Origin of the sequence: Pseudomonas sp. BN417 (assembly GCF_029871205.1) — a bacterium.
In the GTDB taxonomy this organism is placed as follows: Bacteria; Pseudomonadota; Gammaproteobacteria; order Pseudomonadales; family Pseudomonadaceae; genus Metapseudomonas.
On the sequence record NZ_SSOJ01000164.1, the window covers coordinates 73362 to 131032 of the forward strand.

Consider the following 57671-nt stretch of genomic DNA (forward strand, 5'->3'; position numbering starts at 1 on the left):
CTGCCCCACCTCTTCTGCACAGGTTCAGGCAATGACCAGGCGTCAGGATTACCGCGTCCTGTCCGGCGCGAGTCCCCCCTCTCCACTTCAGGGAGAGGGGCCGGGGGAGAGGGATGTATCAGGCAAGTGCGGAGGTCTGAAAGGTCCGTGCTAGACGCTTCTATTCGGTGCTGCAACAGCTAACGCAGACATAGCCAATGAATTCGCCCCCAACAGCAAAGCAGGAAAGTAACGCAATCACTCAATCCGGGTGAAATCCGGGCGACCAGGAGGGTTGGCCTCTGTGCGATGCACTGGTAGCCGGACTTCACATTCAGTTGCAAGAGGCTCGCTGAGCTTCTTGCTTCGCGGTCAGAAACGCTGCCGCTGCCCCTGAATAACCCGGAACAGGTACAGCGCGATCGCCAGTACCAGGAGGATATGGATGAACCCACCCATGGAGTAGGACGTGATCAGTCCCAGCGCCCACAGAACCAACAACGCGATCACAAGTGTTTCGAGCATTTCAGTTCTCCTTCGCAACACGGCAATGTCCTGCCCGTTCACAGGTTGCATCCAGAGCAAGGGGTCAGTCTGTATGGCAGCGCACGCAAGGCAAATTGTTCGCGGCCGGCAACGACCGGACACGCACCAACTCCCCGCTGCGCCGGACCTTGCCTGCCTTCGCGAACAGACCTACGACCGCAGGCTGCTTGGCTGAAGCCGTTTACAGATGCCTGGTTATATAGGGCAGGAGGCGGTCCGTCTCTTTCTTGACCACGGCATAGCACTCGCAACTCAGCGCCTCGAGTTTTGGACGGTCGAGCACCGTGATGTGCCCGCGGCTGTACTCGATCACGCCAAGCTTCTGCAGTTTGCCGGCGGCGTCTGTAACGCCTTCTCGGCGCACCCCGAGCATGTTGGCGATCAGCTCCTGGGTCATCTTCAGATGGTTGGTCGGCAGGCGATCCAGCGACAGCAACAGCCAGCGACACAGCTGCTGGTCGATCGAATGGTGCCGGTTGCAGACCGCGGTCTGGGCCATCTGGGTGATCAGGGCCTGGGTGTAACGCAGCATCAGCTGCAGCAACTCGCCGTGGCGATTGAATTCGGCCTTCAACCGCTGCCCCTGCAGCCGGTAGGCGTGGCCGGCGCTCTGCACGATGGCCCGGCTAGGGGTACTTTCGCCGCCCATGAACACTGCCAGGCCGATCAGCCCCTCATTGCCGACCACCGAGATTTCCGCCGAGGAGCCGTTTTCCATCACATAGAGCAGGGAAACGATCGAGTCGGTGGGGAAGTAGACATGTCGCAAGGTGTCCCCCGATTCGTACAGGACCTTGCCAAGAGGCAGCGGCACCAGTTCGAGCTGCGGGACCAGGCGTTGCTGAACCTCCTTCGGCAAGGCGGAAAGCAGGTGGTTCTGCAAGGGTGAAGGCTTGTCGGACATAGGGTTCACCATTGACTTGGGTACCTGGAAAAGGCGCCCATTTCATTACCATACGCCAACGGAGTGCTCCGGACGGGATGTTGGATGGAAAGCACACTTGCTTTGCGCAGACTGGCTGGTCGCCCTGAGTATCGAGGTAACTGCATGACGAGCCTGCGGCGGGGGGCCCGCCGCATCAATAGCGGAGTTCCGTCGAGCGGACGCTCTTCACGCCCCGCACGTTCTGCGCAAGCTCGATCGCCAGGTCACGCTCGGCCCCACTGTCGACGAGGCCGCTCAGGGTAACGATGCCGCCGTTGGTGCTCACCGAGATATTGGAACCGCTGACGTTGCTCGAATACATCAAGGTGGACTTCACCTTGGTCGTGATCCAGCTATCGGCGACGTCACCCTCAGCTTCCTTCGCAGTGCTCTTGGCGCTCTTGACCGGCGTCGGCTTCAAGGCGTCGACCACCAACTGGTTGTCCACCGACGCCACGCCAGTGGTGCTTGTGGCCAGGCGGCCGGCAAGGTCCTTGTCCGCCTGGCTATCGGAATTGCCAGTCAGCGTCACCTTGCCCGAGCGGGTCACTACGTGGATCGTCATGCCATCGGTCTGTTTGCTCCACAAGAGCTTCGACTTGACCGCGGCTGTGGTCGTGGCGTCATCGACCATGACCCCATAGTTCTGGCCCGGACCCGACTTCGGCGGGACGTAGTCGGGCTGGACCACGATCTGGTTGTCCACGGAGTCGATTCCGCTGACGCCCAGTGCGATATCTTTGGCCAGGTCCTTGTTGACGCTTTCCGCGACGTTGCCGGTCAGGGTGGCCTTGCTGTTTCTTACCGACACCCTGAGATCATTGGCCCGCAGCTGGGGACTCAACGCAAAAGTCGTCCATATCTGGGTTTCCTGGCGGACATCGGTGAAGCTCTGTGACTCAGCGGAGGCCATGCCGCTCATGGTCCCCAGCGCCATCGCGATGCTGGCGGCGAGGATCAGCTTGCGGGATTGTGCGTACATCTGGTTTCACCATTCAGGAAAGGGATTGATCCGAACCGGGAACGCTTGCACGAATGGTCCGCTGGTTTGGGCCGCCTGACGCGCCGCGTGGCGGTTCGCCAGGGGATCTTGTCTGACTCAGAATCTGCATTTCTCAAGGAAACGCTTGACCTGCTTTTCCGCCTCGTCACGGGTGATGCCGTAGCGTTCCTGCACCAGGCCGGATAGCCGCTGCTGATGCCCTTCGGATTTCAGCAACTCAACCTCGCCCAGCTTGCCCCAAGCGATCTTGGCGGTACCGACATGCTGGTTCCATTTGCCCTTGAGCTCATCCGCGCTTGGCAGGCTCATGACTTTCCGGGCGCCTGGCTCATGAGGTCGTCATCGCCCTTGGCAGCGCGCAGTGGCTCTTTCGCTGTGGCTTTGGCAGGTGCCTTGTCGGCATCCTGGAGCATCGCCCTTTTGGCCTCTTCTCTTGCCGGAGCCTTGGGCTCAGTCGGGCGTGCGGGCTTTATGGAGGTGGGTGACCGGGTGGGCTGGCCAGGATTCCTGGCTGTGTTGGCGGCAGGTGCCGCGCCGCTGTTCGGGATAGGTTTGCTGTGCTTGCTCATCTTGACCTCTGAGGTCGGTGTTGGGTCTGCACTGTGGCAGTGAACAAGCAATCCGTCGGTGCGTTGGCGCGCTTACCTGCCTATGAACGCTGTGCCACGCACCTGCGCCCGGTAATGCATCGCCGGGCGTGGGCTGCCACAGAGTGCGATAGCGTACATACCGGCGCACCCAGACGTCACAGAATGAAGCAAAGGCAGAGCAGCACCGGCTGCAGCAGGCACAGGCAATGAACGAGATGTACGACTCGACCTTGTTCCAGTGCATCGATGCACAGTGCAAACCGCTGCTGCGCTACCTGCACAAGCTCACGGGCATTCGCTATACGGCTGTATCCGAGGCGAGCGGCACTTATGAACTCAGCCCGATCCATGGCGAGCGTAAACACGCCAGCCAGGAACAGCTGGCCGATGCCGAGGTTTGGCAAAAGCTGGTCTGAGCAACGGGTATCTGGCTGAGCGACCAGCATCGGTTTGCCAACGCACAGACATGCCCACGGGTTGGCGACACGGTCATTCCCCCGCTCGCCGCGCCCCGCCAACCTTGCGGCCATTGGAGGTGACCATGAACCATCAGGAAAAAAAAGCCAGCAACGAAAACCATGAAGCCGGACCGACCACCAGAAGAGGGGCGGCACCTGAACTGATGGGAGCGGACACACTCATCGGGAATGATGTCTACAACCTCGAGGGAGATGACTTCGGGAACATCAAGGAAATCATGTTGGATATGCGCAGCGGCCGGATCATCTATGCGGTGTTGTCCTTCAAGCCTTTCCTAGGCCTGGGTGACAAGCTCTTTGCCGTGCCCTGGAGGGCATTGACGCTGGATTCCGGGCACAAGCGTTTCACCCTCGACGTTGACAAGAATCGGTTGAAGGACGCCCCTGGATTCGACAACAGCCATTGGCCCGACATGGCTGACCAGCACTGGCAAAGCGAGATCAGCCGTTTTTACGGCAGCAAGGGTTGGGAGTGAAAGCCATGGGCCTTCGCGGAGAGGGCGTTGCTTGGCGCGGACTGCTACGGGTCAAAGACGCCGCCCCTGCCTCTGCCGGAACACGACCAGCGCGATCGCAAGAAACAGGAGGACGTGGATCAGTCCCCCCATGTAGAAGGACGTGAGCACTCCCAGCGCCCACAGAGCCAACAATCCGATCACGATAATTTCGAACATTTCCGTTCTCCTGCTGCGGCACGGCAATGACCCGCCTCCCTACAGGTTGCATCCGAGGTAAAGGGCCGGTCTGTACGGCCCCGCACCCAAGGCAAACGATTCACCAGCATCAATGGGCGAGCACCGGCCACTTGCCTGCTGCGCCCGCCCCAGCGGCTCCCTCGACTGCAATCACTCGGGCTTGCGTGCATTAGCGAACAGACCACGCCGCCACTGAGTGCAAGAGTGAAGCATGAGAAAACGCGGCACCCTTCTCATGCCACCCAGGATCTCCGTGTGCTGCAGGGCAAAGGGGCGACCACAGTGATCAACCATCTTCTCAATGGCATCCCGGGTAGAGAGCGCGACAGGCTCCTCAACCATTGCGAATCGGTAGAGCTGGTCTTCGGCAGCATTCTTTGCGAGGCAGACCAGCCGTACAGCCATGCCTACTTCCCGCTTACCGGCTTCATCTCCCTGGTGGCGAACCTGGATGCCCATCGGCCTCTGGAAATGGGACTGATCGGCCGCGAAGGCATGCTGGGCGTGACGCTCATGCTGGGCGTTCGCAAGGCGCCAACCCGCGCAGTGGTGCAAGGCGCCGGTAACGCCTTGCGGATTGCTGCCCCGCACCTTGGACGTGAGCTGTGCGAGTGCCCCACTCTGCAACGCCGTATGAATCGCTATCTCTTCGTATTGATGGCGCAACTGGCGCAAACGGCCGCCTGCACCCATTTTCACGAGATCCAGCCCCGACTGGCTCGCTGGTTGCTAATGACACACGACCGGGCGCAGGCCGACCATTTCCATCTCACCCATGAGCTTCTCGCTGACATGCTCGGCGTGCGCCGCAGCGGCATCACCGTGGCTGCGGGGGCGTTGCAGCAGAAACGCCTCATCCACTACACCCGCGGTGAGATCACCATCCTCGATCGCGAAGGACTCGAGGCAGCTGCCTGCGAATGCTACGGCGCGGTGACCGACTGCTACAGCAAAATGCTTGGCTGATGCCTTGACGCGCAGCCTACGCCCAACCCTCCGGCTCGACTGCAGAGGCTTGCCGGTTTTCACAGCGGGCCGCGGAGCGACCTTCCGTCGTCCCCGGGCCTGCGTTGGCGGATGCCAAGGCAAAGCCTTGCAGCCCTGCCCCAGCCGTTATTCCAGCAGCCCGTCCGTGCCATAGAGCCCGGGACGGCGATCCTCATGCAGGTGGTTGTGCTGGCTGATGCGCTTGTTGCGGGCTTCATTCAGGTTCAGCGTGGCCATCAGGATCTGCTCGCCGCCGATATCTACCGGCCCCGCCACGGGGTAGCCATCGGGATCGACTATCACCGAACCCTGCACCCAGTTCACGCCGCGCTCCGGTCCATGCCGGTCGCAGGCGGCAATGAACATGCGGTTGACCGAGGCATTGGCCTGGACCCGCACGACTTCCGCAGGTCGCTCGATCGGCGGGCGCGGGCCGTCCGGCCAGTTCACCGGCGCGCAAAGCAGCTCGGCGCCGGCCAGCGCCGGCAGCCGCACCCACTCGGGGAATTCCAGGTCGTAGCAGACCATCACGCCAATCCGCCCAAAGGCCGTCTCCACCACGGGCGGCCGCTCCGTGCCTGCGCTGAAAATGACATTCTCGCCGTCCCAGAGGTGCGCCTTGCGGTAGATGGCACGGAGGCCGCGGGCATCCACCAGTGCGGCGCTGTTGGCGACGCGAAATTCATCCAGCCGCTCGCAGAAGCCGCCGACAATGACGATATCCAGTTCGCGGGCCAGCACCTGCCACAACTGCAGGGCCGGGCCGTCCGCGGACTCGGACGACGCCAGCGCCTCGTCCAGGTCATGGAACAGATAGCCGCTCTGCACCAGTTCCGGCAGCACCACGACCCGGGCGCCCTGCAATGCCGCAGCGCGAACCGCCCGCTCGACCAGCCGACGGTTGTGGGCGAGGTCGCCGATCTTCGGCGCCAGCTGACAGCAGGCGACCTGGATATTTCTGCAAGCGTTCAACGGGCTTCGCTCCCTTGCATGGCGTTCACTCTCGCGGTCCCCCTTTCTGCCGGGTCATGGCGAGGATGTCGCGCTCGGTGATGGCGTCGATGATGCGGCGTTCGCTGTCGAGATCGAGGGATCGGCTGAGGATGAAATAGGTCAGGCCGGACACCAGCAACCCCACCAGCCAGGCGATGTCCACGCCGCCCAGCAGACGCGCCATGGGCCCGACGAACACTTCCTTGCCGGCCGCGGCATCGAAGATGAAGAAGAACGGAATCATGCAGATGAACCCCACCACGTAGGCCAGGATCCCGCGCAACTGCCAGGCGCCGTAGAGGCCCTTGGGCGTGAAGAAGTGGGGTATCGCATAGCGGCCCTTGCGGACGAAGAAGTAGTCCACCAGGTTCACCGCGGTCCAGGGCACCAGGAAATACAGCATCAGCACCAGGAAGGTATTGAGGATGGAGATGCCATTGCCGCGGATCGACAGCACGCAAGCCAACAGCACCAGGGTGATGGCGACGATAGCCAGGACGCGGGCGCGGGGTGTCGGCGAAATCCTGCGGAAGGAATCGACCCCGGTCAGCAGCGTCAGCATGGCACTGTAGGTATTGAGGGCGATGACCGGAAGGAAGCCCGCCACCGACACCAGCACCAGGACATGACCAAGGCCCGGCACCAGGGAGGTGCCCACCCGATCCAGCGCCACCAGGGCGTCGGACACCTGCAGCTGCTGCGCCAGCCAGGCGCCTAGGCCGATCATCCAGCCGCCCGACAGGGAAGCACCGATGAACACCGCCGCAATCAGTTTGGTTCGGCTGGTGTCCTTCGGCAGGTAGCGCGAATAGTCGGACACATAAGGGGCATAGGAGATGTTGTAGCTGGCAGCGATGGCGAACTGGGTGGCGAACGCGACCCAACTGAAGCCGAGGCTGCCCTGCGGTGCGGTCTCCCCCTGCCCCGCGCCGAACATCAGGGCGACGGTCACCAGCGCATAGAGCGGCAAGGTCACCAGCAGGGCCCACTTGAACGCCTTGTGCATCAGATCGTGGCCGTAGATCGACAGCAGCGCCCCGACCGCGATCACGGCGCAGGCAACGGCCACCGGGTCCAACCCGAAGACGCTCTCGAGGCCGCCGGTGATCAGCGAGACGTTCACTACGTTGAAGCCGACGAACACGAACAGGGTCGCCATCAGCGCCAGCACCACGCCCCGATAGCCGAACTGGGCGCGGGACTGGATCATCTGCGGCAGGCCCATTTCCGGCCCCTGGGAACCGTGGAAGGCCATGAAGATGGTGCCGAACATGATGCCCAGCGCACCGGCCAGGGTGGTCCACAGGGCCGACAGCCCGAGGCTCGGCCCTACGAACCCGATGGAAATGGTGAAGAAGTGGAAGTTGCCGAGGAACCAGAATGGCCCCTGGCTGCTGAGCCTGGCGTGCCGCTCGGACTCCGGGATGTAGTCGATCGAGTGGCCTTCGATGGCCAGGCCGCCGCTGGATTCAACGGCGCTGGCGGGTGTGTTGGACCCTGACATGGGATGCTCCTGCGCTCCGAATCGAGCGTGATCTTGTTCTTGTGGTAGTGCCGCAGGCATGGCCCTTGGCAAACATCGATTCCATCCATGTATGGCGAGTGGCGCTGCCTTGACCTCATGGCCAGCGCACCCGGACCGGAACTATCATCGCCAGCCAGAAGCGGGGCGCCTTTGCGCGTCCCCTGGGGCTCGCATGATTGCCGGTCAGGCTGCACTCTAGGGGGCGGTCCTGGGCCATAAAATAGCGCGGGCCAACTGTTCACATAGAGCGCGTTCTATGTAACGAGCTTTCGGAGGCAGCATGCTGGGGAACGTAACCGAGCTGGATATCCGCTTGATCAGGGTCTTTCTCGCCGTCGTCGAGGCGGGAGGCGTCTCGGCCGCGCAGACGGCGCTCAACACCACACAGCCGACCATCAGTGCGCAACTTTCCTCGCTGGAGACCCGCCTGGGGTTTCGCCTTTGCCATCGCGGCCGCGCCGGCTTCGCCCTCACGCAGAAGGGCAGCCAGTTCCTCGATGCGGCACGGCGTCTGCTGGCCGCAGCCGAGGGGTTCCGCCTCGAGGTCCAACACATCAATCGCACCCTGTCGGGCACCCTCAACATCGGCCTGCTCGGCCAGATCGACCCCGTGGCCAACAAGAAGATCGCCCTGGCCATCGCCCGTCTGCGCGCCCGCCACGAGGGGCTGTACTTCCAGTTCACCGAACTGTCGTCGTCCTTCCTCGAAGAAAAGATCATCAACGGCCACCTCGACCTCGCCATCGGCTACTTCTGGCGCCGGCTCGACACGCTCGACTACTTTTCGCTGTTCAGGGAGACGCAGATCGCCTATTGCGGCTCCTCGCACCCGCTGTTCGACCAGGCCGGGACGCTCAGCCGCGAGGACGTGGCCGAACACCCATGGGTCTGGCCCAGCCACCCCCTGCCGGAGATGCCGGCGCCTACCTCCATCGAACGCCTGACCGCCCTCACCGACAGCATGGACGGCGCCGCCCTGCTGATCCTTTCCGGCCAGCACCTGGGCTTCCTGCCGCAGCACTATGCCGCCAGGCACGTGGACCTGGGACAACTGCACGCACTCAACCCGGAGCAGCTGCGCTACGAGGTCGACTTCCATGCAGCGGTGCGCCGTTCCGCTCGCCAGAGCGATCTGGTAAGCGCGTTCCTGGCCGAGTTGATGGATGTGTTCGGAGTGGGTTGAGCCCGAGAGCCAAAGCCCAATGTCGACCGGATACTGGAGAACTTCGCCACGCTGGACAATGCCGAGTCCCTTACCGATGGTGCCGAGTTGACGCTATTCATCTGGCGGAAGTTTGGCGAGAGGCACGATCCACCGCCTATCCAGGGCCTATCGATCAGCCAGGCCATCGAGCGTTTGCGCGCTGCCTTTGAATAGGCTTGTGCAGGGTGTCTGCCACTCGATGATCACGACACCGCCCTGACCAGCTGTCAGGTCGGCTCAGGTAAAGGCTGCGTTTTCTCCGGCGGTTTGATCGAACCGATGTACACCGCAAGGAGGGTCAGCAGCGCGCCGCAAATCTGCGAGGTGACATCTGGATTGGTTCATTGCATCAGGCTGGGGCTCCGGTCGTGGCCGGAGGAGAGGGAGACGTCCTGTTGCACGGAGCCAGGCAAGGACGCTCACACAAACTTGCCAATCCAGTGCGAATCCCGCCAGTAATCCGTGAATAACCAGACCTCACGGCTGCAACGGAATAGAAGGCCCCAGGTAGTCGTTGGCCTGCTGGATATCGTCCTGGCCAAGCGCTCCCACCGAGGCCGACAGACGCAACCGTGACAGCAGGTAACGCAGCTTGGCCTCCAGCAGGTCGCGGCGGGCGATGAAAGCCTGCTCTTCGGCATTGAGGATATCCAGGTTGGTGCTGGTGCCGGCCAGGAAGCCCTTGCGCGCCGAGTCCTGGGCTCGCTCGCTGGACACCACCGCCTTCTCCAGCGCGCGCACCCGCTGCTCGCCACTCTGTACCCCACGGAACTCGCGGGTAGTGCCGGACAGCACCTCCTCGCGGCTCGAGTTCAGCTGGTCATTGGCCAGCTCGCGGTTGGCCGCGGCCTGGCGCACCTGGGCGCTGGTCGCGCCGCCGGCGAAGATTGGCATGCGGAACTCCACCCCCACCGAGCCATAGCGGTTTGTCTGATTCTGGGTCGTGACCGAATCGCTTTCCAAATCGTTGTAGGCGGCGACGAAATCCAGGGTCGGCCAATGCCCGGCCTTGGCCCGCTTCACTTCCTCGTCGGCAACATCCAGGCTGCGGCTACGGGCGATGATGGCGGGGTTGTTGGCCCGCGCGTCGTTGATCCAGTCCAGCAGAGCCGGCGGCTCCAGAGGCGGTGTGGGAAATTCGGTGCGCAGGGTGGACATATCCTCCGGCAGTATGCCAAGCAGTTCCTGCAGCAGGCGCCGAGCCACCAGCAGGTTGTCCTCGGCCTCAATCAGCTCGGCCTGGGAGAGGTCGCGCCGAGCTGAAGCCTGGTCGATATCGATCACGGTGCCGTCGCCCAGCTGGAAACGCCGCTTGGCCGCCAGCACCTGTTCGTCCAGGGCCTTGAGCTTGACCTTGGCCAACTCGATGGTCTCCAGCGCCAGCAGCACCGAGAAGTAGCGGGCGGCCAGACTCACCGCCGACTCCTGGGTCTTGGCATCGAACACCGCATCACTGAGGAGCGTGCGCTGTTTGCCTTGGCGGTACTCGGCCATGCGCTGCTTGTTGAATAACGGCTGGCGCAATTCCACCACCGCGCCCTTGGAGTCGTACTCCAGATCGCTTTCCACGCTGCGACCGAGGACATTGTCCTGCTCGCTGGTGCCGTCCACACGCTTCCAGAACGCGGTGCTGTTGATGTTCGGCAGCAAGCCAGCCTTGCCCAGTTCCTTGTACTCCTGGCCAGCCTGGCGCTCATGCACCGACGCCAGGTAGGTGGGGCCCTGGTTCTGATAGGTGTTCCAGGCTTCGTTGAGGTCCATGGCGGACACAGGCAGGGCTACGGCTCCGAGGAAACCGGCTACAGCCATCCGGGCTCTCATATCACTGCTCCTTGAATGCGCTTTCGACACGACCCATCAGAGGTTTCATCAGGTAGCTCATAAGGCTGCGTTCCCCGGTCTTGATGGTGACGGTGGCCGGCATGCCTGCGCGAATATTGTTCGGCCCGAGCAGCTTCATGCCTTCTTCAGTCACTTCCACCTGGGTCAAGTAATAGGGCTGTTTGCTGGCTTCGTCCACCAGGCGGTCGGCGGCGACTGTCATTACCCGGCCGGGGATGTTCGGCGTCTGGGCGTGGTTGAAAGCCGGGAAGGTGATGTCCACCGGCAGTCCCGGCACCATCTTGTCGATAGCCTGCACCGGCACCTGGGCATCCACCTGCAGGGGCTCCTTGTCCGGCACCACGTCCATGATCCGCGCACCGGGCTGGATGACCCCGCCGACGGTGGCGATGTTCATGCCCAGGACGATGCCGTCGATCGGCGAACGGATGACGGTGTTCTCCACCTGGTAGTCGATGGAGCGCAGGCGTTCGGCCAGGGAGGTCGCTTCCTTCTGCACGTCGGTCAGCTGCGACTCCACTTCCTTCTGGAAGTCCTGCTCGCGCTGGAGGATGCGTAGTTTGAGCTCGGCGATCTGGTTGCGGGTACGGCCGATGTCAGCGATGTTCTGCGCCATGGAGCCGTTCAGCTCGGAGGCGTTGCGCTCCAGTTCGAGCATGCGGTTGCGCGGTATATAGCCTTCGGAGGCCAGGCTGCGCACCCCTTCCAGTTCCTGGCCCAGCAGGCTCGACTGGCTGGCGCGGGTCGCCTGGACCTGGCGCAGGCCCTTGAGCTGCTCTTCGGCGCCATTGAGGTTTTCGTGCAGGATGCTGATCTCGCCCAACAGCGCCTTGCGCCGGGTGTGGAACAACCGCTGTTGCAGGGCGATGGCTTCCTGCAGGCGCGGGTCGCCGCCGAAGCGCTCCAGCAGGGCGGGAGTGAAGGTCACCGAATCGGCACCATCGCGCTCGGCGGAAAGCCGGTCCTCCACCGTCTTGGCCACTATGTACTGGGAACTCAGGGCGCCCTGCTCGGCGATCGCCTGGGTCGGATCCAGCAGCACCAGCTCCTGGCCGGCGCGAACCTTGTCGCCCTCGCGCACCAGGATGGCGTCCACCGTGCCGCCGGTGAGGTGCTGGACCGTCTTGCGCGCGTTGGTGACGTTGACCGTGGCGTTGGCGACCACGCCGGCATCCAGCGGGGCGAACACCGCCCAGACCAGGAAACCGCCGAAGCCGGCCAGTACCAGCCAGATGCCCCAGCGCGCCGGGCGGGTATCGTCCATGTCCACCTGGGCCGGTTGCTCAACCCGAATCAGTGCCTTGCTTTCGCTTGCCTGTTGCATGATCGGTTACTCCTTCGCCCGCATCGACGCCAGGTTGGGGGTGCCTACCGAAGGCATGACACTGGCCTGGCGCAGGGCCGCGAACACTTCGTCGCGGGGACCGAACGCCTGCATGCAGCCATCGCGCAGCAGCAGGACCTTGTCCACCGTGCTGAGCACGCTGGGCCGGTGGGATATCAGGATCAGCGTCTTGCCGCGCTTCTTCAGGTCGATGATGGCCTCCACCAATGCCGCCTCGCCCACGTCGTCGAGGTTGGCATTGGGCTCGTCGAGCACGATCATCGACGGGTCGCCATAGATGGCCCGGGCCAGGGCGATGCGCTGTTTCTGTCCACCGGAGAGTGGGCTGCCGTCCACGGCCAGAGGCGTGTCGTAGCCCTTCTCGAAACGCAGGATCATTTCGTGCACCCCGGCGCGCTTGGCGGCCAGTATCACTTCCTCACTGTCCAGTTCGCCGAAGCGGGCGATATTGTCGGCGATGGTGCCCTCGAACAGCTCCACGTCCTGGGGCAGGTAGCCGATCCAGGGGCCGAGCTCCTCCTTGTTCCACTGGTAGATGTCGGCACCATCCAAGCGCACCTTGCCCGATTGCGCCGGCCAGACGCCCACCAGCAGCCGCGCCAGGGTGGACTTGCCGGCTGCCGAGGGGCCGATGATGCCGAGGGCCTCACCGGGCGACAGGTTGAAATTGACACCACGCAGGATGGTGACCACGCCGCCAGGGGCAGCGGTCATGGCCTGCTCCACGGCGAGCATGCCGACGGGCTTGGGCAGCGACATGGCATTGACCCGCACCGGGAAGTCCTGCAGCAGTTTGGACAGGCGGTCCCAGGAACCCCGGGCAGAAAGCAACTGCTTCCACACCCCGATGGCCTGCTCTACCGGCGCCATGGCACGGCCGCTGAGGATGGAGCTGGCGATCATCATCCCGGCGGTGATATCGCCCTTGATCGCCAGCCAGGCGCCAGCACCAAGAATCAGCGACTGCAGGGTGATTCGCACGAAACGGCTGGCGCCATTTATGTACGCGGCGCGGTCCGAGGCCTGGGTCTGTTTTTCGAGGATGCGCTTGTGGCTGCCGTACCAGCGCTCGCGGATCGCCGGCAACATGCCCATGGCCTCGATCACTTCGGTATTGCGCAGGTTGTTGTTGGCAAAGGTACCGGAGGACATGGCCGCCTGGTTGGCCTCCGACAGCGGGACACGGGTGACCACCTCGGTCAGCAACGCGAGACCGAAGAGAATCGCCGAGCCGACCAGGGTGATGATGCCCAGCAGCGGGTGCACGAGGAAGATCACCAGCAGGTAGATCGGCGTCCAGGGGGCGTCGAAGAACGCGAAGAGACCGTTGCCGGTGAGGAACTGGCGAACCTGGGACAAATCCTGCAGTGCCTGGGCCGGGTTACCGCCGGCACGGCGCAGGTTGCGTTCGAAGGACGCATTGAAGATCCGTTTGTTGAGGGTCATGTCCAGCCGGTTGCCGAGTCGGATCAGCACGGTGGAGCGCACCACCTCCACCAGGGCCATGAGGACATAGAGCCCGACCATCAGCACCGTGAGCATGATCAGGGTAGTGACGTTGCTGCTCGCCAGCACGCGGTCGTAGACCTGCAGCATATAGATTGCCGGCGCCAGCATCAGCAGGTTGATGACCCCGCTGAATCCACCGACCACATAGAAGGTGTGCCGCAGTCGATTGAGAGCTTCAGACAACTCGGAACGGGGCTGCGAGAAATTCTTCATCTCGGCGCTCCACTGGCAGATGGTTGGATTGGGTCATGGCGACCGTATTTTTTATAGTTGGAACCCGCAGAGCTATCCGGCACCAGCCCCCGCGGCAGCCTAACAACAGGCTTAGCCAAAGCTGCCGCCGGATGCCAGCGGGAACCCCCGACTAGCTGACGGCTGACGAATTAAGCGCGACCAACGCGATCACGGCGTTGCCGATAGTCACTCGCGTTTGCACGGTGAAGGGCGCCGCAAAGGCTCTGGAATGGCCTTCTCTGGCGCTTCGACGGTGCCGGGAGTTGCGCCACTGGCGCGAAGCCTCGACGAATTTGGCGCCGGATTCATGACGCAGGAGCGCGCCAGGAGGGAGGAAAGGATGTGGACTGTGTTGCAGCCAGGGAACCACCGCCGCCCGAAGGGGGGAGCGGCCGGCGGGCCCGCTCCCCCTCAGGCTACCCTGACCCGCAGGGCCGGGCTGAAGCGCAGCATGTCCATCACGCTGTTCACCAGGTCCTCGGCCTCTTCCGCCAGGGAGAAGCCGGCCGGTACCAGCAGCCAATTGGTCTGCAGGCCCTCCATATAGGCATGCAAGCTGATGGCGGCGCGGCGGCAATCCAGGTCCACTGGCAACTGGCCGCGGTTCACGGCGTTGCGCAGGGCCTTGGCGATGCGCAGATCGCAGTCGGCGCTCAAGTCCTGCATCTTCTGCCGCAGATCGCCGAGTTCCTCGGTGTACTCCACCTTGTACCGCAGGATCTCGTGGATGCGCCGGCTTTGCGGATCCAGCTCCACGCGCTTGAGCAGCCGCACCAGCAACTGGTGCATGCGCCCCAGGGGATCGGGCTCGTCTTCGCTCTCGCTGGCGCGGGCGAGCTCCTCGATAGGCATGCGGATGCGCTCCAGCATCGCCTGGAACAGATCGGTCTTGTTCTCGAAGTGCCAGTAGATGGCGCCCCGGCTCACCCCGGCAGCCGCCGCGATTTCCGCCAGGGAAGCGCGGGAAACCCCTTTCTCGTGGAACACCCGCTCGGTGGCATCGAGTATCTGAATGCGGGTTTCTTCGGCTTCTTCTTTTGTACGTCGTGCCATTTGCCGCCGGGACCTATCTGATTGCTATCAAAGGAAAAACCCCCATACCGCCGAAATAAATTTTGACATCGGCTCAGGAAGATTCGATTTACAAACATTCACGCATGTAAGTATATTCCCACACCTCCGCAAGAATCCAGAACCTGCCCTGCGCCCGCCCTTCACCAAGGGCCGTACTCCAGAAAATGAGGTCCCTTCAGATGCCCATGAAGCCAGCCTTTGCCGCCTTGGTTTCCGCCATCGCACTGGCCACGCTAAGTCTCACCGGCTGCCAGGAAGCCTCGGCTCCGCCACCCGCCCAGACGCCCAAGGTCGGCGTCGTAACCCTTCAACCCCAAGCCTTCACCCTGACCACCGAGCTGCCCGGCCGTACCAGCGCCTACCGCATTGCCGAAGTGCGCCCGCAAGTGAACGGGATCATCCAGAAGCGCCTGTTCACCGAAGGCAGTGAGGTCAAGGCCGGGCAGCAGCTCTACCAGATCGACCCCTCGGTCTACACCGCCACCTACAAGAGCGCCCAGGCCAGCCTGGCTTCGGCCCAGTCCCTGGCAGCGCGCTACAAGGACCTGGTCAGTGACCAGGCGGTGAGCAAGCAGGCCTTCGAGGAGTCCCAGGCCGCCCGCCTGCAGGCCGAGGCCGCGCTGGAGAAGGCGAAGATCGACGTGCGCTACACCAAGGTGCTGGCACCCATCTCCGGCCGCGTCGGTCGCTCCGCGGTCACCGAAGGCGCCCTGGTGAGCAACGGCCAGGCCCTGGCCATGGCCACCATCCAGCAGTTGGACCCGATCTACGTCGACGTCACCCAGTCCACCAAGGACCTGCTGCGCCTGCGCCGGGAAATGGCCGAAGGCCAACTGGAGAAGACCGGCGACAGCGGCGCCCGGGTGTCACTGACGCTGGAAGACGGCAGCGCCTATCCCCATGAGGGCACCCTGGAGTTTTCCGAAGTCTCGGTGGACGAAGGCACCGGCTCGGTGACCCTGCGCGCGGTCTTCCCCAACCCGGAACACACCTTGTTGCCTGGCATGTTCGTCCACGCCCGCCTCGGCTCGGCAGTCAAGCAGCAGGCCATCCTCGCGCCGCAGCAAGGCGTGACCCGCGACCTCAAGGGCCAGGCCACCGCCCTGGTGGTGAACGCCGAGAACAAGGTGGAGCTGCGCCACCTGAAGGCCGAGCGCACCGTCGGCGACCGCTGGCTGGTCAGCGAGGGCCTGGAACCCGGCGACCGCCTGATCACCGAAGGCCTGCAGTTCGTCCGTCCCGGCGTAGAGGTGAATGCCGGCCCGGCGACCAATGTGGCCGCCCAGAAGCCTGCGGGCGATGGCCTGGCCAAGAGCCACTGAGGAGCGCCTAGCAGATGTCGAAATTCTTCATCGATCGCCCCATCTTCGCCTGGGTGATCGCGCTGGTGATCATGCTCGCCGGCGGCCTGTCGATCCTCAAACTACCGATCAACCAATACCCCAGCATCGCCGCGCCCGCGGTGGGCATCCAGGTCAGCTATCCGGGCGCCTCGGCGCAGACGGTGCAGGACACCGTGGTGCAGGTCATCGAGCAACAGCTCAATGGCATCGACGGCCTGCGCTACATCTCCTCGGAGAGCAACTCCGACGGCAGCATGACCATCACCGCCACCTTCGAGCAGGGCACCAACCCTGACATCGCCCAGGTGCAGGTGCAGAACAAGCTCCAGCTGGCCACCCCGCTGCTGCCGCAGGAAGTGCAGCAGCAGGGCATCCGCGTGACCAAGGCAGTGAAGAACTTCCTGCTGGTCATCGGCGTCGTCTCCGAAGACGGCAGCATGGACAAGAACGACCTGGCCAACTACATCGTCTCCAACATCCAGGACCCGATCTCGCGGACCAAGGGTGTGGGCGACTTCCAGGTGTTCGGTGCCCAGTACGCCATGCGCATCTGGCTGGACCCGGCGCGGCTGAACAATTACCAGCTGACCCCGGTGGACGTGAAGACCGCCATCCAGGCGCAGAACGTGCAGATCTCCTCCGGCCAGCTCGGCGGCCTGCCGGCCTCTCCCGGTACCCAGCTGAACGCCACCATCATCGGCAAGACCCGCCTGCAGACCCCCGAGCAGTTCGGCGCGATCCTCCTCAAGGTCAATCGCGACGGCTCCCAGGTGCGCCTGCGCGACGTCGCCAAGATCGAGCTGGGCGGCGAGAACTACAGCATCAGCGCCCAGTTCAACGGCAAGCCGGCTTCGGGCATGGCGATCAAGCTGGCCACCGGCGCCAACGCCCTGGACACCGCCAAGGCGATCCGCGCCACCATCGCCGAACTGGAACCCTTCATGCCCGCAGGAATGAAGGTGGTCTTCCCCTATGACACCACCCCGGTGGTCTCCGCCTCCATCGAAGGGGTTATCCACACCCTGGGCGAAGCCATCGTCCTGGTGTTCCTGGTGATGTTCCTGTTCCTGCAGAACTTCCGCGCCACCATCATCCCCACCCTGGCCGTGCCCGTGGTGCTGCTGGGTACCTTCGGCGTGCTGGCGATGTTCGGCTTCACCATCAACACCCTGACCATGTTCGCCATGGTCCTGGCCATCGGCCTCTTGGTGGACGATGCCATCGTGGTCGTGGAGAACGTCGAGCGGGTGATGGCCGAGGAAGGCCTCTCGCCCCTGGAAGCCACCCGCAAGTCCATGGGCCAGATCCAGGGCGCGTTGGTGGGCATCGCCCTGGTGCTCTCGGCGGTGTTCCTGCCGATGGCCTTCTTCGGCGGTTCCACCGGCGTGATCTACCGGCAGTTCTCCATCACCATAGTCGCGGCCATGTCGCTCTCGGTGCTGGTGGCGCTGGTCTTCACCCCGGCCCTCTGCGCCACCCTGCTCAAGCCCATCGCCAAGGGCGGCCACCATGAGAAGCGCGGCTTCTTCGGCTGGTTCAACCGCAGCTTCGAGCGTGGCGTGAACGGCTACGAACGCAGCGTGCGCAGCATCCTCAAGCGCAAGGCACCCTACCTCGCCCTCTACCTGGTGATCATCGTCGCCATGGCCTGGCTGTTCACCCGCATCCCCACCGCCTTCCTCCCCGAGGAAGACCAGGGCGTGCTCTTCGCCCAGGTGCAGACCCCGTCCGGCGCCAGCGCCGAACGCACCCAGGTGGTCGTGGACCAGATGCGCGAATACCTGCTGGAGGAAGAGAAGGACACCGTGAAATCCGTGTTCACCGTGACCGGCTTCAACTTCGCCGGCCGCGGCCAGAGCTCGGGCATGGCCTTCATCATGCTCAAACCCTGGGAAGAGCGCACTGCCGAGGGCCAGAGCGTGTTCGACCTGGCCCAGCGCGCGCAGAAGCACTTCTTCAGCTTCCGCGACGCGATGGTCTTCGCCTTCGCCCCGCCCGCGGTGATGGAGCTGGGTAACGCCACCGGCTTCAACTTCTTCCTGCAGGATCGCGCCGGCATCGGTCACGAAGCACTGAACGCCGCCCGCGACCAGTTCGTCGAGCTGGCGGCGAAGAACCCGGTGCTCGCCCGCGTGCGCGCCAACGGCCTGCGCGACGAACCCCAGTACCAGCTGCAGATCGACGACGAGAAGGCCCGCGCCCATGGCCTGTCCCTCGCCGACATCAACAACACCGTGTCCATCGCCTGGGGCGCCAGCTACGTCAACGATTTCATCGACCGTGGCCGGGTGAAGAAGGTCTATTTGCAGGGTGAACCCGAAGCGCGGATGAACCCCGACGACCTGAACAAGTGGTACGTGCGCAACGACCAGGGCCAGATGGTGCCGTTCAGCGCCTTCGCCAGCGGCGAATGGATCTACGGCGCGCCGAAGCTGGCCCGCTACAACGGCGTGCCGGCGGTGGAAATCCTCGGCGAGGCCGCCCGCGGCCACAGCTCGGGTGAAGCCATGGCCGCGGTGGAAGAGATCGCCAAGCAGCTGCCGGCCGGCGTCGGCTATTCCTGGACCGGCCTGTCCTACGAGGAGCGCCTGTCCGGCGCCCAGGCGCCAGCCCTCTACGCGCTGTCGCTGCTGGTGGTGTTCCTCTGCCTGGCGGCCCTGTACGAGAGCTGGTCGATCCCCTTCTCGGTGATGCTGGTGGTCCCGCTCGGGGTAATCGGCGCGCTGCTCTTCACCAGCATGCGCGGCTTGTCCAACGACGTGTTCTTCCAGGTCGGCCTGCTCACCACCATCGGCCTCTCGGCGAAGAATGCGATCCTCATCGTCGAGTTCGCCAAGGAGCTCCACGAGCAGGGCAAGAGCCTGTTCGATGCCGCCGTGGAAGCCTGCCGCATGCGCCTGCGCCCGATCATCATGACCTCGCTGGCGTTCATCCTCGGCGTGGTACCCCTGGCCATCTCCAATGGCGCCGGCTCCGGTAGCCAGCACGCCATCGGTACCGGCGTGATCGGCGGCATGCTCACCGCCACCGTCCTGGCCATCTTCTGGGTGCCGCTGTTCTACGTGCTGGTCTGCTCGCTGCTCAAGGACAAGGCGAGCAAGGCCGCGATCAAGAAGGAGGCCCTGCAGTGAGGCATTCCCTGATGTCCCTGGCCATCGCCGCAACCCTGCTCGGTGGCTGCTCCATGATCCCCGACTACCAGCGCCCTGCGGCGCCGGTAGAGACTGACTGGCCCCAGGGCGAGGCCTACACCCAGGGCGAGGCGCAGGTATCCAGCGCCGCCGCCGACCTCGACTGGCGCGAGTTCTTCCAGGACCCGGCGCTGCGCCAGCTGGTGCAGCTCGCCCTGGAGAACAACCGCGACCTGCGTGTCGCCGCGCTGAATGTCGAGGCCTACCAGTCGCTCTACCGCATCCAGCGCTCCGAGCTGTTCCCGAGCATCTCCGCCGATGGCGGCGCTACCCGCCAGCGCACGCCGGGCATCATGAGCCAGAGCGGCGAGGCCGACACCAACAGTACCTACAGCGCCACCCTCGGCACCAACTCCTGGGAACTGGATTTCTTCGGCCGCCTGCGCAGCCTCAACCAGCAAGCGCTGGAACAGTACTTCGCCACCGAACAGGCGCGCCGCAGCACCCAGATCAGCCTGGTCGCCGCGGTGGCCACCGCCTACCTCGACTGGCAGGCCGACCAGGCTCTGCTGCAGCTGACCCGGGATACCCTCAAGACCTACCAGGAAAGCTACGCCCTCACCCAGCGCAGCTTCGATGTCGGCATCGCCGATGCCCTGGCCCTTAGCCAGGCGCGCACCGCCGTGGAAAGCGCCCAGGTCAGCCTGGCCCAGTACAGCCGCCTGGTAGCCCAGGACCGCAACGCCCTGGCCCAGCTGGTGGGTGCCGGCCTGCCGGGCGACCTGCCCAAGGGGCTGGCGCTGGACGCCGACCTGCTCGCCGAAGTGCCGCCCGGCCTGCCGTCCGACCTGCTGCAGCGACGCCCCGACGTGCTCCAGGCCGAGCACCTGCTCATGGCCGCCAACGCCAACATCGGCGCGGCACGCGCGGCCTTCTTCCCCAGCGTCAGCCTGACCGCCAACGCCGGCAGCATGAGCAACGAGTTGTCCGGGCTGTTCGACGCGGGCTCCGGCAGCTGGCTGTTCCAGCCGAGCATCAGCCTGCCGATCTTCACCGCCGGCCGCCTCAAGGCGAACCTCGACTACAGCGAGCTGCAGAAGGACATCCAGGTCGCGCAGTACGAGAAGTCCATCCAGGTCGCCTTCCAGGAAGTCGCCGACGGCCTCGCCGCCCGCACCACCTACCAGCAGCAGCTGGGTGCCCAGCGCGCCCTGGTGAACACCACCGAGGAGTACTACCGCCTCGCCGAGCGTCGTTACCGCACCGGCGTCGACAGCTACCTGACCCTGCTCGACGCCCAGCGCCAGCTGTTCAGCGCGCGCCAACAGCTGATCGGCGACCGCCTCAACCAGCTGGCCAGCGAGGTGAACCTCTACAAGGCCCTCGGCGGCGGCTGGAAGGAACAGGGAGCAAGCGCCCCGAACGCTTGACCCGCGACCTCCCCTATCCTCACGGACGAGGAATCCACGCGGCGCCCCTGCCCTTCATGGCGGGGGCGTTTTTTTGCCTCCCTCGCAGGCCAAGCGCCGGGATGGCCTGCGCACCCTACACTCGGACATGACTGGTAGGGTGCGCCGCGCGCACCGACAAGCTCGACGCTGCAGGGCCGAGGCCCCGGAAATCTCTGGTCCGAATTTCCCGGCTGCGAGCCGATGTCGGCGCAGCTAACCTGCCTCGCTGTTCAACCTCTAGGAACGGCAATGGACTCACTGACCCAGGCATTGCTCGGCGCCACCGTCCAGGGCGCGCTGCTCGGCCGCTGGCAGGGGCGCAAGGCCCTGCTCTACGGCGCCATGCTCGGCACCCTGCCGGACCTGGACGTGGTGATCCGCTACACGGATGCGGTAGCGTCCATGACTTACCACCGCGGCTTCAGTCATTCGATCTTCGCTCTCAGCGCCCTGGCCGCTCTGCTCACCGGGTTAGTGCGGCGCTGGCGCCCACACCCTGGCTACTCCACGCGGTGGCTGTTCCTCAGCCTCTGGCTGGTGCTGGTCACCCATCCTCTGCTGGACTGTTTCACCGGCTACGGCACGCAGTTCCTCTGGCCCCTGGAGTCCCGGCCCATCGCCTGGTCGAGCATCTTCATCATCGACCCGCTCTATACCTTGCCGCTGCTGGTCGCCGTCCTGGGCGGACTGCTGTTCGGCCTGCGCGACCGCCCGCCACGCCTGGCGATCATCGCGCTGGCACTGTCCAGCCTCTACCTGGCGTCCAGCCTGGGCGGCAAGTTCATGGCCGAGCATCGGGTGGCCGAGGTGCTGGACCGCCAGGGCATCCACCCGCAGGCGCTGTTCAGCACGCCGACACCCTTCAACACCCTGCTCTGGCGGGTGGTGGTGCTGGACGGCGAGGACTATCACGAAGCCCTGGTGAGCTGGTTCGACCGCGAGCCGCCGCAGCTCGAGCGCATCCCGCGCGGCACAGAGCTGGCACGGCGCCTGCGGGATTCACCGCAACACATGCGCCTGGCCTGGTTCACCCACGGCATCCTGCGCTACGACCAGATCGGCCAGGCCCTGGTGGTGACCGACCTGCGCCTGGGCATCACCGGCTTCCACCCCTTCCGCTTCGTCCTCGCCGAACGGCGGGACGGTCGCTGGCATCTCCTCCGGGAGACGCGCCGCTGGCCAACCGAGCGCGGCGACCTGGCCCACCTGAAGGCGCTCTGGCAGCGCGTCTGGCACCAGGAGCAGATGGTGCCGCTGGCCAGTTGGGCGGGCCAGTTGCAGTACTAGCAGGGTTGAAGCGGCGCTGGCCGCCATGCTGCCGCTGGTGGTGCGCTTTCGGATCCGGACTCCGAAAATCATCGGGCCGCCCATGGGCGGCCCGATGATAGCTGGCAGGGAGCCGGGTCAGGCCGCCGCCTTCAGTACCTCCAGCAGGTTCGGCAAAGGCAGCGCCTGGGCGCCGTTGATGGACAGGCCGCAGCGATTGCCGGCAGCTTCCACCAACCGCTGCAGCTCGGCCGCCGGCAGTTGCCCCGCGTTGAACTGCAGGTCCAGCTTCTTGGTCTTCCCCGCCGCTCCCAGGGCCGAGACCAGCCCCTCGACTGCGACGCCCTGGGCGCTGCTGACGCTGACGGAGGTGCTGATGCCGGCCGCCTCGATTGCCTGCACCAGGCCAGCGGCAGGGGTCTGCGCGCCGTTGTACTCGACGCTGAGCTGACGGGTATTGCCGGTGGCCTCGATGGCCGAAAGCAGGTGGCCGGCGCCAAGGGCCTCGGCGGTGTTCAGCCGCACCAGCGTATTGGTGCCGGCGGCCGCCACTATCTGCGGCAGGCTGGCTTCATCCATCTGGCCGCCATTGAAGGACAGGCTGAGGTGCTTGCCGTTCCCGGCCCCCAGCATCAGTGCCTGGAGCTCGTCCCGGTCCAGGGCGTGGGCGGTGTTGATGGCGATGCCGGTATGGGCGCCGGCCGCCTCCAGGGCCTGAAGCAGGTTGGCCGCCGGCTGCGCACCGCCCAGTTCCACGGCGAGCTTGCGCTGGTCGCCGGCGGCCCGGAGGGTGGCCAGCAGGGTTTCCAGTGCAAGGGACTGGGAAGCACCGAGGCCGATGTCCACCTGGCGGCCGGCGGCATCCAGGGCGGAGCGCAGGATCTCCTCGTTGACCCGGGCGCCGCTGAAGACGGCCCGCATGGACTTGCCATCGCCAGCGGAGGTGATGGCGGTCACCAGGGCCGCGGGGTTCACCGCCTGAGCGGCACTGATATCGAGGGTGGTGCGGTCACCGGCGAAACTCACCGCCTGCCGCAGGCTGCGGGGATCCAGGCGGGCGCCGTCGAAACCGAGGACCAGGTTCTTCTCGCTGCCGGCTGCGCTCAGCACCGAGAGCATGTGGCTGGCGTCCAGGTCGTGGGCGGCGGAATAGTGGATGGTGGTGTTCTCCCCGGCGGCCAGGATCGCCTGGCGCAGGATGTTGATCGCAACCGAACCATCGAAATGCAGGGCCAGTTTCATTTCCGTTCTCCTGTACGAGTCCTAGAGACGAACGCCCAACCATACAGAGAAAACCCTGCACTACAACTCAATGAAGCCACCACGATTCTCGGATTTATCCGAAAATCGCCGCAATTCATCGAAATATAACGTAATCCTTTTCCAGGCGAGCAGGCACCCGGGGTGACCACAAACGCCAAGGCCCGGCACATGGCCGGGCCTTGGCGGGAGGCACGAATCAGCCCGCGACGTAGGCCTGGCGCGCCTTGGCCGCGCTGGACAGCTTCAGGCGGTAGCAGCCCCACATCACCAGCAGCCAGACCGGGATGGCGTACACCGAGACCTGGATGCCCGGGATCATCAGCATGATGCCGAGGATGAAGACCACGAAGCCCAGGCACAGGTAGTTGCCCATGGGGAACCAGAAGGCGCGGAAGCCGGTACGCACGCCGTCCTTCTCCATGCGCTGGCGGAACTTCAGGTGGGAGTAGCTGATCATCGCCCAGTTGATCACCAGGGCGGCCACCACCAGGGACATCAGCAGCTCCAGCGCGTTATGCGGAACCACGTAGTTGACGATCACGGCGAGGAAGGTCACCACGGCCGACACCAGCAGCGAACGCACCGGCACGCCGCGCTTGTCCACCTTGGCCAGGGAACGCGGGGCGTCGCCCTGCTCGGCGAGGCCCAGCAGCATGCGGCCGTTGCAGTAGGTGCCGCTGTTGTAGACCGACAGCGCGGCGGTGAGCACCACGAAGTTCAGCAGGTGGGCGGCGGTGTCGCTGCCGATCAGCGCGAAGATCTTCACGAAGGGGCTGCCGCTGTAGGGATCGCCGGCGCTGTTGATGGAGGCCAGCAGCGCGTCCCAGGGGCTCAGCGAGAGCAGCACCACCAGGGCGCCGACATAGAAGATCAGGATGCGGTAGATGACCTGGTTGATCGCCTTGGGAATCACCTGCTTCGGCTTGTCTGCCTCCGCAGCGGTGAAGCCGAGCATCTCCAGGCCACCGAAGGAGAACATGATGAAGGCCATGGCCATCACCAGTCCGCTGACGCCGTTGGGGAAGAAGCCACCATGGGCCCAGAGGTTGCTGACCGCAGCCTGCTCGCCACCGGAACCGCTGAACAGCATCCAGCAGCCGAGGACGATCATGCCGACGATGGCGACCACCTTGATCATGGCGAACCAGAACTCGGCTTCGCCGAACAGCTTCACGTTGGCCAGGTTGATGGCGTTGACCACCAGGAAGAACACCGCGGCGGTGGCCCAGGTCGGTACTTCGGGCCACCAGAAGTGGATGTACTTGCCCACGGCCGTCAGCTCGGACATGCCGACCAGGGTGTAGAGCACCCAGCAGTTCCAGCCGGAGAGGAAGCCGGCGAAACCGCCCCAGTACTTGTGGGCGAAATGGCTGAAGGAGCCGGCTACCGGTTCTTCGACGATCATCTCGCCGAGCTGGCGCATGATCAGGAAGGCGATGAAGCCGCAGATGGCGTAGCCGAGGATCATCGAGGGGCCGGCGGACTTGAGCACCCCGGCCGAGCCGAGGAAGAGTCCGGTACCGATGGCGCCGCCGAGGGCGATCAACTGGATATGGCGATTCTTCAGGCCGCGTTGAAGCTCGCCCGAGTGTTGCATGTCACTCATTGCGTCACCTTTTGTTGTTGTCGTGACGGGATTTCACCCGCCGGGCTTGTGGTCCGGCGGAAGTTCGCAAGGCGGGTAGACCTTTGGTTACTGCGCGTCTGGCTGCACCTCCGGAGCGGCATTCCTGAACGCCTCGAGGGCTTCACAACGCGCAGCGATATCGAGGATGCGCGGATAGCCCGACAGGTCACAGTCGAAGCGTCGCGCGTTATAGAGCTGGGGAATCAGGCAGGCCTCCAGGTAGCCGGGCCGGCTGCCCAGGGAGAGCTTGTCGCCAAAGGACTCCAGGCCCTTTTCCACAGCCGTGAGGCCCAGGGATACCCAGTGGCGGTACCAGGCGTCCTTGGCTTCGTCGGCCACGCCCAGTTCGGCCTTGAGGTACTGCAGCACCCGCAGGTTGTTCAGCGGGTGCACATCGCAGGCGATATGCATGGCCAGGGCCCGGACCTGGGCCCGCAAGGCCGGGTCGGCAGGCAGCAGAGCCGGCACGGGGAATACTTCCTCGAGGTATTCGAGGATGGCCAGGGACTGGGCGATACGCACTTCACCGCCGGCATGGCCGGCGTCCACCAGGAGCGGCAGCAGGCCCTGGGGGTTGAGTTCGCGATAGGCCGGCAGGTGCTGCTGGCCGCCGTCCTTGACCAGGTGGACCAGCTCCTGGCGATAGGCCAGCCCCTTGAGGTTGAGGGCGATGCGGACCCGGTATGCAGCGCTGGAGCGCCAGTAGCCGTAGAGTGTGAGTTCGGTATTCATGGCATTGGGCCGATTTTTTGTTTGCGCCATCTCACTCTGGCAGCGCCGGACGAACAAGTCGCGGAACCGGCTCTTGCGGAGCGCCGGGCGGTCAATCCGGAAAGGAATCCTTACAGCCACCACTGGCCGGCGACACCGCCTGCCAGGCGCCTCGCCAGCGTAAGGTTTTCTTGACAGGGCGTTCAGCCAGGCTGCCAGCCCGGCACGCGACCGGCCGACCAGCGGCAATTTCCAACGCGCCCAGCCCGTGCGATATGAAGGCAACGCGCCATCAATCTCGCAAGGACGCCGCGCATGCCGCAAATGGACGAGCTCTACGACGACCTGGTCAACCTCTGCTACGAGTGCGTGCTGGACGAAGGCGCCTGGCGGCCGCTGCTGGAACGCCTCGCCGCCAGCACCGGCCACCAGATGGGCGCCCTGCTCTTCCTCGACCAGCGCGAACGGCGTCCACAGGTCACCTCGGTGCACCTCTGCGACCCGGCGAGCGTGGCGGCCTACAACAGCCACTACCACCAGTACGACCCGGCCAAGGAGGTGCTGGTGCCACGCCCCGTGGGCAGCTGGTACCACGACCTGGAAGACCTCGGCCCGGGGCGCATCCAGCGCGATCCCTATTACCAGGAATTCCACATTCCCTTCGGCATGAACAACATCTCCTGCATCAAGCTGCATGAGCAGGCGGATTCCGGCGTCTACCTTTCATTGCTGACAGCGGTGGGAGCACGCTCGCCAGAGATGCCGCAGCGCGACCTGCTGACCCGCTTCAGCCCGCACCTGTTGCGGGCGGCCAGAATGTCCAACCGCCTGCAAGCGCTGGAGCTGGACGTGGCCAGGCGCGACCTGCTGCTGGATCGCCACCCCGCGCCGGTCTGGCTGCTGAATACCGAGGGGCGCGTGCTCTACTGCAACCGCCAGGCCGAGCAACGCCTGCTCCAGCCGCAATTCGCCTTGCAGGGCCGTCAGGGGCGGCTGCATGGCAAGGCGCTGGATGGCCGGCTGCAAGCCCTGATCCGCCAGGCTGCCGGCCACGACGGCAAGCGCCGCGCCGGCTGGCTGCCCTTGGTCGACGAGCCGCCTAGCCAGCTTCTGGTGACCCCGGTGTCGGAAGCGGCGGCCATGACCGCCAGGCAACAGGGGCCGCTGGTGCTCCTGGCCCTGCTGGAGAACCAGCCGCAAAGCCAACTACTGGCCGAGCTGTTCCAGCTCACTCCGGCGGAACGGCGCCTGGCCGAACTCCTCGCCCAGGGTCTGACGCCCGAGGCCTGTGCCCTGCGCCTGCGGGTTTCGATCAACACCATTCGCAGCCAGCTGCGTGCGTTGTTCCGCAAGACCGAAACCGAACGCCAGTCAGAGCTGATCAATCTTTTTGCCCGCTTGCAGGGACTTTGAGCGCTATCTCCCGTGCATCCGAAATTGCGTTTTCATCTAACTGAATGATGGCGGGCATATGGCCATCTACTAAATTTCTATGCGGAATGAATGTCCGCCTGCATCCCGCGTGACGGGTCGAGGAGTCCACGCCTAGCCATCGGAGGTGGCCTGTGGAAGAAATCAGCGAACCGGAAGAGTTGCGGAAAAGCCTCGAGGTACAACAAGAACTCAGTCAGGAACTGGCGCGCATCAGGGCCGAGCGTGAGCGTTTCATGCTCGACAAGCCCCCGCCCGTCAGGAAAGCGGAACCACCACAGAGCAATATCCTGCCTTTCCCCACACGAAAACTGCCCAGCCCTGGTCTGCGCTGCGGCAACGCCCTGCTGCTGGACTACCTGTACGGCGTGGAATCCGACGCCCTGCGCGACCTGCCCGAGGAGCGCATCGATCAGCTCTTCGACCTAGCCACCAGCGCGCAGGCGGCCCGGGCCCTGCGCTGCCGGCGCCGGATGCTCGCCCGCGCCCTGGATGAAACCTGCCAGCAGGCCGGCAAGGGCGCCCGCATGTTGTGCATCGCCGGCGGCCACTTTCGCGAGGCCGAGCTGGCCCGCGAACTGCGCAACGGGCGCTACGGCGAGATGCTGGTGTTCGACGATGATCGGGCACGCCTGGAAACGGTGCGCAGCAGCTACGCTGCGCTGGGTGTGACGACCCTCCAGGGCAGCCTGGAGCAGCTCCTGGCGGGCCAGTACGACTTAAACGGCTACGACCTGGTGTATTCGGCCGGGGTGACCGAACTGCTGGACGACCGCCGCTGCGAACGCCTGGTCTACCAGTTGTTCCGCGCCGTGCGCCCGGGCGGCCGTCTGCTGCTGGCCAACTTCCGCCCCGGCATCGCCGCCATCACCTTCCTCGAAGGGCTGCTGGACTGGCGCCCGCGTTACCGCCTCGACGCGCAGATGCTTGGCCTGCTGGACGGCATCGACTACAACCAGATCGCCTCGGCGCGGGTGTTCCACGATATCGGCCAGCGCATCGTCTTCCTCGAAGCGGTGAAGTACGGCTGACAAATGGCGCCCTACGTGGAGACTCCCCCCGTAGGGTGCGCTGCGCGCACCGATTCGGGCTGCAAACCGACACCTTCGCCAGGGCATCACTCGGTCGCCGTGCGCATGGCGCACCCTACGGTCTCGTCCCGCACCAGGCCCGGAAAATGATGGGTATCGCTCCACCGATCCTGCGTGTGCTCGCTAGCCCTGCTGCAGGTGCCCGTAGAGCTTGGCGTAGAGACCGCCTTCGGCGATCAGCTGCTGGTGGTCACCGTCTTCGGCGATATGCCCGCCATCGAAGACCAGTACCCGGTCCGCCTGCTTAACCGCCGAAAGGCGGTGGGCGATGATCAGGGTGGTGCGGCCATTGAGGAAGGTCCCCAGGGCCTGGTGCAGGGCGTATTCGGTGGCGGCATCAAGGGCCGAGGTGGCTTCGTCGAGGATCACCACCTTGGGCTCGGCCAGCACCATGCGCGCGATGGCCAGGCGTTGCCGCTGGCCGCCGGAAAGACGCACCCCGGAACGGCCGACCACGCTGTCCAGGCCGTTCGGCAGGCTGCGGATGGTGTCGGCCAGCTGGGCGATCTCCAGGGCGCGCCAGCAGGCGTCGTCACTGCGTTCGCGCCCCATGGTCAAGTTCGCGCGCACGCTGTCGTTGAACAGGGCCGGATGCTGCAGGACCACGGCGACGTTGTCGCGCACCTCGGCCAGGCCGATCTCCTCCAGCCGGCAACCGCCATAGCGGATGCTGCCCGCCTGGGCACGATAGAGCCCCAGCAGCAGCTGCACCAGGGTGCTCTTGCCACCGCCGCTGGCGCCGACAATGGCCACCTTCTCGCCGGGTGCGATGGACAGGTTGAGGCCGTCCAGCACCGGCTCCTCGGCATAGGCGAAGCGCAGGCCCTTGACCTCGATGCCGACGGTTTCGCGACCCTTGAACGGGTCGACGCTGGGCTTGTACTGGGGTTCGTCGGCGCGCTCCAGCAGCTCGTTGATCCGGCCCAGGGCGGCGCCGGCGGCATAGTAGGAATACTGCAGGCCCAGCAGTTGCTCCACCGGGCCGATCATGAACCAGAGGTAGCTGAACACCGCCAGCATCTGGCCAATGGAGAGGTCGGAGAACAGCACCGTGAGCATGGCCGCGGCGCGAAAGAAGTCGATGCCGAACTGGAACAGCAGGCCGCTGGTGCGCCCCGCTGCGTCGCTCTTCCATTGGGACGCCACGGCGTAGTCGCGGACTTCCTGGGCACGCTGGCCGAGGCGGCCGAAGAAGAAGCCCTGGCGGTTGCTGGTACGCACTTCCTGGATGGCTTCCAGGGTTTCCGTCAGCGCCTGGGTGAAGCGGGACGTGCTGTCGTTCTCCAGCTTCTTCAGGTGCTTGATCCGCTTGCCCAGCTGCACCGTGGAGTAGATCACCAGCGGGTTGAACAGCAGGATCAGCAGGGCCAGCTGCCAGTGCATCCAGACCAGGATGGCCGCCGTGCCGGTGAGGGTGAGCACGGCCACCAGGAAGCGGCTCAGGGTCTCGCCGACGAACTTGTCGAGAGTGTCCAGGTCGGTCACCAGGTGGGCGGTGACGGTGCCGCTCCCCAGGCTTTCGTACTCGCCCAGGGAAATGCGCTTCAAGCGCTCGATCAGGCGGATGCGGATGCGATAGACGATGTCCTTGGCCAGCCGCGCGAACAGCCGCGCCTGCAGGACGTTGAACACCAGGGCCATACCGCGCAACAGCAGCGTGGTCACCAGCATCAGGCCGATATAGCCGACTGCATTCTCCCAGGGCTGGGGCAGGAAGTGATCCATGAAGCGCAGTGCGGCGTCGCCCCGCTGCAGCAGCACTTCGTCCACCAGTAGGGGCAGCAGCAGCGGGATGGGCACGCTGCAGAGCGTGGCCAGCACAGCGGCGAAGTTGGCCAGCCAGAGAGCCTTCTTGTGGCGCAAGGCCAGACGGCGGATTTCCGCCCAGCTCAAGCGATCAGGCATGGCAACCCCGCACCAGCCAGCGGCCCAGCAGCGGCGCCAACTCGTCCAGCGGCTGGTAGCCGTTGGTCAGCAACGCCAGCTGACCGTCGCGCTCGGCCAGCAAGGTGGGAAAACCGGCGATGCCCAGATCCTGCACCCAGGTGAAGTCGGCGGCCGTCGCCTCATGGGCGGCGGCGCCGTCGAAGGCGTCGGCGAACTCGATGCGCGGAATACCGGCCTGCTCCGCCAGCGCCACCAGGGTGGCGGCCTGGGTTACGTCACGACCCTCGGCATAGAAGGCGTGCTGGATCAGCCTGACCAGCGGCCAGGCCAGTTCCGGGGCGAGCCCGCGGGCCACCACCAGGGCGCGGCAGGCGGGCTCGGTGTCGTAGACGAACCCCTCGGGGAGCGCGCCGTCGAAGCGGAAAGGTTGTCCGGTGGCCCGGTTGACCGCCTGCCAATGCTCGAGGATGTAGCGCCTGGTGTGGCCGTCCAGCGCCGCGCCCTGCCCGGTGCGCAGACCGCCCGCCACCAGGTGCAGCGGCGCGCCGGCGGCCGCGGCTTGCGAGGCCAGGGCTTCGACCACCGGGGCGAAGCCCCAGCACCAGGAACACAGGGGGTCCATCACATAGAGCAGGCGGGCCTTGGACACACTCAATTCTCCATTGCTTGGCGCGGGTCACGGCCGATCGGATGGGGCTGGTTGCGGGCCTTGGCCAGCTCGATCTGCTTCTGCCGCTCGCGGGCGCCGGCGCGGGTCTTCTCGCTCAGGCTGTCCCAGCAGTGCGGGCAACTGATGCCCGGTGCGTAGTGCTCCGACTGGCGCTCCTCCACCGAGATGGGGTTACGGCAGGCATGGCACTGGTCGAAGTCCCCTTCCGTCAGATCGTGGCGCACAGTCACGCGGTTGTCGAAGACGAAGCAGTCACCGCGCCAGAGGGTTTCTTCCTGGGGCACTTCCTCCAGGTACTTGAGGATGCCGCCCTTGAGGTGGAAAACCTCCTCGAAACCCTGGCCGAGCATGTAGCTGGAAGCCTTCTCGCAGCGGATGCCGCCGGTGCAGAACATCGCCACCTTCTTGTGCACGGCCGGGTCGTAGTGGGCCTCGATGTACTCGGGAAAATCGCGAAAGGACCTGGTCTTTGGATCGACGGCACCCTCGAAGGTGCCAATGGCCACTTCATAGTCGTTGCGGGTGTCGATCAGCAGGACTTCGGGATCGCTGATCAGGGCGTTCCAGTCCATCGGCTCGACATAGGTGCCGACCTGCTGGTTCGGGTCCACGCCCGGCACGCCAAGGGTGACGATCTCTTTCTTCAGCTTGACCTTGGTGCGGTAGAACGGCTGCTCGTCACAATAGGATTCCTTGTGGTCGAGGTCGGCCAGGCGCGGGTCGACCTTGAGCCAGTCGAGCAGCGCGTCGATGCCTTCACGGGTGCCGGACACGGTGCCATTGATGCCTTCCTCGGCCAGCAGCAGGGTGCCTTTGACGCCGTTGTCCAGCAGGGTCTTGAGCAGGGGTTCGCGCAGCGCGACGTAGTCCTTCAGGGTGACGAACTTGTACAGCGCCGCAACAACGATCTGGGTCATGCGGGTACTTCCTCCAGTGGTCGCCCGCGTAAAGGGCGGACCGGGTGATAGAAACGACTGCGCCGGCTGGGCCGGCGCGGTGCGAAGTCTACCAAAAAGCTGCAGCGCCTTGGCTGCGTGAAATGGTCTCAGGGACTAGTGGTCGTGCTTGCTGCCGCCCTTGCAGGTCGGCGAATCCGGCGCGGCGCCCTGCTCCGCCCATTCCTCGGGCGTGTAGGTGTGCAGCGCCAGGGCGTGGACCTGCCCCATCAGCTCGCCCAGGCTGGCGTAGACCTTCTGGTGACGCTTGACGGCGTTCAACCCGGCGAACACCGGGCTGACGATCACCGCCTTGTAGTGGGTTTCCAGGCCGCGGCTGTGCATATGGCTCTCGTCCAGCACGTCGAGGTGCTGGGGCTCGAGGGCCGCCAGGGCGGTCAGGATGTGGTCTCGCTTGGACATCGGGTCACTCCGCTCAGGGCTTCTTCTTGTCCTGGGGCGCCAGCTCGCTGGTCATGTCGCTGAGCAGCTTGTTGACCTCGGGCACCGCGCCTTCCAGGCGGCTCTGGGTCAGCTGGGCGGACTGCTGGGTCAGGGCCGGCATCTTTTCCAGCACCTTCTTGCCCAGGGGGGACTCATAGAAGGCGATCAGTTCCTTGAGCTCGCTCTCGGTGAAATTGCTGGTGTAGATCTTCACCAGTTCCGGTTTCAGCTTGTCCCAGCCGACGGCCTTGTCCAGGGCCGCATTGGCCTTGGCCTGGTAGCTCTCCAGGGTGGCTTTCTTGGCAGCCGGCGCCTTGGTCTGCTCGAAGCGCTGCTCGAACATCTGCTGGACCTGGGCGTAGACCGGAACGGTGAGTTTGTCGGCACGGGCGAGCTTGAGGAAGCGCTCGGCATCGGCAGCGTGGCTGGCGGCATCGGCCAGGACCTGGCCACTGGCGCAAGCCAGCAGTACGGCGGTGCAGAGAACGCGAAGCTTGGTCATTGGGAATCCTTGTCTGGGCAGGGAACTGGGGGTTGCCCCGGGGTTGGTCATTCTGCGCTCAAGGCGATATTGGGCTCAAGCGGCGGCTTTTTTCGACACCACCGAGGCGAAAATGTGCGATAGCGCACTCCACGAAACAGTTGTCAAAATGCCATCACTTGCCCATGCTTCGAGCCGCTGGGCATGCTGTGCCGGTTTGAGAATTTATCGTGCCCATCGGCGGAGTTTCCGGTGAGGTTGTAGCCGGCTTCCCACAGCTCCCGGGCTCCGCACATACATGGACGTGCTCGATGAATAGCCATATCTCCTCCCTGCCGCCGGCGGTTTCCGCCCTCTGCGACGCCCACGGCAAGCTCTTGCCGGCGGCCGTCGGCTGGTCCAGCCGCCCCCGGCTGGACTATGCCATCCCCGGCCACTTCGGCCGGCGCAAGCGCTGGAACCACTGGTGCATCACCACCCCGCGCTGGATGCTCTCGCTGACCATCGCCGACCTCGACTACCTGGGCTACGGCGCCGCTTACTTCCTTGACCTCGACAGCGGCCAGGCCGTCGCCCATACCCAGTTGCGCCCGTTCGCCCGCGGTTGCCAATTGCCGGACACGCTGCTGGAAAGCCACGAATTCCACCACCCGCGCCTGCAAATCCTCGCCGAGGCACACCCCGGCCGCCTGCGCCTCTGCGTGATGGCGCCGGATATCGGCGGCCAGCCGCTACAGGTCGCGCTCGATGTCCTGCGCCCCAGCCACCTCGACTCGGTGAACCTGGTGGCGCCCCTCCCGGGCCGCTGCTTCCATGCCTGCAGCCGGCATATGGGCCTTCCCGCCAGCGGTGGCGTGCAACTGGGCGACCGGCATTACGACTGCCCCACCGGGCAGAGCTTCGCCGCGCTGGACTTCGGCCGCGGCGTCTGGCCGTGGAACAGCCACTGGACCCGCGCCGCCTTCGCCGCCCCGGGCGGCATCGCGGCCAACTTCGGCGCCGGCTGGACCGACGCCAGCGGCCTGACCGAGAACGCCCTGTGGTTCGGCGGCAAGCTGTCCAAACTGGACCGCCCGGTACAGATCGAACAGGCCCCCAATAGCCCACTCGCGCCCTGGCGATTGAGCACGCCCTGCCGCCGGGTGGAGCTCAACTTCACCCCCCGGCAGTTGCACCAGGCCTGCCCGCGCGTCGGCCCGATCCATGCCGATACCCGGCAATGGTTCGGCCACTTCGACGGGGTGCTGCGCAGCCCGGACGGCGACCGTGTGCCGGTGAACAGCGCTGTCGGCTGGGTGGGCGCGACCCATGCGCGCTGGTAATTGCCCGAACGGTTGAACCGAGTGCCGGGGATAGGGCCTAAACTGCGGAATCAATAGCCGGAGCCGATCCAAATGAGCCGCACAGAAACCGACAGCCTGGGACCCGTGGAGGTCGCCGAGGACGCGTACTGGGGAGCCCAGACGCAACGCTCGCTGGAAAACTTCGCGATAGGCAGCGAGCGCATGCCGTTGGCCGTGGTGCACGCCCTGGCCCTGATCAAGAAGGCCGCCGCGCGGGTCAACGGCCGCAATGGCGACCTGCCGCCTGACGTCGCCCGGCTGATCGAGCAGGCCGCCGACGAAGTACTGGCCGGCAAGCACGACAACCAGTTCCCCCTGGTGGTCTGGCAGACCGGCAGCGGCACCCAGACCAACATGAACGTCAACGAGGTGATCGCCGGCCGCGCCAACGAAGTGGCCACCGGCAACCGTGGCGGCAAGAGCCCGGTCCACCCCAACGACCATGTGAACTTCGCCCAGAGCTCGAACGACTGCTTCCCCACCGCGATGCACATCGCCATCGCCAAGGCGGTACAGCACGAACTGCTGCCGGCCATTGCCGAACTCTCCGGCGGCCTGGCCGAGCAGTCGGCTCGCCACGCCCATCTGGTGAAGACCGGCCGGACCCACATGATGGACGCCACGCCCATCACCTTCGGCCAGGAGCTGTCCGCCTTTGTCGCCCAGCTGGATTACGCCGACAAGGCCTTGCGCAGCGCGCTGCCGATGGTCCTGCAGCTGGCCCAGGGCGGTACCGCGGTGGGCACCGGCCTCAACGCCCCGCACGATTTCGCCGAAGCCATGGCCGCCGAGCTGGCGGCGCTCTCCGGACTGAACTTCGTCTCGGCGCCGAACAAGTTCGCCGCACTGGCCGGCCACGAACCCCTGGTGAACCTCTCCGGCGCCCTCAAGACCCTGGCTGTGGCCCTGATGAAGATCGCCAATGACCTGCGCCTGCTGGGCTCCGGCCCGCGTGGCGGCCTGGCCGAGGTGCGGCTGCCGGCCAACGAGCCGGGCAGCTCGATCATGCCCGGCAAGGTCAACCCTACCCAGTGCGAGGCCCTGTCGATGCTGGCCTGCCAGGTCATGGGCAACGACACCACGATCGGCTTCGCCGCCAGTCAGGGGCACCTGCAGCTGAACGTGTTCAAGCCAGTCATCGTGCACAACCTGCTGCAGTCCATCCTCCTGCTCGGCGACGGCTGCCGCAACTTCCAGCAGCATTGCGTGGCCGGCATGCAGCCGGATGCCGCGCGCATGGCCGAGCACCTCGAGCGCGGCCTGATGCTGGTCACCGCCCTCAACCCGCATATCGGCTACGACAAGGCCGCGCAGATCGCCAAGAAGGCCTACGCCGAAGGCACCACCCTGCGCGAGTCGGCCCTGGCCCTGGGTTACCTGACGGAGGAAGAGTTCGACGCCTGGGTCCGCCCGGAAACCATGCTGGGGGCCGGTCAAAATGGCTGACGGTGCGAAGCACGGCGCCACCCCGCTGGAAGGCGATGGCAAACGCATCCTGATGATTCTCGGCACCCCCAAGGGCGGCAGCCTGTGCCATGCCCTGAGCGATGCCTTCGCCCAGGGCGCGCGCAGCGAAGGCCACGTGGTCCGCCTGCTCAAGCTCGGCGAAATGCAGTTCGACCCGGTCCTGCGCGAAGGCTACGACCAGAGCCAGAACCTGGAGCCGGATCTGCTCGAAGCCCAGCGGCAGATCCACTGGGCGGAGCACCTGGTGTTCATCTATCCGGTCTGGTGGGGCGGCCTGCCGGCGCTGCTCAAGGGTTTCTTCGACCGCGTGTTCCTGCCCGGCTTCGCCTTCCGCTATCGCGGCCAGTCCCAGGCCTGGGACAAGCTGCTGACCGGGCGCACCGCGGATCTGCTGGTGACCCTGGACACCCCGCCCTGGTACTTCCGCTGGATCTATGGCGCCCCGGCGCATCGCCAGATGGTGCGCACCATACTCGGCTTCTGCGGCATCAAGACCCGCCGCCTGACCGAGTTCTCGCCGGTGCGTCCATCCTCCGAGGAACAGCGCCAGACCTGGCTGCGCAAGGCCGAAACTCTCGGCACCCGATGCTAGCGCTCTTGAGCCGGTAAACGTTGGGCTTCGCGTAGCTCAGCCACAACCTACAGGCATCCAGCCACCCGCACAGCTCTCGTAGGTTGGGCAGAGCGAAGCGAAGCCCAACAGCGGACTCCCCGGCAAACGTTGGTCACTCACCGCCTATCAATGCCGCCTCGCGCCGTGCCCGCCAGCTACGCATCAGCGACGGCGCCAGGGCGGTAAGGGCCGAACCCAGCACGACGAATACCGCACCGCCGTAGGCGATCCAGTTGATCTCCTCCGGCTGCACATGGTCCGGCCAGATGCTGGCGCAAAAGGCCACGCTGGCGAAGGTCACCAACGGGGTGATGGCGAGGGTCGCGCTGACGCGCGAGGCTTCCCAGTGCGCCAGCGCCTCGGCGAAGGCGCCGTAGGCCACCAGGGTATTCAGGCAGCAGGCAAGCAACAGCCAGCTCTGCAACGGGCTCAGTTCGAGCGTTTGCATGGGATGGGCCCAGGGTGTCAGCAGCGCGGCGCAACCGAGGTAGATCACCATCATCACCTGGGCCGAACTCCAATGCGTCAACAGCTGCTTCTGCGCCAGGCCGTAGAAGGTCCAGACGAAGGCAGACAGCAGGATGATCAGCACCCCCAGGGTGTACTGGCTCATGGAGGTGAGCAGCTCCTCCAGGCGCTGGTTGAAGAACAGGCCGAAGCCCAGGACCATCACCACGAGGCCGAAGGCCTGCCCGAGGCTGAAGCTTTCCTTGAAGATGAACAGGCTGCTCACCAGGAAGAGGATGGGCGCTACCTGGATCACCAGTTGAGTGGTACCGGGGCTGAGCATGTTCAGGCCCATCAGGTAGAACACATAGTTGCCGGTGAGTCCCCCCACCGCCAGCGCCAGCAGCCAGCCGCCGCGCGCACCCAGCGGGCGCAACGCCGGCAGCCGGCGGTTGGCGCCCAGGTAGAGGAACAGCAGCGAGCCGGCCACGACCAGCCGGTACCAGGTGACGGTCACCGGGTCCATGGTCTGCAGCACTTCTTTCAGCCAGATGGGCAACACCCCCCAGAGCACGGCCGTGACCAGGGCGAGGAACAGGCCATAGAGCCAACGGCCGGAGGAGATATGCATGAGGTGCCTCTGCGGGGAAGACCGGGCGGCGGCGCGCCAGGCAAAGAACGCCATTCTAGGAGTGGACAGGCCATGGGCACAGGAACAGTTTCGAACCTGTCGGTGGCGCAACTGTACCTGTCGCCCCGACGGCCGCTTGTCGAGCCCCGGCGCAAGGCTGGCAGCGCTGGTTAGACTCAAATAGCCAATGGGTAACGGAGGTGGTCCGATGTTCGGTCGACGCGCGTCCGACATGGCGTCAGGCACCCACTATCGCAGTGAGCGTGTCAGCGCCGTGAACGGGCAATACTTCTTCTCCACCCGGGAGGGCACCTTGGAGGGCCCCTACTTCACCCGCGTGGATACGGAACGGGAAATCGCCTACTACATCCGTCGCATGAAACAGTACGAAGGCATACTCGCCTTACGGGGCCGATGAAGCCCCCAAAAAAAGAAAGAACCCGCGCCAGGCGCGGGTTTTTCTTTTCCAAGGGGATGATCCGCTGTGACTGTGGGGGCGATTTCAATCGCTATGCGGACCGCAGGTTCGCCCTGCTGCGTCGAAGGGGGCAGCTGCGCTGCCCACAGCGAATGAATTCGCCCCCACAACAGCTTTCGAACCTTGCGCGAGCGGCTCCTGCCTTCAGCGATAGGCCTCGAACAGGCCGGTGGCGCCCATGCCGCCGCCGACGCACATGGTGACGATGCCGAAGCGCTTGCCCTGGCGCTGCAGTTCGCGCACCAGGTGGCCGACCTGGCGCGAGCCGGTCATGCCGAAGGGGTGGCCGATGGAGATGGATCCGCCGTTGACGTTGTACTTCTCGTTGTCGATACCCAGGCGATCACGGGCATAGAGGCACTGGGAGGCGAAGGCCTCGTTCAGCTCCCAGAGGTCGATGTCGTCGACGGTGAGGCCCTTGACCTTGAGCAGCTTCGGCACCGAGAACACCGGGCCGATGCCCATCTCGTCCGGCTCGCAGCCGGCCACGGCGAAGCCACGGAAGAATGCCTTGGGTTTCAGACCCAGTTCCAGCGCCTTGTCCAGGCTCATCAGCAGGGTCATGGAGGCGCCGTCGGACAGCTGCGAGGAGTTGCCGGCGGTGACCGAGCCGTCCTCGGAAAACACTGGCTTGAGGGACGCCAGGCCCTCCAGGGTGGTGTCGGCGCGGTTGCAGTCGTCGCGCTCGACCACGCCTTCCACGATGCGCTTCTCGCCGGTGGCCTTGTCTTCGACGAAGTACTTCACGCTCATCGGCACGATTTCGTCATCGAACAGGCCCGCGGCCTGGGCGCGGGCGGTGCGCTGCTGGCTCTGCAGGGCGTAGAGGTCCTGGGCTTCGCGGCTGACGCCATAGCGACGCGCGACGATCTCGGCGGTCTGACCCATGGGGTAGTAGATGCCGGGGTGTTCGAGCTTGAGCCGCGGATTGACGAAGTTGTCCTGGTTGATGCTCTTCAGGGTCAGGGTGATGGACTCGACGCCGCCGGCCACCATCACGTCGCTGCAGCCGGAAGCGATCTGGTTGGCGGCGATGGCGATGGCCTGCAGGCCCGAGGAGCAGTAGCGGTTCAGGGTCATGCCGGCGACGCCGACGCCCAGGCCCGAGAGCACCGCCACGTTGCGGCCGATGTTGTGGCCCTGGGCGCCTTCGTTGGAGCCGGCGCCGACCACGCAGTCGTCCACCAGCAACGGGTCCAGGTCATTGCGCGCCAGCAGCGCGTTCACGCAGTGAGCGGCCATGTCGTCCGGCCGGGTCATGTTGAACTTGCCACGGAAGGACTTGGCCAGGCCGGTCCGGACGCTGTCGACTATCACCACTTCACGCATGACGCACCTCGTTCTGGTTGGGATGGGAGCTGGAGTGAGCATAGTTCCGGCCCATACTCGCCCACCACGATCATTCATCCCGCGTATGCGCGCCCATCCTGTTCAGTCCTTCGCGAACGCCTTCTCCAGGGCTTCGTTGATGGTGCGCAGCACCTTGACCCGGGCGTAGCGCTTGTCGTTGGCCTCCACCAGGGTCCAGGGCGCGATCGCAGTGCTGGTGCGGTCTACCATGTCGCCCACGGCGTCCACGTAGAGGTCCCACTTGTCGCGGTTACGCCAGTCTTCATCGGTGATCTTGTAGCGCTTGAAAGCGATCGACTCGCGCTCCTTGAAGCGCTGCATCTGGGTCTCCTTGTCGATGGACAGCCAGAACTTCACGACCACTATGCCGTGGTCGTGCAACTGCTCCTCGAAGTCATTGATCTCGCTGTAGGCCCTCAGCCAGTCGGCCTGCGAACAGAAGCCCTCCACCCGCTCCACCAGCACGCGGCCGTACCAGGAACGGTCGAAGATGGTGAAGCGGCCGCGCCCCGGCACGTGTCGCCAGAAACGCCAGAGGTAGGGCTGCGCGCGCTCTTCTTCGGTGGGCGCGGCGATCGGCACTATGTGGTACTGCCGCGGGTCCAGCGCCCCGGTGACGCGGCGGATGGCGCCGCCCTTGCCGGCGGCGTCGTTGCCTTCGAACACCACCATCAGCGCATGGCCGCGCATGCGCTTGTCGCGCATCAGGCCGTTGAGCCGCGCCTGCTCGGTGGCCAGCTGCTCCTTGTACTCGTCCTTGTCGAGCTTGAGGCTGAGATCGAGGCTGTCGAGCAGGCCACGATTGTCCAGGCTGGAGACCAGGGGCGCCGCGTGGGGTTGCAGGCGCGGCCGGTCCTCGACCTTGAGCGCCGCCTGCAGGCCTTCGAGGAGGATGCGGCCAACGGTCAGGCTGCGGTAGCGCTCGTCGGCCCCCTCGATCACGTACCAGGGCGCATAGTCACGGCTGGTGCGGCGCAGCACCCGCTCGCCGTAATACACGAAGCGGTCGTAGACCTCGCTCTGTTTCCAGTCCAACGGGTTGAGCTGCCAGCTGCGCCGGGGGTCCTTCTCCAGGGTCTTGAGGCGTTCCTTGAGCTGCTTCTTGGAGAGGTGGAACCAGAACTTGAAGAGCAAGGCGCCCTCGTCGCAAAGCATCCGCTCGAGGCCCTCCACCGCGGATATCGCCTGCTCCAGCTTGGCGTCCTTGATATCACCCTCGACCCGCGCATGGAGCATCTGGCTGTACCAGTTGCCGAAGAAGATGCCGATTTTTCCCTTCGGCGGCAGCCGGCGCCAGAAACGCCACTGCGACGGCCGCGCCAGCTCCTCGTCCGAGGGGCGCAGGAAGCTCTCGACATTGATCAGCCGCGGGTCCATCCACTCATTGAGCAGCTTGACCGTCTCGCCCTTGCCGGCCCCCTCGATGCCGTTGATCAGGACGAGCACCGGGAAGCGCGCCTTCTGCTTCAGCTCGAACTGTGCCTCCAGCAGGGCCTCGCGCAATTCCAGCAGGGCCTTTTCATAGGTTTCCTTGTCGATTGAATGGCCGATTTCGGCGGATTCGAACATGCAGACCTCCTTGGCGTGATGGGGAAAAGGTAGCGGATGGCCGGGGGGCTGTCTGTGACCGCTTGTGGGATCGAATTCATTCGCGAATGAATTCGATCCCACAGATAGCCGGGCGACATCGCCGATCGGCTACTATTCGCCCTTCGCAGCCACGGGAACCCCCATGTCCGATTTCCACCACGCCCAACTCGACTGGGACGAACAGGGCCAACCGCTTTCGCGGGAATTCGACGACGTCTATTTCTCCCCCGCCTCTGGCATCGATGAGACCCGACATGTCTTCCTCAACGGCAACGACCTGGCCCGGCGCTTCGCCGAGCTGCCGGCGGGCGGGCGACTCACTATCGGCGAAACCGGTTTCGGCACCGGGCTGAATTTCCTCTGCGCCTGGCAGCTGTTCGAACGATGCGCGCCGACCGGGACGCGGCTGCATTTCGTCAGTGTGGAAAAGTACCCCCTGGCCCGCGGCGACCTGCAGCGCGCCCTCGCCCTCTGGCCGGAACTGGCGCCCCTGGCGGCCCAGTTGCTGGAGCAGTATGTCGCCGTGCACCCCGGCTTCCAGCGCATCAACCTGGCCGCCGGGCGCGTGGTGCTGACCCTGCTGGTGGGCGATGCCCTGGAGTGCCTGCCTGAGCTGGACGCGCGCATGGACGCCTGGTTCCTCGACGGTTTCGCCCCGGCGAAGAACCCGGACATGTGGAGCCCTGCCCTCTTCGCCCAGTTGGCGCGGCTCTCCGGTCCCGGCACCACGCTCGCCACCTTCACCGCCGCCGGCTTCGTACGCCGGGCGCTGAAAGAAGCCGGCTTCGCCATCAAGCGCACCCCCGGCTTCGGCAAGAAGTGGGAAATGAGCCGTGGCCTGTTCCAAGGCCAGGCCAGCGACGACAGCAAACCCTGGTACGCCCGCCCGCGCTTCGCACCTGAACGTCGCGAGGCCCTGGTGATAGGCGCCGGCCTCGCCGGCTGCGCCACGGCTGCAAGCCTCGCCGCGCGCGGCTGGCAGGTGACCCTGCTCGAGCGCCATGGCGAGCCCGCCCAGGAGGCCTCGGGCAATCCCCAGGGCGTGCTCTACCTCAAGCTCTCGGCCCACGGCACGCCGCTGTCGCGCCTGATTCTCAGCGGCTTCGGCCATACCCGGCGGTTGCTGCAGCGGCTGGAACAGGGCCGCGACTGGCAGGCCTGCGGCGTCCTGCAACTGGCCTTCGATGCCAAGGAAGCGCAGCGCCAGGCCAAACTGGCCGACGCCTTCCCCAACGACCTGTTGCACAGCCTGGACCAGGCCACGGCACAAGCCCTGGCCGGGGTCGCCCTGCCCGCTGGCGGCCTGTTCTACCCCGAGGCCGGCTGGGTCCACCCGCCAGCCCTGTGCCGGTTGCTGGCCGGGCATCCGAACATTCGCCTGCTGCCCCACAGCGAAGCCCTGGAACTGCACCGCGAGGACAACCTCTGGTGCGCCCGTGCCGGGGAGCGGCTACTCGCCGCCGCCCCCGTGGTGGTGCTGGCCGGCGCCGCCGAGGTATTGCGCTTCCCCCAGGCAGCGGACCTGCAGCTGAAACGCATCCGCGGACAGATCAGCCGGCTGCCGGCCACCGCCGAAAGCGCAACTCTCGCCACCGTGGTCTGCGCCGAAGGCTATGTGGCGCCACCGCGGGATGGCGAACACACCCTCGGCGCCAGCTTCGATTTCCACAGTACCGACCTGACCCCCACGGCCGCCGAGCACGCCGGCAACCTCGAACTGCTGGAGGAGATATCCCCGGACCTCAGCCGCCGGCTGCACGCCGCCGAGCTGGACCCGGCCCGCCTCGAAGGCCGTGCCGCCTTCCGCTGCACCACCCCGGACTACCTGCCCATAGTCGGCCCCCAGGCGGACAGCGCCGCCTTCGCCGAGGCCTACGCGGTGCTGGCCAAGGATGCGCGCCAGGTGCCCGAGGTGGCGGCGCCCTGGCTCGACGGCCTCTATGTGAACAGCGCCCACGGCTCCCGTGGGCTGATCACCGCTCCGCTGTCGGGCGAACTGCTGGCTGCCTGGCTGGATGATGAGCCCCTGCCCGTGCCGCGCGCCGTGGCCGAGGCCTGCCACCCCAACCGTTTTGCCCTGCGCCGCCTGATCCGCGGGCTGGGCGCATGAGTATGGAACCGCTCCTGCTGGAAGCCCTGGGGATAGGCGCCGTACTTGGCCTCCTGCTCGGCTTGACCGGCGCCGGCGGCTCCCTGGTCGCCCTGCCGCTGCTGCTCAGCCTGCACCTACCCCTGCGCGACGCCATCGGCGTTAGCCTCGGCGCCGTGGCGCTGTCCGCCGCCATTGGCGCCATTCCCCGCACTTTCCAGGGCCAGGTGGCCGGCCGTCCGGTGCTGCTGCTCGCCTTGAGTGGGCTACCAGGTAACGCCGTCGGCCAATGGTTGGGACGTTTCATTCCCGAGTTCGCGCTGATCCTCGGTTTTTGCCTGCTGGTGCTCTGGTCCGCCTGGCGCATGTGGCGCGGCGCCGGCCTGCCCCATGGCAAGTCCGGCCCACTGCGCAGCGGGCCACTGATCGCCATAGGTGCGGGCGTCGGGCTGCTGTCCGGGGTCATGGGGGTGGGTGGCGGCTTCCTCATAGTGCCGGCGCTGCTCTGGTTCACCCCGCTGTCGATGCTGGCTGCCACCGCCACCTCCATGGCGGTGATCGCCCTGGTCTCGGGTGGCGGCTTCTTCCTCTACCTCCTTGGCGCCCAGCCGCCCATGGCCCTGCTCGGCGGCCTGGCGGCCGGCGGCGCCATCGGCGTGCTCTGCGGCAACCTGCTGGCCACGCGTATGCGCGGCGCCACCCTGCAGAGACTCTTCGCCCTGATGCTGGTGGCGGTAAGCCTGTCCCTGGCGGCGCAAAAGCTGGTCGGCTGAAAGCTCCCGTTCCCGACCTCATATGACCAATCGATATAAAACTACCGGTAACGCATGGGGGTCGGACCCCTAAGTGCCCTTTTTCGGGCACCGACTCCCCAACGGCAACACCGGTAAGGACTTATGTGCGGCATATCTGGAGAACTGCGTTTCGACAAGCAACCGGCCGACCTGGCCGCCCTCGATAGAATCACCCACCACCTAGCGCCCCGCGGCCCAGACGCGTGGGGCGTGCATAGCCAGGGACCGATCGCCCTGGGCCATCGACGGCTGAAGATCATGGACCTCGCCGACGCCTCCGGGCAGCCCATGCTGGACCCCGAACTGGGACTGGCCATGGTGTTCAACGGCGCCATCTACAACTACCCCGAACTGCGCAAGGAGCTGCTGGCCCTGGGTTACCACTTCCATTCCGACGGTGACACCGAAGTGCTGCTCAAGGCCTGGCATGCCTGGGGCAAGGACATGCTGCCCAGGCTCAACGGCATGTTCGCCCTGGCCATCTGGGAGCGCGACAGCCAGCGCCTGTTCCTCGCCCGCGACCGGCTCGGCATCAAGCCGCTCTACCTGTCGCAGGGCGACAAGCGCCTGCGCTTCGCCTCCAGCCTGCCGGCCCTGCTCCAGGGCGGTGACCTGAATACATCGCTGGACCCGCAGGCCCTCAACTTCTATCTCAACTTCCACGCCGTGGTGCCGGCACCGCGCACCCTGGTCAAGGGCGTGGAGAAGCTGCCGCCGGCCGGCTGGATGCAGATAGACGCCGACGGCAACTGCAGCCAGGGCACCTGGTGGCAGCTGGAATACGGCCCCCGCGAAGACGAACAGATACTCGGCCTCGAGGACTGGCGCGATCTGCTGCTGACCAGCCTGCGCGACGCCGTCTCGATCCGCCAGCGTGCCGCCCGCGAAGTCGGCGTGCTGCTCTCCGGCGGTGTGGACTCCAGCCTCCTGGTCGGCCTGCTGGCGGAAACCGGCGTCGAGCAACTGGCGACCTTCTCCATCGGCTTCCAGGACACCGGCGGCGAGCGTGGCGACGAGTTCGAATACTCCGACCTGATCGCCCGCCATTACGGCACCCGCCATCAACAGCTGCGCATCGACGAGCACGAAGTGCTGGAGCAATTGCCCCAGGCATTCGCCGCCATGAGCGAACCCATGGTCAGTCACGACTGCATCGCCTTCTACCTCCTCGCCCGCGAGGTGTCGAAGCACTGCAAGGTGGTGCAGAGCGGCCAGGGCGCCGACGAGCTGTTCGGCGGCTACCACTGGTACCCGCCGCTGGCCGACACCTGCGACCCGTTCAACAGCTATCGTGCGGCCTTCTTCGACCGCAGCCACACCGAGTACCAGGCGACCGTGCAACCGGCCTGGCTCTGCGGCGACCTGGCCGGCGACTTCGTGCGCCAGCACTTCGAGCACCCCGGCGCCCTCGACCCGGTGGACAAGGCCCTGCGCCTGGACAGCACGGTGATGCTGGTGGACGACCCAGTGAAGCGGGTGGACAACATGACCATGGCCTGGGGCCTGGAGGCGCGGGTGCCGTTCCTCGACTACCGGGTCGCCGAGTTGTCTGCGCGCATCCCTTCCCGCTTCAAGCTCGGCGACGGCGGCAAGGAGGTGCTCAAGGCCGCAGCGCGCAAGGTCATTCCCCATGAGGTGATCGACCGTCCCAAGGGCTACTTCCCGGTCCCCGGCCTCAAGCACCTGCAAGGCCGCACCCGCGACTGGGTGAGCGAACTGCTGCTGGACCCGAGCCAGGACCGCGGCCTGTTCCAACCGGCCATGCTCGAGCGCCTGCTGGCCAGCCCGGCCGAAGACATCACGCCGCTGCGGGGTTCCAAGCTCTGGCAGATGGCCGCCCTCAACCTCTGGCTCAACCAACAGGGACTCTGAACCGATGAAAGCCCATACCCTGCACAGCCAGCGGCTGCTGCGCGGCCAGGCGCCGTCCTACCAGCGCCTGCAGGCACAGCTGGCCGAAGGTCACCAGGAGCCTCACGAGGCGCCGCAGATACTCCACTGCGGCTGGGGCCGCCTGCTCCTCGGCCACACCTTTCCCGACCCGGCGAGCCTGGCCCGCGAGCTGCTCGGCGAGCAGCCCGGCGAGCGCGACATCGCGCTGTACGTCGCCGCGCCCCAGCAGGTGCTGGCCCAGGCGCCGCAGCAACTGTTCCTCGACCCTTCCGACACCCTGCGCCTCTGGTTTCCCGACTATCGCCCGGCGCGCCGCGGCTTCCGTGGCTTCAGCATCCGCCGGACGCAGAGCGACGCCGACTGGCTGGCGGTCAACCAGCTCTACCGCTGCCGCGGCATGCTGCCGGTGGACCAGGAGGCCATCACCCCCCTGCACCTCGGCGGGCCGGTCTACTGGCTGGCCGAGGACGAACGCGAGGGCCAGGTGATAGGTGCCGTCATGGGCCTCAACCACCGCAAGGCCTTCCACGACCCGGAGGGCGGGTCCAGCCTCTGGTGCCTGGCGGTAGACCCACAATGCAGCGGCCCCGGCGTGGGCGAGGCCCTGGTGCGCCACCTGGTGGAGCACTTCATGAGCCGTGGGTTGAACTACCTCGACCTCTCGGTGCTGCACGACAACCGCCAGGCCAAGGCGCTCTACGCCAAGCTGGGCTTCCGCGACCTGGCCACCTTCACGGTAAAGCGCAAGAACAGCATCAACCAGACCCTGTTCATCGGCCCCGGCCCCGAAGCAGGGCTCAATCCCTACGCCCGCATCATCGTCGACGAGGCCCTGCGCCGCGGCATCGAGGTGCAGGTGGACGACGCCGAGGGCGGGCTGTTCAGCCTCAGCCAGGGCGGCCGGCGCATCCGCTGCCGGGAGTCCCTCAGCGACCTCACCAGCGCCGTGAGCATGACCCTCTGCCAGGACAAGCGCCTGACCCATCGGGCCCTGGCTCGCGTCGGCATCCACCAGCCGGCCCAGCGCCTGGCCGGCAGCGACGCGGAGAATGCCGCCTTCCTCGCCGAGCACGGCAGCCTGGTGGTCAAGCCGGTGAACGGCGAGCAGGGCCAGGGCGTCGCCGTGGACCTGCGCAACCTCGACGAGGTGAATACGGCGATCGCCAACGCCGAGCATTTCGACAGCCGGGTACTGCTGGAAAGTTGCCACCAGGGCTTCGACCTGCGGGTGGTGTTGATCAACTACGAAGTGGTGGCCGCCGCCATCCGCCGCCCCGCCGAAGTGGTCGGCAACGGCCAGCACAACCTGCGCCAGTTGATCGAGTGCCAGAGCCGCAGGCGCCAGGCCGCCACCCAGGGCGAGAGCCGCATTCCCCTGGACGGCGAGACCGAGCGCACCCTGCGCGCCGCGGGCTACGGCTATGACGACGTGCTGCCCGCCGGCACCCGCCTGGCCGTGCGGCGCACCGCCAACCTGCATACCGGCGGCACCCTGGAAGACGTCACCGCGAGCCTGCACCCGGCCCTGGCCGAGGCGTCCATCCTCGCCGCCCGCACCCTGGAAATCCCGGTGGTGGGCCTGGACCTGCTGGTACCCGGCGCCGACCAGCCGGACTACGTGCTGATCGAGGCCAACGAGCGGGTCGGCCTGGCCAACCACCAGCCGCAGCCGACGGCGGAACGCTTCATCGACCTGCTGTTTCCGCTGAGCCGGATGAACTGATGCTCTTCGTAGGATGGGTGGAGCGGAGCGATACCCATCACTCCGAGCCACCGATGGGTATCGCGTTGCTCCACCCATCCTACCGATCGCCAAGGAGATGCAATGAGCAAGAGACTCCCCGACCCCGATCTCAACTACCTGCAGCAGGTGTTGCTGGAAATGCTCGCCATCCCCAGCCCCACCGGATTCACCGACACCATAGTGCGCTACGTCGCGGAGCGCCTGGACGAGATCGGCATCCCCTACGAACTGACCCGCCGCGGCACCATCCGCGCCACCGTCAAGGGCCGCCAGAGCAGCCCGGACCGCGCGGTGTCCGCGCACCTGGACACCATTGGCGCCCTGGTCCGCGAGATCAAGGACAACGGCCGCCTGGGCCTGGCGCCCGTGGGTTGCTGGTCCAGCCGCTTCGCCGAAGGCAGCCGCGTCAGCCTGTTCTGCGAAAGCCGCGTGCTACGCGGCAGCGTGCTGCCCTTGCTGGCCTCGGGTCACGCCTTCAACACCCAGGTGGACAGCCTGCCGATCAGCTGGGATCACGTCGAACTGCGCCTGGACGCCTACAGCACCACCCGCGCCGACTGCGAAAGCCTGGGCGTGGCCATCGGTGACTTCGTCGCTTTCGATCCCTTGCCGGAGTTCACCGAGAGCGGCCATATCAGCGCCCGGCACCTCGACGACAAGGCCGGGGTGGCGGCCCTGCTCACCGCCCTCAAGGGCATAGCCGAGGCTTGCCTGCTGCCGCCCATCGACTGCCATCCTCTATTCACCATCACCGAGGAAATCGGCTCCGGCTCGGCTGCGGCGCTGCCCTGGGACGTCAGCGAGTTCGTCGGCATCGATATCGCTCCGGTCGCCCCCGGCCAGCACTCCAGCGAACACGCGGTGAGCGTTGCCCTGCAGGATTCCGGCGGCCCCTACGACTTCCACCTCTCGCGGCACCTGCTGCGCCTGGGCGAGGAGCATTCCATCCCGGTGCGCCGTGACCTGTTCCGCTACTACCACAGCGACGCCCAGTCGGCGGTCACCGCCGGTCACGATATCCGCACCGCGCTGCTGGCCTTCGGCTGTGACGCCACCCACGGCTACGAGCGTACCCATATCGACAGCCTGGAAGCCCTCACCCGCCTGCTCGGCGCCTACCTGATGAGCCCGCCGGTGTTCGCCACCGATGCGGTCACCAGCCAGCAATCCCTGGAACCGTTCAGCCACCAGTTGGAACATGACGCGCAGATGGAGAGCGAGACGCGCGTCCCGACCGTGGAAAGTCTTGTAGGAAAGGGCGAAGGCAACGCTTGATGGGCGCCGCACGGACGGGCAAAGTGCCACGTAGGGACGCAATAACAACACCGGTGGTCGCCCATGCTTCGCCTTTCGGGCTGTGTGAAACCTGCAGCACTCGGTCTGGCCTTTCTCCTGCTCTGGCTCTGCAAGTCAGCCCTGGCGATGACGGCCGTGCCACTCGACCAGGATCAGCTCAGGCTCTCCCTCGGCCCCTGGGTGCATTATCTGGAGGACCCGAGGGGCGAGCTGAGCCTGGAACAGGTGCGCAAGCTGCCCGACCCTGCCTTCAGCCAGGTCCGGGGTGAACAGGCCAACCTTGGCAAGAACGCCTCGGTCTGGTGGTTCAAGGTGCGTATGGACAACCGCCAACCCCATACCCTGAGCGGCTACCTCGAAGCCAACTACCCGCTGCTGGACAACATCCGCCTCTACTACATCACACCGGACGGCCGGGTACAGGCCCAGGAGTCCGGCGACCACTTCGCCTTCTCCCAACGCCCGGTGCAGGTGCGCAACTTCTGGTTCCCCCTGGGCCTCGAGCCCGGCCAGAGCACCCTGATCCTCCGCGTAGAAAGCACCAGCACCCTCTTCGTGCCCCTGGTGTTCAGCACCTTCGATGCCAGCGCCGCCGCCCAGGAGAACCTCATGGGGTTCAACGGGGCCTTCTATGGCGTGCTCTTCGCCATGTTCTTCTACAACCTCTTCCTCTACCTCTCGCTGCGCGAGCCGGCCTACCTCTGGTACCTGGCCTACAACCTCAACGTCGGCCTGCTCGCCGCCTGCTTCGATGGCATGCTGTTCAAGCTGCTGCCCGAACACGTGGTGCTGCAGTCGGTGGCCATCTACATCTTCATGTACCTGCACTGCCTGACGGCGCTGCAGTTCAGTCGCCATTTCCTCCACACCGGCCTGCATTTCCCGCGCCTGGACCGGGTGCTGTGCGGGCTGATGGTCGCCACCCTGGCGGGGCTCCTGTCCTTCCCCCTGATCGGCCTGCACGCCTGGAACATCCTGGCCAGCCTGACGGTATCCGGCATCTCCGCCTTCCTCCTGCTCACCGGCGTCTACGTCTGGCGCAAGGGGCTGCGCTACGGCTCCTACTACACCCTGGCCTGGGGCGTGCTGCTGTTCGCCTTCATCCAGATCACCACCGGCTCCCTGGGGGTGGAAGTGCTGGGGCTGTTCGGCGCCACCGTGGTGAAGATCGGCGTCACCATCGAACTGATCACCCTCTCCATCGGCCTCGCCGACCGCATCAATACGCTCAAGGAAGAAGGTTTCCTCTCGCGCCAGGCGGCCGAGCAGGCGAACGTCGAAAGCCAGGCCAAGAGCCGTTTCCTGGCCAAGATGAGCCACGAGATCCGTACCCCGCTCAACGGCGTGCTGGGCATGCTGCAACTGCTCAAGGAAACCCCGCTGGACCGCAGCCAGCGCTTCTATGTCGACACCATCTCGAGTTCCGGCACGGCACTGATGGCGGTGATCAACGACATCCTCGACTTCGCCCGCATCGAGTCCGGCAAGCTGGAGCTGGAACATATCGAGTTCGACCTGGAAGACCTGGTCTCGGAGACCCTCGGCCTCTTCACCGCCCAGGCCATGGACAAGCGACTGGGCCTGCACCTCAGCCTGGACGCCGGGGTACCCCGGCGTATCCAGGGCGACCCGACGCGCCTCAAGCAAGTGCTGATGAACCTGCTCGGCAACGCCCTCAAGTTCACCGCCGAAGGGCATGTCGCCCTCAACCTCGCCATGCGCCACGACGCCACCGGCAAGCCGCACCTGGTCTTCAGCATCTGCGACAGCGGCATTGGCATCCGCGCCGAAGCCCTGACCCAGCTGTTCAACTCCTTCGCCCAAGGGGATTCCAGCACCACGCGCCGCTATGGCGGCAGCGGCCTTGGCCTGGCCATCAGCAAGGAGCTGGTGGAATTGATGGGCGGGCGCATCGACGTGCAGAGCACCCCAAACCAGGGCACCCGCTTCAGCTTCGACATCCCCCTGCAAACGGGCGAATTCAACACCGACGACCTGAACCAGTTGCTCGACGGCCGTACCGCCCTGCTCGCCTGCCAGGATGCACTCGGCCTCGATGCCCTGAGTCGCCTGCTCGGCCGCTGGGGCATGCGCTGCGAACGCTGCCAGGACCCGGACAAGCTGGTCGACCGACTGGAGGATTTCGCCGTGCCGCCGCTGCTGGTGCTGATGGCGCCCTGGCCCGGCGACCCGGAGCGCTGGCTGGAGTCGCTGCGCCCGCACCTGGAACACGGCCAGCGGGTGCTGCTGATCTGCCCGCCGGAACGCTGCCAGCACCTGCCGCCGGGTGCCGGCCTGCGCCTGCGCGCGATGGCCCAGCCGCTGACCCTGGCGCACCTGCGCGAGACCCTGCAGGCGCTCTACCGGGAACGCCGCCTGGAAGAACGCACGGAGATCCAGGAAGCGCGCCGCCGGGTCAGCGCCACGCCCTGCATCCTGGTCGCCGAGGACAATCCGGTGAACCAGATGGTGGTCCAGGGCTTCCTCAAGAAGCGCGGCTACCTGGTCCGCACTGTGGCCAACGGCGTGGCCGCAGTGGACGAATACGAGCGCGACCCGGAAGGCATCCAGCTGATCCTGATGGACTGCGAGATGCCGGAGATGGACGGCTTCGAAGCCACCCGGCAGATCCGCCGGATCGAGCGCAACCGCAACTGGCCGGCGGTGCCCATAGTCGCCCTCACCGCCCACATCCTCGACGAGCACCGCCAGGCCGGAGCCGCCGCCGGCATGGACGACTTCCTCGGCAAGCCCCTGGACAGCGCACTGCTGTTCAGCACCCTGGAACGTTTCATCCTGCGCCAGAACGTGGATGGATGACGCCGCACGGCGGCGGGGTTAGCATTCCGCCGCCGCTGGAGACACCTGATGCTCATCCCCTTTGACCTGCTCGAAGCCGACACCCTGACCCGCCTGATCGAGGACTTCGTCACCCGCGAAGGTACCGACAATGGCGACGACACCCCACTGGAAACCCGCGTCGAACGCGTTCGCCATGCGCTGAAGAAGGGCGAGGCGGTGATCGTCTACGACCCGGACAGCGAGCAGTGCCAGCTCATGCGCAAGCTCGACGTGCCCAGGGAATGGCTGGAGGAATGAGCCGGCCGCAAATGCTCTGCGCATGCATTGTGGGGGCGAATTCATTCGCGATGGGCAGCGCAGCTGCCCCTGAAGACCCGAATGGCGAACCTGCGGTTCTCTCAGCGATTGAAATCGCCCCCACAGGTACAGCACCCAATCCCGCAGTCAGGCGCTGAGGCTTCAAAGCCCCGCCGCCTGCACCGGCTGGCTCAGGGGAACACTACGTTCGGCCTTGGCCATCCGGGTGATTTCCACCTTCATCTTGTCCTTGCCCAGCAGGTAATCCACCAGACGCTGCGAGAACGGCCAGTAGTTCAACTCGGCAGTCAGGGTGACAGGCCCCACGGCATCCGCCGGCACCTGGAAGGAGAACTCACGGACGTCGTAGCCCTTGGGCAGGATGCGGTTGTCCGAGAGGATCTGGGTGGCATTCCATACCTCGATATCCAGTTCCTTGCCGTCCTTGTCGCCCAGGTGGACCTTGAAATTGCGGGTATCAGGCTCGGTTGCGCCTTCCTTGATCGCCCCCAGCCGATAGAACTCCCGGCCCGTGCCATCCACGGCATGGAAGTCGATCCAGACCTCGCGGCCCTCGGGGAAACCGGTGGGCAGTTTGTGCCCCGCGCCGACATTGGCGACCTTCACGCGGACCGATACATCCTGGCCGGGTACCAGGCCGTCGGCCATCGGCTCGAACTCGATCGTCGCCGCCCGGGCCAGTGATTCCCGCGCACGCTGGGCCGCCTCCTTCTGCCCCAGGTATTCCAGTACCGCCGCATTGGCGCCGGTGAACCAGTGGGAGGCCACATCGGCGCGCTCAGGCCCCATGACCGCCGCCTTGCCGGCGAATCCCGGCATGTGGCAGCTCTGGCAGGTCTCACCATTGAAACTGTATGGGCTCTCCAGCCACTCATCGTAGGTGCGCTCGACCGCCACGGTGCTGAAGGGGTGGGTCACGTTGTGGCAGGTGGCGCAGAAGTCCGAGCGAGTGTGCAGGCTTGAGTAGACGGTGTCGTGGTAGGGCGACACCGCGTCACGGCGCGGGCCGAACTTGGTCGGCTTGCCATGGGCCCGCGGACTCAGCACATAGGCGCCGTTGTCCAGGCCGGTTCGTGCGCTGATGTTGTGGCAGGTTTCGCAATCCACGCCCGGCATGGGGTTGTTCCGGGCTGTGAACTCCACCGACGCACGATTGACCGTGGAATTGATCTGCCCCGTGGTCAGGCCGACGGGCGTGTGGCAACCCGTACAGAAGTTGTCGACCTTGCCTTCGGTCGCCTCGCTTGCCTTGCGCAGCAGCGCCCGATAGATGGGCTCATCCCAGGATTGGGACATCATCGAGGTGCGCCACTGCTGGTAGATCTCCCTATGGCAGGCACCGCAGACCTGGGCATCATCGAAATCCTTGGTACTCAGCAGGACGTTGTTCGGCGTATTGGCCCTATGGGGAAAGAAGGGCAGACCGTTCTTTTCCTCCATCAGCCGGGAACGCGCCGGTTCCAGCCACTTGTCATTGTCCTGGGGGGCTTCGGCGACCACCGACTGGGTCGCCAGTAGAATGACCAGGACGAAGCCGAACATCCTGAAGTTCCCGGTGCCTGGATTCGCGGGGGTCGATGGATCAGATGACTTCCTTACCAAGCCGACCATGTCGTTCCCTCGCCGGAATCAAACAGCAGCAGGACGCAAGCACGAAGCGGCAGATTAACGGCAAAATCCGCCACGTTCGGCGCTTTTATCCGAAATTGAACCTGTATTCCCCGTTCACGGGGTGTTAGTCAGTAGTAGATGGGGGCCGTGCCTGCGTCAAATTCAAGGCGAATCACTAATCCGCAGATTCATATGCCATATCCATTTGAATTTACTTGGTTTATTTGCAGCAGATGGAGAAGAGAAAAGGCGATGAATGGCGATAATTTCGCACCAGCGACATCTCGGCCAGATAAAGCGGCGGGCACAAAAAGGCCGCCAGAACGGCGGCCAGACAAAGCACAGAGCACCAATAGACTCTGGAGTCAGAGTGTAGAAGCTTCGCTACGAATTGATGACAGAACTGCAGTAAACCAGGTGCATTTCGTCGGTAATTTCGGCAATTTGCATGGCAACCGCTCTAACTCGCACATTCCGCTCCGGAGTCGCTTTCCATTCGGCGCATCCGTCCCACTTGCTGGCATCTCCCACCGTAGAAATTTCGTACAGCGCGGCAACCTTGAGTGCCTACAAACAGCCTCGCTAAAGTCCCTGCCGTCACGGCACTGACCGCGACCGGGCGTCGCAACCCGGACCTTACGCAGGACACGGTATGCCCTTGGGCCTCTTTGCGCTCTATGGCGGGCCGTGCAGGGAAGGCTTCGGCCTTACCGGGTTTTCCTCGCGTGACCGGTTTGCGACCCCTGCATGGCCCGCCACCCTACTGCCCCGAACGGCAGGTGGCGGCTCCTCTACCACGCAAGGAAGCAAGGATATGCACCCCCCATTCCGTTCCGGAAAAGCCAGGGTCACGGTAGCGTCACTCCCCAGCACGGAGGTCCGTCATGACTGAATTCAGGCCCGTCCCCGTGCCGTCCCAGCCTTACGACGACGTCCTTTTCATCAACACCGGAGCACCTTCTTCCCACCTGTTCGAAGCCGCCAGCCAGCGCATGGCCGCCCTCGGCGATCTGCTGCAGATGCTGGAGAACGGCACCCGCTTCACCTTCATGCCCCAGGAGACCGCCCGCCTGGCCTCGGCGCTCGGGCTGCTGCTCGCCGATGCCCGGGCACTGCACGAGGCGGCCTTCCTGCGTGCCCAGGAGGAAGAGAGCCAGAAGCCGAGGGAGGCGAAACCATGAGCCCACGCCCATGCCGACTCCAGGCGCCGACCGCACGGCGCCTGTTCCGAACCATTGCGCCAGGGGGCCGGACTAACGCTCAGGACCTGACCAAGGTACTGCCGCCATGACCGGACAGCGGCGCCAGCCTGCATCCCGCATCCCCCCGCCAGCGCTCAGCTTCGGCATCGAGCAGGAGTTCTTCATCGCCGATCTGCGCAGCCGCAACATCGTCCGCCGACGCCCACGGCGCTTCTTCCAGGCCTGCCAGCAGGCCTTTGGCGAGCAGATCACCACCGAGCTGCTGCAGAGCCAGGTGGAACTGGTCACCCCGATACTCGACAACCTCGCCAGCGCCCGCGCCTGCCTGCTGGAAACCCGCGCCAGCCTCGGCGCCATAGCCGAGGACTTCGGCCTCGGCATACTTGCCAGCGGCACCCATCCCCTGGCGCTCTGGCGCGAACAGGAAGCCACCCGTGAACCGCACTACGAGCAGCTGTTCGGTGACTTCCAGATAGTTGCCCAACGCAACCTGCTCTGCGGCCTGCACATCCATGTCGGCGTGCCGGACGGCGTGGACCGCATCAGGGTCATGAACCGGGTGATGCCCTGGCTTCCGCTGCTGTTGGCCCTCAGCAGTTCCTCGCCCTTCTGGGAGCGCAAACGCACCGGCCTGATGAGCTACCGCCAGGCGGCCTACGACGAGTGGCCGCGCACTGGCATTCCGGACCATTTCAGCAACGAGCGCGCCTACCGCCGCTATGTCGAGCTGCTGCTGAAGACCGGCTCAGCGACCAGCGACAGCGATATCTGGTGGGCCATCCGCCCCTCGGTGCGCTATCCCACCCTGGAGCTGCGCATCACCGACGCCTGCCCGGTGGTAGAGGACATCCTCTGCATCGCCGCCCTGTTCCGCGCCATGGTCCACCAGGCCGTCGCCTCGTCCTCCGGCATCGACCGCCACAACGAGATGACGCGGCTGGTGATCGACGAGAACCGCTGGCGGGCCAAGCGCTTCGGCACCGAGGCCACCTTCCTCGACCTGGACAGCCGGCGCAATGTCGCCATCGCCCAATGGCTGGAGATGGCCGGAGCCCGCTTCGGCGAATCCCTCGATGCCCACGACGACGGCGCGGCCATGGCGCAGGCCCGCAGCATCCTCGACCAGGGCAGCAGCGCAGCCCTGCAGCTGCGCCGCTACAACGCCGCACGGCGGACCGGACTGGCGCGCCGGCAAGCGCTGGCATTGGTAGTGGACGAGCTGATGGAGGTCTCGCGCCGCGGCGGTTACGCCTAGAGCCAGTACTCCCAGAAGCGCCCGATCCTTTCGCTGGCGCGGGCGCGGACGGGACGCTCCCGCCACCGCTCCAGGGTGAGCTCCTCCGAGTTCTTCAGGTCCTCGAGGAAGGCGTTGCGCATTCGCCCGCCGAAGTCGGTGCCGAGTACCACCACATTGACCTCCTGGTTATGCAGGAAGCTGCGCCAGTCGAGGTTGGTCGAGCCCACGGTGGACCAGACGCCGTCAATCACGCCCGCCTTCACATGGAGCAACGCGTCACGGCGCTCGTAGAGCCTGATCCCGGCCTCCAGCAGTTCGCGGTAGTAGGCCCGCCCGGCGTGGAACACCAGCCAGGAGTCGGTGCTGCTGGGAATCACCAGGCGCACGTCGACCCCACGGACCACGGCATCCTTGAGGGCGTCCAGCAGCTGCGGGTCGGGCACGAAGTAGGCGCTGGTCAGCCAGATTTCGCTCTGGGCGCTGTGCAGCGCGGAGATCAGGGTGGCGTAGATCTGGCTGTAAGGTTCCTCCGGCGAACTGCCGATGGCGCGCACCACGTCGCTGCCCTTGCGTTCCAGCGGCGGGAAGTAGTGCCGCGCGACCAGGATCCCGCCCTTCTGCCTGTCCCAGGTGCCGATGAACAGCTTCTGCAGTTCGGCCACCACCGGTCCCTCGATGCGCAGGTCAGTGTCGCGCCAGGGCAGCTCGTCGCTCGGCGGCTCCCGGGCTCCCGAGCCCAACGAGCCTCCGGAATAGACCCCGCTGATGTTCACCCCACCGAGGATGGCGACGCGGCCGTCGACTATCAGCAGCTTGCGGTGGTCGCGCTGGTTGACGTCCCAGCCGGCCTTGGCGGTCATGGGGTTTACCGGGTTGAACTCCACCAGTTTGATCCCCGACTCGCGCAGCCGGGCGAAGAACGCCTTTGGCGTTCTCAGGGTGCCGACGCTGTCGTAGATCAGGTTGACCTGCACGCCGCTGCGCTGCTTGGCGATCAACGCGTCGGCGAAGCGCAGCCCGACTTCGTCGGCTTCGAGAATGTAGGTCTCCATGTTGATGTGGTCACGCGCGGCATCTATCGCCTCGAACATCGCGTCATAGGTCTGCGGACCATCCTGCAGCAGGTCGACCTTGTTGCCGGCCGTGAGCGGGCTGCCGACCAGGGACTCTTCGATCGCCAGGTGCAGGTCGAAGATATTGGTTTCCATGCCGGGGGCCTTGAGCCGGTCGAGGATGGCCTTGCTGCGCTCCTTCGACAGCGGGCCGCGCGTGCCATCCACCTGCACCGGGGTGGCCGGCGAGTGGACCATGTCGGGGTTGATATGGGGCAGCGAGGTACAGCCCAGGAGGAGCGATGCATAGAGCGCCACCAGGACACGCGCCACTGTCCCTGATGACGGCAGGTTCATCCAGCATCCTCCAGTGGAGGGAGGGTCATTGCCCAGTAATGTCCATCAGCAGCCCTGGAGGCTGCTTTCCGGGTTGCCTTGCCTGATTCGACAGTGGGCCAGCGGGAAAGGTTGAGGGAATTTTCCGGGCAGGGAAGCCTGGGCCCGCCCCTTTCTCAGGACGGAGAGAAGCGCGGCCCGAGCAGGATGACGGTGGCACCCAGCACGCAGAGGGCGGCCCCCAGCCAGTCGCTGGCCAGGGGCCGGGTACGCTCCACCAGGCCGAGCCAGAGCAACGAGGCGACTATGTAGATGCCGCCGTAAGCCGCATAGGCGCGGCCGGCGTAGGCAGCCTCCACGCGGGTCAGCAGCAGGGCGAAGAGGGTCAGGCTGAGCAGCCCGGGAGCGATCCACCAGGCGCTCTTGCCCATCCGCAGCCAGAGCCAGAAGGCGTAGCAGCCGGCGATTTCGAAGAGCGCGGCGAGGAAGAACCAGAGGTAGTTGAGCATGGGGTAGTTTCCTTGGATACCGGGTGGGCTGGGGTTCTCCTCACCCCCGGCCCCTCTCCCAGGGAGAAAGGGGAGATAAGCGGCCCTTCGCCCGCATTCAGAACGTGGCTAGCCGTGCACGCCGCCTTCGCGTTCCCAGGCGCAGCGCACCCGCAGGTTGTCTTCCTGGGGGCTGTGCAGGCCCTGTTCACTTTCCCAGCGGAAGGTA

49 protein-coding genes (1 of these 49 only partly in view) are annotated in these 57671 nt (G+C 65.5%); 23 read left to right on the plus strand and 26 right to left on the minus strand.

Features of this window, described 5'->3' with window-relative positions; all coding sequences use genetic code 11:
* Positions 1–351: 351 nt before the first annotated feature.
* From E8F11_RS29070 to E8F11_RS29085, 4 genes are all read right to left on the minus strand, one after another.
* Positions 352–504 (minus strand): lmo0937 family membrane protein, encoded by a 153-nt coding sequence (locus tag E8F11_RS29070; RefSeq protein ID WP_280292379.1) that lies wholly within the window; start codon positions 502–504, stop codon positions 352–354.
* A gap of 202 nt (positions 505–706) precedes the next feature.
* The gene (locus E8F11_RS29075; RefSeq protein WP_280292380.1) at positions 707–1429 is read right to left on the minus strand and encodes a Crp/Fnr family transcriptional regulator; all 723 of its coding nucleotides are present in this window, start codon (positions 1427–1429) and stop codon (positions 707–709) included.
* 175 nt (positions 1430–1604) lie between these two features.
* The gene (locus E8F11_RS29080; protein WP_280292381.1) at positions 1605–2432 is read right to left on the minus strand and encodes a BON domain-containing protein; all 828 of its coding nucleotides are present in this window, start codon (positions 2430–2432) and stop codon (positions 1605–1607) included.
* A gap of 117 nt (positions 2433–2549) precedes the next feature.
* Entirely contained in the window at positions 2550–2762 is a 213-nt protein-coding gene (locus tag E8F11_RS29085; protein ID WP_280292382.1) for a CsbD family protein, read from the minus strand.
* 487 nt (positions 2763–3249) lie between these two features.
* Between E8F11_RS29085 and E8F11_RS29090 the strand changes: the two genes are divergently transcribed.
* Positions 3250–3459, plus strand: coding sequence for a hypothetical protein (locus tag E8F11_RS29090; RefSeq protein ID WP_280292383.1), 210 nt, complete (start codon positions 3250–3252; stop codon positions 3457–3459).
* 125 nt (positions 3460–3584) lie between these two features.
* Entirely contained in the window at positions 3585–3998 is a 414-nt protein-coding gene (locus tag E8F11_RS29095) for a PRC-barrel domain-containing protein (RefSeq protein ID WP_280292384.1), read from the plus strand.
* Positions 3999–4049: 51 nt separating this feature from the next.
* On the opposite strand, the gene E8F11_RS29100 is transcribed toward E8F11_RS29095, so the two are convergent.
* Positions 4050–4196 carry a lmo0937 family membrane protein gene (locus E8F11_RS29100; RefSeq protein ID WP_280292385.1) on the minus strand — a complete coding sequence of 49 codons (147 nt, stop codon included), beginning with the start codon at positions 4194–4196 and terminating at the stop codon, positions 4050–4052.
* Between the two features lie 276 nt (positions 4197–4472).
* On the opposite strand from E8F11_RS29100, the gene E8F11_RS29105 reads away from it, so the two are divergent.
* Positions 4473–5183, plus strand: a complete 711-nt coding sequence (locus E8F11_RS29105; RefSeq protein WP_280292386.1) for a Crp/Fnr family transcriptional regulator — start codon at positions 4473–4475, stop codon at positions 5181–5183.
* 147 nt (positions 5184–5330) lie between these two features.
* On the opposite strand, the gene E8F11_RS29110 is transcribed toward E8F11_RS29105, so the two are convergent.
* Positions 5331–6176, minus strand: coding sequence for a nitrilase family protein (locus E8F11_RS29110; protein WP_280292387.1), 846 nt, complete (start codon positions 6174–6176; stop codon positions 5331–5333).
* A 25-nt stretch (positions 6177–6201) separates the two neighbouring features.
* On the minus strand, positions 6202–7701 hold the full coding sequence (locus E8F11_RS29115; protein ID WP_280292388.1) for a cytosine permease: 1500 nt from the start codon (positions 7699–7701) through the stop codon (positions 6202–6204).
* A gap of 301 nt (positions 7702–8002) precedes the next feature.
* Here E8F11_RS29115 and E8F11_RS29120 point away from each other — a divergent pair, with 301 nt between their 5' ends.
* The gene (locus E8F11_RS29120) at positions 8003–8905 is read left to right on the plus strand and encodes a LysR family transcriptional regulator (protein WP_280292389.1); all 903 of its coding nucleotides are present in this window, start codon (positions 8003–8005) and stop codon (positions 8903–8905) included.
* 498 nt (positions 8906–9403) lie between these two features.
* Here E8F11_RS29120 and E8F11_RS29130 read toward each other — a convergent pair whose 3' ends face one another.
* The 4 genes from E8F11_RS29130 to E8F11_RS29145 form a co-directional block, all read right to left on the minus strand.
* Entirely contained in the window at positions 9404–10747 is a 1344-nt protein-coding gene (locus E8F11_RS29130) for a TolC family outer membrane protein (RefSeq protein ID WP_280292390.1), read from the minus strand.
* A 1-nt stretch (position 10748) separates the two neighbouring features.
* Positions 10749–12092: an HlyD family type I secretion periplasmic adaptor subunit gene (locus E8F11_RS29135; RefSeq protein ID WP_280292391.1), complete on the minus strand. Its 1344-nt coding sequence runs from the start codon at positions 12090–12092 to the stop codon at positions 10749–10751.
* 6 nt (positions 12093–12098) lie between these two features.
* Complete coding sequence (locus tag E8F11_RS29140; RefSeq protein ID WP_280292392.1) at positions 12099–13835, minus strand: type I secretion system permease/ATPase; 1737 nt, start codon at positions 13833–13835, stop codon at positions 12099–12101.
* A gap of 432 nt (positions 13836–14267) precedes the next feature.
* The gene (locus tag E8F11_RS29145) at positions 14268–14909 is read right to left on the minus strand and encodes a TetR family transcriptional regulator (RefSeq protein ID WP_280292393.1); all 642 of its coding nucleotides are present in this window, start codon (positions 14907–14909) and stop codon (positions 14268–14270) included.
* A gap of 200 nt (positions 14910–15109) precedes the next feature.
* Between E8F11_RS29145 and E8F11_RS29150 the strand changes: the two genes are divergently transcribed.
* The 4 genes from E8F11_RS29150 to E8F11_RS29165 all read left to right on the plus strand — a co-directional run bounded on the left by E8F11_RS29150 (position 15110) and on the right by E8F11_RS29165 (position 22142).
* Positions 15110–16252 (plus strand): efflux RND transporter periplasmic adaptor subunit, encoded by a 1143-nt coding sequence (locus E8F11_RS29150; protein ID WP_280292394.1) that lies wholly within the window; start codon positions 15110–15112, stop codon positions 16250–16252.
* A 14-nt stretch (positions 16253–16266) separates the two neighbouring features.
* On the plus strand, positions 16267–19404 hold the full coding sequence (locus E8F11_RS29155) for an efflux RND transporter permease subunit (protein WP_280292395.1): 3138 nt from the start codon (positions 16267–16269) through the stop codon (positions 19402–19404).
* Complete coding sequence (locus E8F11_RS29160; protein ID WP_280292396.1) at positions 19401–20834, plus strand: AdeC/AdeK/OprM family multidrug efflux complex outer membrane factor; 1434 nt, start codon at positions 19401–19403, stop codon at positions 20832–20834. The genes E8F11_RS29155 and E8F11_RS29160 overlap by 4 nt, the downstream gene beginning before the upstream one ends.
* 270 nt (positions 20835–21104) lie before the next feature.
* Positions 21105–22142, plus strand: coding sequence for a metal-dependent hydrolase (locus E8F11_RS29165; RefSeq protein ID WP_280292397.1), 1038 nt, complete (start codon positions 21105–21107; stop codon positions 22140–22142).
* Between the two features lie 117 nt (positions 22143–22259).
* Here E8F11_RS29165 and E8F11_RS29170 read toward each other — a convergent pair whose 3' ends face one another.
* The 3 genes from E8F11_RS29170 to maiA all read right to left on the minus strand — a co-directional run bounded on the left by E8F11_RS29170 (position 22260) and on the right by maiA (position 25743).
* The gene (locus tag E8F11_RS29170; protein WP_280292398.1) at positions 22260–23363 is read right to left on the minus strand and encodes a hypothetical protein; all 1104 of its coding nucleotides are present in this window, start codon (positions 23361–23363) and stop codon (positions 22260–22262) included.
* Positions 23364–23580: 217 nt separating this feature from the next.
* On the minus strand, positions 23581–24990 hold the full coding sequence (locus E8F11_RS29175) for an amino acid permease (RefSeq protein WP_280292399.1): 1410 nt from the start codon (positions 24988–24990) through the stop codon (positions 23581–23583).
* A gap of 87 nt (positions 24991–25077) precedes the next feature.
* On the minus strand, positions 25078–25743 hold the full coding sequence (maiA, locus tag E8F11_RS29180; RefSeq protein ID WP_280292400.1) for a maleylacetoacetate isomerase: 666 nt from the start codon (positions 25741–25743) through the stop codon (positions 25078–25080).
* Between the two features lie 294 nt (positions 25744–26037).
* Here maiA and E8F11_RS29185 point away from each other — a divergent pair, with 294 nt between their 5' ends.
* Both E8F11_RS29185 and E8F11_RS29190 read left to right on the plus strand, forming a co-directional pair.
* A complete protein-coding gene (locus E8F11_RS29185; RefSeq protein ID WP_280292401.1) occupies positions 26038–27135 on the plus strand; it encodes a helix-turn-helix transcriptional regulator in 1098 nt (365 codons plus the stop codon).
* 152 nt (positions 27136–27287) lie between these two features.
* Positions 27288–28184, plus strand: a complete 897-nt coding sequence (locus tag E8F11_RS29190; protein WP_280292402.1) for a class I SAM-dependent methyltransferase — start codon at positions 27288–27290, stop codon at positions 28182–28184.
* A 183-nt stretch (positions 28185–28367) separates the two neighbouring features.
* Here E8F11_RS29190 and E8F11_RS29195 read toward each other — a convergent pair whose 3' ends face one another.
* From E8F11_RS29195 to E8F11_RS29215, 5 genes are all read right to left on the minus strand, one after another.
* A complete protein-coding gene (locus E8F11_RS29195) occupies positions 28368–30149 on the minus strand; it encodes an ABC transporter ATP-binding protein (protein ID WP_280292403.1) in 1782 nt (593 codons plus the stop codon).
* A complete protein-coding gene (locus E8F11_RS29200; protein ID WP_280292457.1) occupies positions 30142–30744 on the minus strand; it encodes a DsbA family protein in 603 nt (200 codons plus the stop codon). Before E8F11_RS29200 ends, E8F11_RS29195 begins: the two co-directional genes overlap by 8 nt.
* A gap of 38 nt (positions 30745–30782) precedes the next feature.
* The gene (locus tag E8F11_RS29205) at positions 30783–31718 is read right to left on the minus strand and encodes a rhodanese-related sulfurtransferase (protein ID WP_280292404.1); all 936 of its coding nucleotides are present in this window, start codon (positions 31716–31718) and stop codon (positions 30783–30785) included.
* Between the two features lie 135 nt (positions 31719–31853).
* Positions 31854–32159 (minus strand): BolA family protein, encoded by a 306-nt coding sequence (locus E8F11_RS29210; protein WP_280292405.1) that lies wholly within the window; start codon positions 32157–32159, stop codon positions 31854–31856.
* 13 nt (positions 32160–32172) lie between these two features.
* Entirely contained in the window at positions 32173–32682 is a 510-nt protein-coding gene (locus tag E8F11_RS29215; protein WP_280292406.1) for a DUF2059 domain-containing protein, read from the minus strand.
* Positions 32683–32972: 290 nt separating this feature from the next.
* On the opposite strand from E8F11_RS29215, the gene E8F11_RS29220 reads away from it, so the two are divergent.
* From E8F11_RS29220 to E8F11_RS29230, 3 genes are all read left to right on the plus strand, one after another.
* The gene (locus E8F11_RS29220) at positions 32973–33983 is read left to right on the plus strand and encodes a DUF2804 domain-containing protein (protein ID WP_280292407.1); all 1011 of its coding nucleotides are present in this window, start codon (positions 32973–32975) and stop codon (positions 33981–33983) included.
* Between the two features lie 72 nt (positions 33984–34055).
* Positions 34056–35450 carry a class II fumarate hydratase gene (locus E8F11_RS29225; RefSeq protein ID WP_280292408.1) on the plus strand — a complete coding sequence of 465 codons (1395 nt, stop codon included), beginning with the start codon at positions 34056–34058 and terminating at the stop codon, positions 35448–35450.
* Complete coding sequence (locus E8F11_RS29230) at positions 35443–36063, plus strand: NAD(P)H-dependent oxidoreductase (RefSeq protein ID WP_280292409.1); 621 nt, start codon at positions 35443–35445, stop codon at positions 36061–36063. The genes E8F11_RS29225 and E8F11_RS29230 overlap by 8 nt, the downstream gene beginning before the upstream one ends.
* A 133-nt stretch (positions 36064–36196) precedes the next feature.
* Here the strand turns inward: E8F11_RS29230 and E8F11_RS29235 are convergent, their stop codons facing one another.
* Positions 36197–37162 (minus strand): DMT family transporter, encoded by a 966-nt coding sequence (locus E8F11_RS29235; RefSeq protein ID WP_280292410.1) that lies wholly within the window; start codon positions 37160–37162, stop codon positions 36197–36199.
* A gap of 208 nt (positions 37163–37370) precedes the next feature.
* On the opposite strand from E8F11_RS29235, the gene E8F11_RS29240 reads away from it, so the two are divergent.
* Positions 37371–37580 (plus strand): DUF6316 family protein, encoded by a 210-nt coding sequence (locus E8F11_RS29240; protein WP_280292411.1) that lies wholly within the window; start codon positions 37371–37373, stop codon positions 37578–37580.
* 204 nt (positions 37581–37784) lie between these two features.
* On the opposite strand, the gene E8F11_RS29245 is transcribed toward E8F11_RS29240, so the two are convergent.
* Positions 37785–38969 (minus strand): thiolase family protein, encoded by a 1185-nt coding sequence (locus tag E8F11_RS29245; RefSeq protein WP_280292412.1) that lies wholly within the window; start codon positions 38967–38969, stop codon positions 37785–37787.
* A gap of 102 nt (positions 38970–39071) precedes the next feature.
* Positions 39072–40559: a polyphosphate:AMP phosphotransferase gene (pap, locus tag E8F11_RS29250; RefSeq protein WP_280292413.1), complete on the minus strand. Its 1488-nt coding sequence runs from the start codon at positions 40557–40559 to the stop codon at positions 39072–39074.
* A gap of 163 nt (positions 40560–40722) precedes the next feature.
* Here pap and mnmC point away from each other — a divergent pair, with 163 nt between their 5' ends.
* The 7 genes from mnmC to E8F11_RS29285 all read left to right on the plus strand — a co-directional run bounded on the left by mnmC (position 40723) and on the right by E8F11_RS29285 (position 51495).
* Positions 40723–42690: a bifunctional tRNA (5-methylaminomethyl-2-thiouridine)(34)-methyltransferase MnmD/FAD-dependent 5-carboxymethylaminomethyl-2-thiouridine(34) oxidoreductase MnmC gene (gene mnmC, locus E8F11_RS29255; RefSeq protein WP_280292414.1), complete on the plus strand. Its 1968-nt coding sequence runs from the start codon at positions 40723–40725 to the stop codon at positions 42688–42690.
* 2 nt (positions 42691–42692) lie between these two features.
* Positions 42693–43442: a sulfite exporter TauE/SafE family protein gene (locus E8F11_RS29260; protein WP_280292458.1), complete on the plus strand. Its 750-nt coding sequence runs from the start codon at positions 42693–42695 to the stop codon at positions 43440–43442.
* Between the two features lie 123 nt (positions 43443–43565).
* Complete coding sequence (locus E8F11_RS29265; protein ID WP_280292415.1) at positions 43566–45335, plus strand: N-acetylglutaminylglutamine amidotransferase; 1770 nt, start codon at positions 43566–43568, stop codon at positions 45333–45335.
* Positions 45336–45339: 4 nt separating this feature from the next.
* On the plus strand, positions 45340–47079 hold the full coding sequence (gene ngg, locus E8F11_RS29270; RefSeq protein WP_280292416.1) for an N-acetylglutaminylglutamine synthetase: 1740 nt from the start codon (positions 45340–45342) through the stop codon (positions 47077–47079).
* Between the two features lie 102 nt (positions 47080–47181).
* On the plus strand, positions 47182–48375 hold the full coding sequence (locus tag E8F11_RS29275) for an osmoprotectant NAGGN system M42 family peptidase (RefSeq protein ID WP_280292417.1): 1194 nt from the start codon (positions 47182–47184) through the stop codon (positions 48373–48375).
* Positions 48376–48522: 147 nt separating this feature from the next.
* Positions 48523–51216: a hybrid sensor histidine kinase/response regulator gene (locus E8F11_RS29280; RefSeq protein ID WP_280292459.1), complete on the plus strand. Its 2694-nt coding sequence runs from the start codon at positions 48523–48525 to the stop codon at positions 51214–51216.
* A gap of 48 nt (positions 51217–51264) precedes the next feature.
* On the plus strand, positions 51265–51495 hold the full coding sequence (locus tag E8F11_RS29285) for a YheU family protein (protein ID WP_280292418.1): 231 nt from the start codon (positions 51265–51267) through the stop codon (positions 51493–51495).
* A 162-nt stretch (positions 51496–51657) separates the two neighbouring features.
* On the opposite strand, the gene E8F11_RS29290 is transcribed toward E8F11_RS29285, so the two are convergent.
* On the minus strand, positions 51658–53058 hold the full coding sequence (locus E8F11_RS29290) for a multiheme c-type cytochrome (RefSeq protein ID WP_280292419.1): 1401 nt from the start codon (positions 53056–53058) through the stop codon (positions 51658–51660).
* 953 nt (positions 53059–54011) lie between these two features.
* Between E8F11_RS29290 and E8F11_RS29295 the strand changes: the two genes are divergently transcribed.
* Positions 54012–54308, plus strand: coding sequence for a hypothetical protein (locus E8F11_RS29295; protein WP_280292420.1), 297 nt, complete (start codon positions 54012–54014; stop codon positions 54306–54308).
* A 106-nt stretch (positions 54309–54414) separates the two neighbouring features.
* On the plus strand, positions 54415–55584 hold the full coding sequence (locus tag E8F11_RS29300; RefSeq protein WP_280292421.1) for a carboxylate-amine ligase: 1170 nt from the start codon (positions 54415–54417) through the stop codon (positions 55582–55584).
* Here the strand turns inward: E8F11_RS29300 and cls are convergent.
* The 3 genes from cls to E8F11_RS29315 all read right to left on the minus strand — a co-directional run.
* A complete protein-coding gene (gene cls / locus E8F11_RS29305; protein WP_280292422.1) occupies positions 55581–56975 on the minus strand; it encodes a cardiolipin synthase in 1395 nt (464 codons plus the stop codon). The genes E8F11_RS29300 and cls overlap by 4 nt on opposite strands.
* A 155-nt stretch (positions 56976–57130) precedes the next feature.
* Entirely contained in the window at positions 57131–57463 is a 333-nt protein-coding gene (locus tag E8F11_RS29310) for a YnfA family protein (protein ID WP_280292423.1), read from the minus strand.
* A gap of 108 nt (positions 57464–57571) precedes the next feature.
* Positions 57572–57671, minus strand: partial view of a hypothetical protein gene (locus E8F11_RS29315; protein ID WP_280292424.1) — the end only. Its footprint extends 329 nt past the window's final position; only the last 100 of its 429 coding nucleotides appear in the window; its start codon lies off the right edge, out of view; its stop codon occupies positions 57572–57574.

Coding starts and splice junctions, on each gene's coding strand:
- E8F11_RS29280 (WP_280292459.1), top strand. CDS start 48,523: ATGACGGCCGTGCCACTCGACCAGGATCAGCTCAGGCTCTCCCTCGGC.
- E8F11_RS29150 (WP_280292394.1), top strand. CDS start 15,110: ATGCCCATGAAGCCAGCCTTTGCCGCCTTGGTTTCCGCCATCGCACTG.
- E8F11_RS29170 (WP_280292398.1), bottom strand. CDS start 23,363: ATGAAACTGGCCCTGCATTTCGATGGTTCGGTTGCGATCAACATCCTG.
- cls (WP_280292422.1), bottom strand. CDS start 56,975: ATGAACCTGCCGTCATCAGGGACAGTGGCGCGTGTCCTGGTGGCGCTC.
- E8F11_RS29090 (WP_280292383.1), top strand. CDS start 3,250: ATGAACGAGATGTACGACTCGACCTTGTTCCAGTGCATCGATGCACAG.
- maiA (WP_280292400.1), bottom strand. CDS start 25,743: ATGAATACCGAACTCACACTCTACGGCTACTGGCGCTCCAGCGCTGCA.
- E8F11_RS29245 (WP_280292412.1), bottom strand. CDS start 38,969: ATGCGTGAAGTGGTGATAGTCGACAGCGTCCGGACCGGCCTGGCCAAG.
- E8F11_RS29080 (WP_280292381.1), bottom strand. CDS start 2,432: ATGTACGCACAATCCCGCAAGCTGATCCTCGCCGCCAGCATCGCGATG.
- E8F11_RS29075 (WP_280292380.1), bottom strand. CDS start 1,429: ATGTCCGACAAGCCTTCACCCTTGCAGAACCACCTGCTTTCCGCCTTG.
- E8F11_RS29205 (WP_280292404.1), bottom strand. CDS start 31,718: ATGACCCAGATCGTTGTTGCGGCGCTGTACAAGTTCGTCACCCTGAAG.
- E8F11_RS29265 (WP_280292415.1), top strand. CDS start 43,566: ATGTGCGGCATATCTGGAGAACTGCGTTTCGACAAGCAACCGGCCGAC.
- E8F11_RS29135 (WP_280292391.1), bottom strand. CDS start 12,092: ATGCAACAGGCAAGCGAAAGCAAGGCACTGATTCGGGTTGAGCAACCG.
- E8F11_RS29240 (WP_280292411.1), top strand. CDS start 37,371: ATGTTCGGTCGACGCGCGTCCGACATGGCGTCAGGCACCCACTATCGC.
- E8F11_RS29175 (WP_280292399.1), bottom strand. CDS start 24,990: ATGAGTGACATGCAACACTCGGGCGAGCTTCAACGCGGCCTGAAGAAT.
- pap (WP_280292413.1), bottom strand. CDS start 40,559: ATGTTCGAATCCGCCGAAATCGGCCATTCAATCGACAAGGAAACCTAT.
- E8F11_RS29115 (WP_280292388.1), bottom strand. CDS start 7,701: ATGTCAGGGTCCAACACACCCGCCAGCGCCGTTGAATCCAGCGGCGGC.
- E8F11_RS29185 (WP_280292401.1), top strand. CDS start 26,038: ATGCCGCAAATGGACGAGCTCTACGACGACCTGGTCAACCTCTGCTAC.
- E8F11_RS29120 (WP_280292389.1), top strand. CDS start 8,003: ATGCTGGGGAACGTAACCGAGCTGGATATCCGCTTGATCAGGGTCTTT.
- E8F11_RS29155 (WP_280292395.1), top strand. CDS start 16,267: ATGTCGAAATTCTTCATCGATCGCCCCATCTTCGCCTGGGTGATCGCG.
- E8F11_RS29290 (WP_280292419.1), bottom strand. CDS start 53,058: ATGTTCGGCTTCGTCCTGGTCATTCTACTGGCGACCCAGTCGGTGGTC.
- E8F11_RS29195 (WP_280292403.1), bottom strand. CDS start 30,149: ATGCCTGATCGCTTGAGCTGGGCGGAAATCCGCCGTCTGGCCTTGCGC.
- E8F11_RS29275 (WP_280292417.1), top strand. CDS start 47,182: ATGAGCAAGAGACTCCCCGACCCCGATCTCAACTACCTGCAGCAGGTG.
- E8F11_RS29225 (WP_280292408.1), top strand. CDS start 34,056: ATGAGCCGCACAGAAACCGACAGCCTGGGACCCGTGGAGGTCGCCGAG.
- E8F11_RS29210 (WP_280292405.1), bottom strand. CDS start 32,159: ATGTCCAAGCGAGACCACATCCTGACCGCCCTGGCGGCCCTCGAGCCC.
- E8F11_RS29300 (WP_280292421.1), top strand. CDS start 54,415: ATGACCGGACAGCGGCGCCAGCCTGCATCCCGCATCCCCCCGCCAGCG.
- E8F11_RS29095 (WP_280292384.1), top strand. CDS start 3,585: ATGAACCATCAGGAAAAAAAAGCCAGCAACGAAAACCATGAAGCCGGA.
- E8F11_RS29260 (WP_280292458.1), top strand. CDS start 42,693: ATGGAACCGCTCCTGCTGGAAGCCCTGGGGATAGGCGCCGTACTTGGC.
- E8F11_RS29070 (WP_280292379.1), bottom strand. CDS start 504: ATGCTCGAAACACTTGTGATCGCGTTGTTGGTTCTGTGGGCGCTGGGA.
- E8F11_RS29145 (WP_280292393.1), bottom strand. CDS start 14,909: ATGGCACGACGTACAAAAGAAGAAGCCGAAGAAACCCGCATTCAGATA.
- E8F11_RS29100 (WP_280292385.1), bottom strand. CDS start 4,196: ATGTTCGAAATTATCGTGATCGGATTGTTGGCTCTGTGGGCGCTGGGA.
- mnmC (WP_280292414.1), top strand. CDS start 40,723: ATGTCCGATTTCCACCACGCCCAACTCGACTGGGACGAACAGGGCCAA.
- E8F11_RS29220 (WP_280292407.1), top strand. CDS start 32,973: ATGAATAGCCATATCTCCTCCCTGCCGCCGGCGGTTTCCGCCCTCTGC.
- ngg (WP_280292416.1), top strand. CDS start 45,340: ATGAAAGCCCATACCCTGCACAGCCAGCGGCTGCTGCGCGGCCAGGCG.
- E8F11_RS29140 (WP_280292392.1), bottom strand. CDS start 13,835: ATGAAGAATTTCTCGCAGCCCCGTTCCGAGTTGTCTGAAGCTCTCAAT.
- E8F11_RS29215 (WP_280292406.1), bottom strand. CDS start 32,682: ATGACCAAGCTTCGCGTTCTCTGCACCGCCGTACTGCTGGCTTGCGCC.
- E8F11_RS29310 (WP_280292423.1), bottom strand. CDS start 57,463: ATGCTCAACTACCTCTGGTTCTTCCTCGCCGCGCTCTTCGAAATCGCC.
- E8F11_RS29230 (WP_280292409.1), top strand. CDS start 35,443: ATGGCTGACGGTGCGAAGCACGGCGCCACCCCGCTGGAAGGCGATGGC.
- E8F11_RS29085 (WP_280292382.1), bottom strand. CDS start 2,762: ATGAGCCTGCCAAGCGCGGATGAGCTCAAGGGCAAATGGAACCAGCAT.
- E8F11_RS29295 (WP_280292420.1), top strand. CDS start 54,012: ATGACTGAATTCAGGCCCGTCCCCGTGCCGTCCCAGCCTTACGACGAC.
- E8F11_RS29235 (WP_280292410.1), bottom strand. CDS start 37,162: ATGCATATCTCCTCCGGCCGTTGGCTCTATGGCCTGTTCCTCGCCCTG.
- E8F11_RS29165 (WP_280292397.1), top strand. CDS start 21,105: ATGGACTCACTGACCCAGGCATTGCTCGGCGCCACCGTCCAGGGCGCG.
- E8F11_RS29130 (WP_280292390.1), bottom strand. CDS start 10,747: ATGAGAGCCCGGATGGCTGTAGCCGGTTTCCTCGGAGCCGTAGCCCTG.
- E8F11_RS29285 (WP_280292418.1), top strand. CDS start 51,265: ATGCTCATCCCCTTTGACCTGCTCGAAGCCGACACCCTGACCCGCCTG.